Source organism: Streptomyces sp. NPDC050147 (assembly GCF_040660195.1).
Classification (GTDB): Bacteria; Actinomycetota; Actinomycetes; order Streptomycetales; family Streptomycetaceae; genus Streptomyces.
In genome coordinates this window covers 164,506-219,388 of sequence record NZ_JBFALJ010000012.1, presented here as the reverse complement: position 1 = coordinate 219,388, position 54,883 = coordinate 164,506, and the positions used below count along the sequence as shown (strand labels likewise).

At 70.9% G+C, this 54,883-nt stretch carries 55 protein-coding genes (2 of these 55 running past the window's edge); 33 read left to right on the top strand and 22 right to left on the bottom strand.

The window, feature by feature from the left end:
• The 5 genes in view from AB0I94_RS20555 to AB0I94_RS20535 are tightly spaced (each overlapping or abutting the next) and all read left to right on the top strand, a layout consistent with a single transcriptional unit that may run on beyond the window.
• On the top strand, positions 1–1,050 hold the 3' portion of the coding sequence (locus AB0I94_RS20555) for an ATP-grasp domain-containing protein (RefSeq protein WP_363311005.1). It extends 147 nt beyond the left edge of the window; the window shows 1,050 of its 1,197 coding nt (coding positions 148–1,197); its start codon lies off the left edge, out of view; its stop codon occupies positions 1,048–1,050.
• On the top strand, positions 1,047–2,996 hold the full coding sequence (locus tag AB0I94_RS20550) for an IucA/IucC family siderophore biosynthesis protein (RefSeq protein ID WP_363311004.1): 1,950 nt from the start codon (positions 1,047–1,049) through the stop codon (positions 2,994–2,996). Before AB0I94_RS20555 ends, AB0I94_RS20550 begins: the two co-directional genes overlap by 4 nt.
• On the top strand, positions 2,996–4,246 hold the full coding sequence (locus AB0I94_RS20545; protein WP_363311003.1) for an MFS transporter: 1,251 nt from the start codon (positions 2,996–2,998) through the stop codon (positions 4,244–4,246). The genes AB0I94_RS20550 and AB0I94_RS20545 overlap by 1 nt, the downstream gene beginning before the upstream one ends.
• Positions 4,246–6,105 carry an IucA/IucC family protein gene (locus AB0I94_RS20540; RefSeq protein WP_363311002.1) on the top strand — a complete coding sequence of 620 codons (1,860 nt, stop codon included), beginning with the start codon at positions 4,246–4,248 and terminating at the stop codon, positions 6,103–6,105. Before AB0I94_RS20545 ends, AB0I94_RS20540 begins: the two co-directional genes overlap by 1 nt.
• Positions 6,102–7,304 (top strand): type III PLP-dependent enzyme, encoded by a 1,203-nt coding sequence (locus AB0I94_RS20535; protein WP_363311001.1) that lies wholly within the window; start codon positions 6,102–6,104, stop codon positions 7,302–7,304. Before AB0I94_RS20540 ends, AB0I94_RS20535 begins: the two co-directional genes overlap by 4 nt.
• Before the next feature lie 52 nt (positions 7,305–7,356).
• On the opposite strand, the gene AB0I94_RS20530 is transcribed toward AB0I94_RS20535, so the two are convergent.
• Positions 7,357–8,364, bottom strand: a complete 1,008-nt coding sequence (locus AB0I94_RS20530) for a D-2-hydroxyacid dehydrogenase (protein WP_363311000.1) — start codon at positions 8,362–8,364, stop codon at positions 7,357–7,359.
• Between the two features lie 119 nt (positions 8,365–8,483).
• Positions 8,484–8,999 carry a hypothetical protein gene (locus tag AB0I94_RS20525; protein WP_363310999.1) on the bottom strand — a complete coding sequence of 172 codons (516 nt, stop codon included), beginning with the start codon at positions 8,997–8,999 and terminating at the stop codon, positions 8,484–8,486.
• 291 nt (positions 9,000–9,290) lie between these two features.
• Here AB0I94_RS20525 and AB0I94_RS20520 point away from each other — a divergent pair, with 291 nt between their 5' ends.
• Positions 9,291–10,229 (top strand): helix-turn-helix domain-containing protein, encoded by a 939-nt coding sequence (locus AB0I94_RS20520; protein ID WP_363310998.1) that lies wholly within the window; start codon positions 9,291–9,293, stop codon positions 10,227–10,229.
• A 60-nt stretch (positions 10,230–10,289) separates the two neighbouring features.
• Here AB0I94_RS20520 and AB0I94_RS20515 read toward each other — a convergent pair whose 3' ends face one another.
• Positions 10,290–11,018, bottom strand: coding sequence for a class I SAM-dependent methyltransferase (locus AB0I94_RS20515; RefSeq protein ID WP_363310997.1), 729 nt, complete (start codon positions 11,016–11,018; stop codon positions 10,290–10,292).
• A gap of 101 nt (positions 11,019–11,119) precedes the next feature.
• Between AB0I94_RS20515 and AB0I94_RS20510 the strand changes: the two genes are divergently transcribed.
• Together AB0I94_RS20510 and AB0I94_RS20505 are read left to right on the top strand one after the other, a co-directional pair.
• Positions 11,120–11,950: a slipin family protein gene (locus tag AB0I94_RS20510; RefSeq protein ID WP_363310996.1), complete on the top strand. Its 831-nt coding sequence runs from the start codon at positions 11,120–11,122 to the stop codon at positions 11,948–11,950.
• 227 nt (positions 11,951–12,177) lie between these two features.
• Positions 12,178–13,005 (top strand): hypothetical protein, encoded by an 828-nt coding sequence (locus AB0I94_RS20505; protein WP_363310995.1) that lies wholly within the window; start codon positions 12,178–12,180, stop codon positions 13,003–13,005.
• Between the two features lie 56 nt (positions 13,006–13,061).
• On the opposite strand, the gene AB0I94_RS20500 is transcribed toward AB0I94_RS20505, so the two are convergent.
• The gene (locus AB0I94_RS20500) at positions 13,062–13,745 is read right to left on the bottom strand and encodes an alpha/beta hydrolase (protein ID WP_363310994.1); all 684 of its coding nucleotides are present in this window, start codon (positions 13,743–13,745) and stop codon (positions 13,062–13,064) included.
• Positions 13,746–13,872: 127 nt separating this feature from the next.
• Between AB0I94_RS20500 and AB0I94_RS20495 the strand changes: the two genes are divergently transcribed.
• From AB0I94_RS20495 to AB0I94_RS20470, 6 genes are all read left to right on the top strand, one after another.
• Complete coding sequence (locus tag AB0I94_RS20495) at positions 13,873–16,302, top strand: polysaccharide lyase 8 family protein (RefSeq protein WP_363310993.1); 2,430 nt, start codon at positions 13,873–13,875, stop codon at positions 16,300–16,302.
• Between the two features lie 391 nt (positions 16,303–16,693).
• Complete coding sequence (locus AB0I94_RS20490) at positions 16,694–17,083, top strand: subtilase-type protease inhibitor (protein ID WP_363311036.1); 390 nt, start codon at positions 16,694–16,696, stop codon at positions 17,081–17,083.
• Positions 17,084–17,226: 143 nt separating this feature from the next.
• Entirely contained in the window at positions 17,227–18,195 is a 969-nt protein-coding gene (locus AB0I94_RS20485; protein WP_363310992.1) for an aminoglycoside phosphotransferase family protein, read from the top strand.
• A 129-nt stretch (positions 18,196–18,324) separates the two neighbouring features.
• A complete protein-coding gene (locus tag AB0I94_RS20480) occupies positions 18,325–18,678 on the top strand; it encodes a YciI family protein (RefSeq protein WP_363310991.1) in 354 nt (117 codons plus the stop codon).
• 59 nt (positions 18,679–18,737) lie between these two features.
• Complete coding sequence (locus tag AB0I94_RS20475) at positions 18,738–19,949, top strand: sigma-70 family RNA polymerase sigma factor (RefSeq protein ID WP_363311035.1); 1,212 nt, start codon at positions 18,738–18,740, stop codon at positions 19,947–19,949.
• Between the two features lie 3 nt (positions 19,950–19,952).
• Complete coding sequence (locus AB0I94_RS20470) at positions 19,953–20,480, top strand: GNAT family N-acetyltransferase (protein ID WP_363310990.1); 528 nt, start codon at positions 19,953–19,955, stop codon at positions 20,478–20,480.
• A 36-nt stretch (positions 20,481–20,516) separates the two neighbouring features.
• On the opposite strand, the gene AB0I94_RS20465 is transcribed toward AB0I94_RS20470, so the two are convergent.
• The 3 genes from AB0I94_RS20465 to AB0I94_RS20455 all read right to left on the bottom strand — a co-directional run bounded on the left by AB0I94_RS20465 (position 20,517) and on the right by AB0I94_RS20455 (position 23,759).
• Positions 20,517–21,749, bottom strand: coding sequence for an epoxide hydrolase (locus AB0I94_RS20465; RefSeq protein ID WP_363310989.1), 1,233 nt, complete (start codon positions 21,747–21,749; stop codon positions 20,517–20,519).
• A 23-nt stretch (positions 21,750–21,772) separates the two neighbouring features.
• The gene (locus AB0I94_RS20460; RefSeq protein WP_363310988.1) at positions 21,773–22,735 is read right to left on the bottom strand and encodes a TauD/TfdA family dioxygenase; all 963 of its coding nucleotides are present in this window, start codon (positions 22,733–22,735) and stop codon (positions 21,773–21,775) included.
• A gap of 175 nt (positions 22,736–22,910) precedes the next feature.
• Positions 22,911–23,759 (bottom strand): SAM-dependent methyltransferase, encoded by an 849-nt coding sequence (locus AB0I94_RS20455; protein ID WP_363310987.1) that lies wholly within the window; start codon positions 23,757–23,759, stop codon positions 22,911–22,913.
• Between the two features lie 267 nt (positions 23,760–24,026).
• Between AB0I94_RS20455 and lpdA the strand changes: the two genes are divergently transcribed.
• Both lpdA and AB0I94_RS20445 read left to right on the top strand, forming a co-directional pair.
• On the top strand, positions 24,027–25,430 hold the full coding sequence (gene lpdA / locus AB0I94_RS20450) for a dihydrolipoyl dehydrogenase (protein WP_363310986.1): 1,404 nt from the start codon (positions 24,027–24,029) through the stop codon (positions 25,428–25,430).
• Positions 25,431–25,562: 132 nt separating this feature from the next.
• Positions 25,563–27,752 carry an MMPL family transporter gene (locus AB0I94_RS20445; RefSeq protein ID WP_363310985.1) on the top strand — a complete coding sequence of 730 codons (2,190 nt, stop codon included), beginning with the start codon at positions 25,563–25,565 and terminating at the stop codon, positions 27,750–27,752.
• Here AB0I94_RS20445 and AB0I94_RS20440 read toward each other — a convergent pair.
• Complete coding sequence (locus AB0I94_RS20440; protein ID WP_363310984.1) at positions 27,734–28,540, bottom strand: isocitrate lyase/phosphoenolpyruvate mutase family protein; 807 nt, start codon at positions 28,538–28,540, stop codon at positions 27,734–27,736. The two genes, AB0I94_RS20445 and AB0I94_RS20440, sit on opposite strands and share 19 nt — an antisense overlap.
• A 189-nt stretch (positions 28,541–28,729) precedes the next feature.
• Between AB0I94_RS20440 and AB0I94_RS20435 the strand changes: the two genes are divergently transcribed.
• From AB0I94_RS20435 to AB0I94_RS20420, 4 genes are all read left to right on the top strand, one after another.
• Positions 28,730–29,146, top strand: coding sequence for a YciI family protein (locus AB0I94_RS20435; RefSeq protein ID WP_363310983.1), 417 nt, complete (start codon positions 28,730–28,732; stop codon positions 29,144–29,146).
• Positions 29,140–30,378, top strand: a complete 1,239-nt coding sequence (locus AB0I94_RS20430) for a sigma-70 family RNA polymerase sigma factor (RefSeq protein ID WP_363310982.1) — start codon at positions 29,140–29,142, stop codon at positions 30,376–30,378. The genes AB0I94_RS20435 and AB0I94_RS20430 overlap by 7 nt, the downstream gene beginning before the upstream one ends.
• 14 nt (positions 30,379–30,392) lie before the next feature.
• Complete coding sequence (locus AB0I94_RS20425) at positions 30,393–31,055, top strand: SUMF1/EgtB/PvdO family nonheme iron enzyme (protein ID WP_363310981.1); 663 nt, start codon at positions 30,393–30,395, stop codon at positions 31,053–31,055.
• A gap of 246 nt (positions 31,056–31,301) precedes the next feature.
• Positions 31,302–31,625: a hypothetical protein gene (locus AB0I94_RS20420; protein ID WP_363310979.1), complete on the top strand. Its 324-nt coding sequence runs from the start codon at positions 31,302–31,304 to the stop codon at positions 31,623–31,625.
• Positions 31,626–31,648: 23 nt separating this feature from the next.
• On the opposite strand, the gene AB0I94_RS20415 is transcribed toward AB0I94_RS20420, so the two are convergent.
• Positions 31,649–32,239 carry a helix-turn-helix domain-containing protein gene (locus AB0I94_RS20415; protein ID WP_363311034.1) on the bottom strand — a complete coding sequence of 197 codons (591 nt, stop codon included), beginning with the start codon at positions 32,237–32,239 and terminating at the stop codon, positions 31,649–31,651.
• Positions 32,240–32,380: 141 nt separating this feature from the next.
• Here AB0I94_RS20415 and AB0I94_RS20410 point away from each other — a divergent pair, with 141 nt between their 5' ends.
• Positions 32,381–33,325: a DMT family transporter gene (locus AB0I94_RS20410; RefSeq protein WP_363310978.1), complete on the top strand. Its 945-nt coding sequence runs from the start codon at positions 32,381–32,383 to the stop codon at positions 33,323–33,325.
• Here the strand turns inward: AB0I94_RS20410 and AB0I94_RS20405 are convergent.
• A complete protein-coding gene (locus AB0I94_RS20405; protein ID WP_363310977.1) occupies positions 33,298–33,744 on the bottom strand; it encodes a cupin domain-containing protein in 447 nt (148 codons plus the stop codon). The two genes, AB0I94_RS20410 and AB0I94_RS20405, sit on opposite strands and share 28 nt — an antisense overlap.
• A gap of 46 nt (positions 33,745–33,790) precedes the next feature.
• Entirely contained in the window at positions 33,791–34,369 is a 579-nt protein-coding gene (locus tag AB0I94_RS20400) for a TetR family transcriptional regulator (RefSeq protein ID WP_363310976.1), read from the bottom strand.
• Between the two features lie 294 nt (positions 34,370–34,663).
• Between AB0I94_RS20400 and AB0I94_RS20395 the strand changes: the two genes are divergently transcribed.
• Positions 34,664–35,536: a Gfo/Idh/MocA family oxidoreductase gene (locus tag AB0I94_RS20395; protein WP_363310975.1), complete on the top strand. Its 873-nt coding sequence runs from the start codon at positions 34,664–34,666 to the stop codon at positions 35,534–35,536.
• Between the two features lie 238 nt (positions 35,537–35,774).
• On the opposite strand, the gene AB0I94_RS20390 is transcribed toward AB0I94_RS20395, so the two are convergent.
• Positions 35,775–35,966 (bottom strand): hypothetical protein, encoded by a 192-nt coding sequence (locus AB0I94_RS20390; RefSeq protein WP_363310974.1) that lies wholly within the window; start codon positions 35,964–35,966, stop codon positions 35,775–35,777.
• Positions 35,967–35,984: 18 nt separating this feature from the next.
• Between AB0I94_RS20390 and AB0I94_RS20385 the strand changes: the two genes are divergently transcribed.
• The 3 genes from AB0I94_RS20385 (at position 35,985) to AB0I94_RS20375 (ending at position 38,791) form a co-directional block, all read left to right on the top strand.
• Entirely contained in the window at positions 35,985–36,806 is an 822-nt protein-coding gene (locus AB0I94_RS20385) for a helix-turn-helix domain-containing protein (RefSeq protein ID WP_363310973.1), read from the top strand.
• Between the two features lie 111 nt (positions 36,807–36,917).
• Positions 36,918–37,958: a PhlD gene (locus tag AB0I94_RS20380; protein WP_363310972.1), complete on the top strand. Its 1,041-nt coding sequence runs from the start codon at positions 36,918–36,920 to the stop codon at positions 37,956–37,958.
• Between the two features lie 44 nt (positions 37,959–38,002).
• Complete coding sequence (locus AB0I94_RS20375; RefSeq protein ID WP_363310971.1) at positions 38,003–38,791, top strand: GNAT family N-acetyltransferase; 789 nt, start codon at positions 38,003–38,005, stop codon at positions 38,789–38,791.
• A gap of 22 nt (positions 38,792–38,813) precedes the next feature.
• On the opposite strand, the gene AB0I94_RS20370 is transcribed toward AB0I94_RS20375, so the two are convergent.
• From AB0I94_RS20370 to AB0I94_RS20360, 3 genes are all read right to left on the bottom strand, one after another.
• A complete protein-coding gene (locus AB0I94_RS20370; protein WP_363310970.1) occupies positions 38,814–39,362 on the bottom strand; it encodes an isochorismatase family protein in 549 nt (182 codons plus the stop codon).
• Positions 39,363–39,728: 366 nt separating this feature from the next.
• On the bottom strand, positions 39,729–40,172 hold the full coding sequence (locus tag AB0I94_RS20365; protein WP_363310969.1) for a MarR family transcriptional regulator: 444 nt from the start codon (positions 40,170–40,172) through the stop codon (positions 39,729–39,731).
• A 90-nt stretch (positions 40,173–40,262) separates the two neighbouring features.
• Complete coding sequence (locus tag AB0I94_RS20360) at positions 40,263–41,489, bottom strand: acyl-CoA dehydrogenase family protein (RefSeq protein ID WP_344519324.1); 1,227 nt, start codon at positions 41,487–41,489, stop codon at positions 40,263–40,265.
• 167 nt (positions 41,490–41,656) lie between these two features.
• Between AB0I94_RS20360 and AB0I94_RS20355 the strand changes: the two genes are divergently transcribed.
• Positions 41,657–42,304, top strand: coding sequence for a TetR family transcriptional regulator (locus AB0I94_RS20355; RefSeq protein WP_363310968.1), 648 nt, complete (start codon positions 41,657–41,659; stop codon positions 42,302–42,304).
• A 51-nt stretch (positions 42,305–42,355) separates the two neighbouring features.
• Here AB0I94_RS20355 and def read toward each other — a convergent pair whose 3' ends face one another.
• On the bottom strand, positions 42,356–42,895 hold the full coding sequence (def, locus tag AB0I94_RS20350) for a peptide deformylase (RefSeq protein ID WP_363310967.1): 540 nt from the start codon (positions 42,893–42,895) through the stop codon (positions 42,356–42,358).
• Positions 42,896–43,037: 142 nt separating this feature from the next.
• On the opposite strand from def, the gene AB0I94_RS20345 reads away from it, so the two are divergent.
• The 5 genes from AB0I94_RS20345 (at position 43,038) to AB0I94_RS20325 (ending at position 47,529) form a co-directional block, all read left to right on the top strand.
• Positions 43,038–44,276, top strand: a complete 1,239-nt coding sequence (locus AB0I94_RS20345; RefSeq protein ID WP_363310966.1) for a MurT ligase domain-containing protein — start codon at positions 43,038–43,040, stop codon at positions 44,274–44,276.
• Positions 44,277–44,316: 40 nt separating this feature from the next.
• A complete protein-coding gene (locus tag AB0I94_RS20340; RefSeq protein ID WP_363310965.1) occupies positions 44,317–45,045 on the top strand; it encodes a glutamine amidotransferase in 729 nt (242 codons plus the stop codon).
• A 143-nt stretch (positions 45,046–45,188) separates the two neighbouring features.
• A complete protein-coding gene (locus AB0I94_RS20335; RefSeq protein ID WP_363310964.1) occupies positions 45,189–46,214 on the top strand; it encodes a 6-phosphofructokinase in 1,026 nt (341 codons plus the stop codon).
• A 115-nt stretch (positions 46,215–46,329) separates the two neighbouring features.
• Positions 46,330–47,283: a cytochrome c oxidase assembly protein gene (locus AB0I94_RS20330; RefSeq protein ID WP_363310963.1), complete on the top strand. Its 954-nt coding sequence runs from the start codon at positions 46,330–46,332 to the stop codon at positions 47,281–47,283.
• Positions 47,284–47,367: 84 nt separating this feature from the next.
• Positions 47,368–47,529: a hypothetical protein gene (locus AB0I94_RS20325; protein ID WP_363310962.1), complete on the top strand. Its 162-nt coding sequence runs from the start codon at positions 47,368–47,370 to the stop codon at positions 47,527–47,529.
• Between the two features lie 83 nt (positions 47,530–47,612).
• On the opposite strand, the gene AB0I94_RS20320 is transcribed toward AB0I94_RS20325, so the two are convergent.
• Complete coding sequence (locus AB0I94_RS20320) at positions 47,613–48,026, bottom strand: SSI family serine proteinase inhibitor (RefSeq protein ID WP_363310961.1); 414 nt, start codon at positions 48,024–48,026, stop codon at positions 47,613–47,615.
• A gap of 288 nt (positions 48,027–48,314) precedes the next feature.
• On the opposite strand from AB0I94_RS20320, the gene AB0I94_RS20315 reads away from it, so the two are divergent.
• Positions 48,315–49,043: a lysophospholipid acyltransferase family protein gene (locus tag AB0I94_RS20315; protein ID WP_363310960.1), complete on the top strand. Its 729-nt coding sequence runs from the start codon at positions 48,315–48,317 to the stop codon at positions 49,041–49,043.
• A 77-nt stretch (positions 49,044–49,120) separates the two neighbouring features.
• Positions 49,121–49,615 (top strand): YbaK/EbsC family protein, encoded by a 495-nt coding sequence (locus AB0I94_RS20310; protein WP_363310959.1) that lies wholly within the window; start codon positions 49,121–49,123, stop codon positions 49,613–49,615.
• An 89-nt stretch (positions 49,616–49,704) separates the two neighbouring features.
• On the opposite strand, the gene AB0I94_RS20305 is transcribed toward AB0I94_RS20310, so the two are convergent.
• The 5 genes from AB0I94_RS20305 to AB0I94_RS20285 all read right to left on the bottom strand — a co-directional run.
• A complete protein-coding gene (locus tag AB0I94_RS20305; RefSeq protein ID WP_363310958.1) occupies positions 49,705–51,309 on the bottom strand; it encodes an alpha/beta hydrolase in 1,605 nt (534 codons plus the stop codon).
• 149 nt (positions 51,310–51,458) lie between these two features.
• A complete protein-coding gene (locus AB0I94_RS20300; protein WP_363311033.1) occupies positions 51,459–52,226 on the bottom strand; it encodes an urease accessory protein UreD in 768 nt (255 codons plus the stop codon).
• A 2-nt stretch (positions 52,227–52,228) separates the two neighbouring features.
• Positions 52,229–52,912 (bottom strand): urease accessory protein UreG, encoded by a 684-nt coding sequence (ureG, locus tag AB0I94_RS20295; RefSeq protein ID WP_363310957.1) that lies wholly within the window; start codon positions 52,910–52,912, stop codon positions 52,229–52,231.
• 449 nt (positions 52,913–53,361) lie between these two features.
• Complete coding sequence (locus AB0I94_RS20290; protein WP_363310956.1) at positions 53,362–54,036, bottom strand: urease accessory UreF family protein; 675 nt, start codon at positions 54,034–54,036, stop codon at positions 53,362–53,364.
• 39 nt (positions 54,037–54,075) lie between these two features.
• Positions 54,076–54,883, bottom strand: partial view of an urease subunit alpha gene (locus tag AB0I94_RS20285; protein WP_363310955.1) — the final stretch only. 914 nt of this gene lie beyond the right edge of the window; 808 of the gene's 1,722 nt are visible here — the last part of the coding sequence; the start codon falls outside the window, past its right edge; its stop codon occupies positions 54,076–54,078.

Here is a 54,883-nt window from a genome sequence, read left to right as displayed (position 1 = left end):
ATCCTGGGGTGCGACGTACGAGATTTCCGCGCCGTCATCAGCCGGATCTCCGCCCACCACACCCCCGACGCGGTCTTCACCAACAGCGACCACCTGCAGACGCAAGCGGCCCTGGCGGCCGAGTACTTCGGGCTGCCCGGCAAGGACTGGCGGGTGGCGCTGCGCACCAAGGACAAGGCACAGATGCGGCGCCATCTCGCGGCTGCGGGGGCCGATGCGGTCTGGTCGGCGGAACTGCCCGCGCACCAGGAACCGGCCCGCCTCCGGGTCCTCGACGTGCCGTTCCCCTGCGTGGTCAAGCCGCGGGAGGGTGTAGCGAGCGAGGACGTGGTGCTGGTCGAGGGGCCGGGGCAGCTGGAGCGGCGGTGCGCGGAGATACGGGAGCGGCGTCCGGGGGCGGCGCTGATCGTCGAGGAGTATCTGGCCGGGGAGTTGCACACCCTGGAGACGCTCGGCGACGGCCGCGTGCGGCACGTCCTGGGCGGCTTCCGTACGGAGGTGTCACCGCCGCCGTACTTCATAGAGGAACGGATGACGTTCGTCCCGGCGCATCCGGCGCCGGTGGTGACTCAGGTTTTGGACCAACTGGACGTGCTCGGCGTGGGGTTCGGGGTGTGCCACACGGAGTTCGTGGTGTCGCAGGGGCAGGCGCGGCTCATCGAGGTCAACTACCGCGCCATCGGGGACCAGTGCGATCTGCTCCTCGCGCAGCTCTTGGACATACCGCTCTTCGAGCGCATCCTCCGTACGCACATGGGCGAATCGCTCCCCGCGGACCTGGGAGCGCGGACGGACGGCCGGGCAAGGCTCGACTATCCGTGCGCACAGCGCGCGGGAACACTGACGGCCGCGCCGGGCGCGACCGAGGTGACCTCGGGCGGGGTGCGCCTCACGTACCGCCCCCTGCGCGAAGTCGGCGAACACCACGAACTCCACGGCACGAACCGTGACTTCCTCGGCGTGGTACGCGCCACCGGCACCGATCAGGCAGCCGTCGACCGAACCGTGGCCGACTTCCTCGCCGCACACCACTGGGAGATCACGCCATGACGCCACTGCCCGGCGGGCCGCCCGCGACCGGTGCCGACGCCGAGGCCGAGCTCCTGTTGCGCGTACTGAGCGCGCTCCTGCGTGAGGACGTACTGGGGTGGCGCACCCGAAGCAGGGCGGTACGGCACCCGGACGGCTTGTGGCTGAGGCTGCCGACGGCGGGACGGAGCGCCTCGGAAGAGGCTGCCGCCGCCCGAGTCCCGGCGCCACGGCTCAGCGCGGACGCGGTCGGCAGCGGCGGGGGCGACACGCCTGCCGCGGCGCTGCCGGACGCGCCGGGCAGTGCTCGCACAGAAGATGCGGACGCCCTGCTCACGCCCGTCCAGGCGGACGCCCTGCTCATGCCCGTCCAGGCGGACGGCTATCAAGCCACCTACGCCGCCCGGCTCCCCCTGCTCCGGCGAGAGGCCGACGGGGGCGAGTTGACCGACGCGGGCAGCATCCTGGCCGTGCTGCGCGACCTCGCCGACCCCGTCGACCGCGGCGGGTTCGACGCGTTCGCCGCCGAGTGTGAGCAGGCGCTCGACACCGTGCGGACGCATGCCCGGACCAGGGATGAGGTGGGCGCCCTGCTCGTCGGGCGGTACGGCGCGGACCCCGGTGCCTGGGCCGGGCTCGGCGGCGGTCTCGGCCACGACACGCTCGCCGCGCGCGCGGATCACCCCGTGTATCCGACCTCCCGCGGACGCTCCGGGCTCCGTCCCGCCCAACTGCGCGCGTACGCCCCGGAGTTCCACCCCACCTTCGCGCTACGGCAGATCGCCCTGCCGCGCGAGGCCGTCACCGTGGTCGGCGGCACCGACGTCTGGCTCTCGCCTCGTGCCGCGGGCGTGCCCGAACTCGAAGGGAGCCACCTCGTGCTGCCGGTGCACCCCTTGACCGCTGACGGGACCTTGCGTGACGCCCTGCGGGCAGCGGGACTCGACACGCGGGCCCGGCTTCTCTCCGGACCCGGACCCGATGTCGTGCCGACCCTGTCGATGCGTACCGTCGCCCTCGCCTCCGACCCCACGCAGCACCTCAAACTGCCGCTCGCCACCTCCACCCTGGGCCTGCGCAACCGGCGCACCATCAAACCAGGCACCCTCACCGACGGCGCGGCCGGCCAGCGGCTCATCGAAGCCGTCATCGACCGCGAGGCCCGGTTCAAGGGTGTCGTCCTGCACGCGGACGAGACCCGCTTCGCCCACGCCCGGCACGAGATCCTCGCCGTACTGTCGCGCCGCTACCCCGCCGGCCTGGACAGCGCCGCGGTCGTACCGATGGCCGCGCTCCTGTGCCCGGCCCCGGGCGGAGAGCGGCTGCTGATCGACCACCTCGCCGACCGCTTCTACGGCGGTGATCCTCTCGCCCTCCTGGACGCCGCGCTCACGCTCCTCTTCGACTGGCAGACCACCCTCTTCGCCTACGGAATCGCCCTGGAGTCGCATCAGCAGAACATCTCGCTGGTGATGGACCACCACCCCGCGGACGGGAGTACGGGCCTCCGCACCCGCCTACGGCTGCTCTTCAAGGACAACGACGGGCCGCGCGTCAACCTCGCCCGGCTGCGTGACGTCATGGGACAACAGGCGCCGGAGCCAACTGCGTTCGACGACGTCCGGATATACGTCGACGGCGATCTGCCCGTGCTCGACGTGTTCACCACCATCACCCTCCACCTCTGCGCCGGTGCCTACGCCTTCGGACTCGCCCGGCAAGGTCGCGGGCCGCTGGAGCACCTGCTCCGGCTCGTGCGCGAGCGGCTCACAGAGGCCGTCGAAAGGCTCGGACCCGGTGAACCGGCCGCCCTCTTGCGGACCCACGTCCTGGACGCGGCGGAACTGCCCGTCAAGGCGATGGTCACCGCGGGCACCCTCCTCTCCAAGGAGCGCTCCGGAGCCGCCGACATCAACAAGCACTACACGACAGGCCCCAACTACCTGTGCCTCGGGGGCGGTTCGTGATGGCCGCCACATCATCCGCGCACACGCTCACGGAGGGTCCGACCGTGGGTGCGGGATTCGGCCGTCGCCAGGTGCACGCCGTTGCCGCCTGCTATTTCGTCGCGTCCTTCGCCGCCCTCGGACTGCCCCCGTATCTCACGGAGATCCTCCCGGAGCTCGGCGACGCGAGCGCCCGCTGGGCCGGGCTCCTGTACGTCGTCCCGACGGCCTTCGGCGCGCTCGGCGCGCCCCTGTGGGGCCGCGCCGCCGACCGCTTCGGCCGAAAACGGCTGCTCCTGCGGGCCCAACTCGGCCTCGCGGTCTCCTTCTTGGTCGCCGGGTGGGCCGATTCCCTCGCAGCGTTCGTCACGGCCCTGGTGTTGCAAGGCGTCCTCGGCGGCACGTTCGCCGCGTCCAACGGCTACCTCGCCGCCGCGCTCACCGGCTCGGGCCTCTCCAGGGCCCTCACCCTGATGCAGGGTGCGGCGCGGGCGGCGCTCGTCCTCGCACCCATCGTCGTCGGCTCGCTCACCCCCTGGATCTCGCCGCACCGCCAGTACGCGCTGCTGGCCGTCCTGCCGCTGGCGGCGGCGGTGATGCTCGCCGCGCTCCCGGAGCCCACGGCGGAGCCGCCCCACGCCGACGTGGCCGAGGTTCCGGAGGCCGCAGGACCGCTCGCCCCACCGCTCGCCCCACCGCTCGCCCCACTCAGGGCGCTCTACGCCTTCGAGTTCGCCTTCGTCTTCTCCACCGTCGTCTCCTTCCCCTACCTGATCGCACTGATCGAGGACCGAATACCCGGCGTCTCGCCGGTCGTGTCCGGCGCGCTGTTCGCCCTGCCGCACCTGTGCTACCTCCTCTTCGCGCTGCGGGTGCACCAGGTCGTCGAGCGCCGCCCCCTGAAGGGGATCGCCGCCGGGTTCGCTCTGGTCGCGTCCGGTCTCGCCGGGCATGGCGCCGCCGATTCGCTCGCCGCCTTCGCCGGCGTGCGGCTGCTGCTCGGCGCCGGCCTCACGCTCGGCCTCGTCAGCCTGTCCGTGCTGGCCGCCGAGTGCGCCCACGGCAGACCCCCCGGCGGCATGTTCGGCACGCTGGAGCTCGTCTCCAAAGGGGGCGCGGTCGCCGCCGGTCTCGCGGCAGCGGCCGGCAACAGCCTCCTCGGCCCGCCCGCACCCCTCCTGACCGGCACCGCGACCGCCCTTCTCGCCTTGGCCGCAGCCACTCTTCCCGCCTTGTTCCGCCGCTCGCCCCGCATCCGCTGGAGCCGTTGATGTCCTTGCCGACCGGCACGTTCGCCGCCCCGTCCGCAACACCCGCCCTGCCCGCGACACAGGTCCGGTCCGCCGCCCTCGTCGCCGGGGCCGCGCCCACCCGTCTGCCCAGCGCGGACCAAGCGGTGACGCACACTCTCCTCAACTGTCTGCTGCGCGAGGTCTCGGGCCCCGAGCACCAGACCGCCGTCGTCGACGGCGATCTCCTGCTGCGGCTGCCGCGCCGCGGGGTCCTCCTGCGCGTCGCGCTGCGCCGCACGTCCCTCCTCGGCGCCCACCGCTTCACCGGTCCTGTGACCGAGCAGCGGGACGGCACCTGGGGGGAGGTGGACTGGTCTCGCCTCGCCGAGTACACCCACGCCGAACTCTCGCTGCGTACAGGCGTGAGCAACGAGGAGTTCCTGGAGCAGATCACCTCCAGTCATGAAGGCGTCAGCGCCGCGCTCACCGCCGCCCGAGCGGCGCCCGCCACGGGGGCGGCCACCGTAACGCAAGCGGCGGGGAAGTCGACGAAGGCGGTCCCGAAGCGGCTCGCGGACTACCTCGCCTCCGAGCAGTCGCTGCTCTTCGGCCACCGCTTCCACCCCACCCCCAAGGCTCGTGGCGGCGACCTGGCCGACTGGTCCGCGTACGCCCCCGAGGCCGCGGCCACCTTTCCGTTGCGCCATCTCGCCGTACGGGACCACCTCATCGCCGAGGAGTCGGCTCGGCCGGGCGCCTCGGCGCCGCTGGACCGCCTCGGGACCGTGCCCGCGGGCTACCGGCTGCTGCCGGCGCACCCCTGGCAGTACGACCTGCTGCGGGGACATCCGGGGCTGCGCGCAGCCCTTGACCGGGAGGACATCATCGACCTGGGCCCCGGCGGCTCCCCCTTCGCGGCCACCGCGTCCGTACGCACGCTGTACGACGGCGACACCTTCCTGAAGTTCAGCCTGAACGTCCGCATCACCAACTGCGTGCGCAAGAACGCAAGTTACGAGCTGTCGGGTGCCGTCGCGCTCACCCGCGCGCTCGACGGCGCCCTGGACGACCTGGCCACCCGTTTCCCGGGCAGCGCGGTGCTCCGCGAACCCGCCTACCGCAGCCTGGCGCTCGCGGGGGCCGACGGGCGTCCCGACCTCGCCCTTCTGGAGGGCTTCGGCGTCATCGTCCGCGAAGGCCTGGCCGGACGGCTCCTTCCCGGTACGACGCCGCTGCTCGCCGCGGCCGTCGCGGACGAGTACCCGACGGGCCCCGGACACATCTCCCGCCTTCTCCAGGGCGGGGGTCCGCAGCGGGCGCTGGACTGGTGGCGGACGTATCTGCGGCTTCTGCTGCCGCCGGTGCTCGCCGCGTACTTCGACCACGGCCTGGTGCTCGAACCGCATCTGCAGAACGTCCTCGTCTGCGTCGACGACGACGGCATGCCCGCTCAGGTGCTCTTCCGCGACCTGGAAGGCACCAAGCTGATCCCCGAGCGTCACGCCCGGACCCTGGCCGAGCTCCCGCCCGAGGTCGCGGGGCCGATGACGTACGACGCGCAGCGCGGCTGGGACCGGGTCGTGTACTGCCTCCTGGTGAACCACGTCGCCGAGCTGCTCGCCGCCCTCGCCGACCTCCACCCGCAGGCCGAGCCCGCGCTCTGGTCCCTGGTCCGGTCCACCCTGCAGGAGTTCGCGCTCACGCACGGCTGCCCGCCGCGGCTCAGTGCCCTGCTCGCCGGGGTGCCGCTGCCCGCCAAGGCCAATCTGCTCACCCGCTGGGAGCGCAAGGCCGACCGGGACTCGGGCTATGTCCGTCTCACCTCGCCCTTTCCGCTCGCCGAGCACGTACGGGACCTGGGTGCCCGTACCGACGTACCTTGGAGCGCCGCCGGATGACCGCCCCCACCACCGCCGTACGTGAGCGCGCCATCGGACTCGCCTCGCAGGAGCTGCCCGCCTATCTCTACGACGTGTCGGCGCTGGACACCCACGCCGCCGCGGTGCGCGCCGCCCTTCCCCGGCAAGTTGAGCTGTACTACGCCGCCAAGGCCAATCCCGAGCCGGAGATCCTGTCCGCGCTCAGCCCACACGTCGACGGCTACGAGGTCTCGTCGGGCGGCGAACTGGCCCATGTGGCCAAGGCCGTGACGGGGCGTCCGCTCGCCTTCGGCGGTCCCGGCAAGACGCCGGACGAGATCACGGCCGCCCTTGAGCTCGGCGTGGCACGCTTCCATGTCGAGAGTGTCTACGAACTGCGGATGCTGGCCTCGATCGCCGCCCGCGTGGTGCCGCACACTCAGGTCGGCGTCCTGCTCCGTTTCAACCTGGATCTCAACGCAGAGTCCCTGGCGGGCAGTTCCCTCACGATGGGCGGGCGCCCCACGCCCTTCGGTCTCGACCCCGCCGAGGCGGACTGCGCACTCTCCCTGTTCACCGACGGCAGCCTCCCCGGGCTTCATCTGCTGGGCGTGCACGCCCATTTGGCGAGCGGGCTCGACGCACCGCGGCAGCTCGCCGTCGCCGAGTCCATCGTGACCTGGTCGCAGGCGCTCGCCGGGCGTCACGGCGTCCGCCTCGCGGAGGTGAACGTCGGCGGCGGGATGAGCGTGGACTACGCGGATCCGGGCGCGCTCTTCGACTGGGCCGCGTACGGCGACGGCCTCGCCCGGCTCTGCGCGGCGCACCCTGGACTGACGCTCCGTATCGAGCCGGGGCGGGCGCTGACCGCGTACTGCGGTTGGTACGCCACCGAGGTCCTGGACGTGAAGCGGAGCCACGGCGAGGAGTTCGCGGTGGTGCGTGGCGGCACCCACCATCTGCGCACTCCCGCGGCCAAGGGCCACGACCAGCCGTGCACCGTCCTCCCGACGGCCGAGCCGTGGCCGCACCCCTGGCCCCGGTCACAGGCGCGGCAGGATCGGGTGACGTTCGCGGGGCAGTTGTGCACCCCGAAGGACGTCCTGTCCCGGCAGGTTCCGGTGCCTGGGCTGCGGGCCGGGGACCGAGTGGTGTTCGCGATGGCGGGTGCGTACGCCTGGAACATCTCGCACCACGACTTCCTCATGCACCCGCGGCCGGGTTTCCACTTCCTGTGACCACCATCGCCCCTCGACCGACGTGACTTGATGCGGCTTCACGGCTGAGGCGCTAGTACCCCTTGGACCACCGCACGACGTTGCGCGGCGGCTCACCGGCGGTGAGCCGCCGCCAGTTGTCCGCGAACAGGTCGATGATCCGTCGCGTCTCGTCGCGTGAACCGCCCGCGGTGTGCTGGGTGAGGATCACGTTCGGACAGCTCCACAGCGGGTGCCCGGCGGGCAGCGGCTCCTCGCGGGTCACGTCGAGGACGGCGCCGCCGAGCCGGCCGGAGGCGAGGGCGGCGACCAGGGCGTCCTCGTCCGCCAGGGTGCCGCGTCCGGCGTTCACGAAGACGGCGCCGGGGCGCAGCCGGTCGACGCGCCGCCGGTCGAAGAGGTCCGCGGTGTCGTCCGTGCCGGGCAGCAGTCCCACGACGACGTCGAACTCCGGGATCCTGGCGTCGAGTTCCCGGCGGGTGCGGATGTCGCCGTCGCCCCGCGCGAAGTGCGCGACGGAACAGCCGAAGGGCGCGAGGAGTTCGGCGAGCCGCAGGGCGATGGACCCCCGGCCCAGGATGAGGACGCGTGCGCCGCTCAGGAGCCGCAGGCCCGGCCGTACGTCGAGCTTCGACCAGGACTCCCCCGCGCGCAGCCCGGCCAGGACGTCGACGCCGCGGTAGAGCGCGAGGATGCCCGCGAGGCAGGTCTCCGCGACCGGATCGGCGAAGAGCCCGCCGAGGTTGGTGACGGTGAGCCGCTGCCCGAGGACCGGCCAGTCGAGGCCCGCATAGCGGTCGATGCCGACGGACGCGAGTTGCAGCCAGCGCAGGTGCGGCGCCTTCTCCACCAGGTCCGCTCTCGGGTTGCCGAGGGCGATGTGCGACTCCGCCAGCACGCGTGCGTCGTCGGCGGAGTCGGAGTCCTGCTCGGCGAACCAGACCGGCCCCGGCACGACGGCGCGCAGTCGCTCCCGCTCGGCGTCGTCGAGCGCCAGCTCCACATACAGGGCGGCGTCGGGCGGCAGGGCGGCCGGGTCACAAGCCTGCGGAGCATGTGGTGCATGTGGTGCATGGACCATTCCTGAACCCCCGTGGTAAGGAAAGCGCTGGTGAACGCACGTTCACCGAACTTAGGGGTTTGGCTCCTCAAGGGTCAACAGCGATCTGTCCGCGGCTCCGGGAGACGGCATGCGGCGGATCAGGCTCCGGTCGTGGAGCCGGGTCGGATGATCATGAGGACGGTGACGGTGGCCCAGAGAAGGTTGAACACGCCTGTATACATGGCGAGTTGGGAGCTCGTGCGCTCTTTCGCAGCCACCACGCCCGTCCCTTCGGGCAGTTGGCCGCGCGTACTGTCGCCGTCCCCGCCTCGTCCCGCCACCGCGTCGAGCGCCGCCTCCTGGCGCGGCAGGACGAGGACGATGAGCACCACGGCCGCCGCGGCCGTGAGAACGATCGAGACGATCAGCCAGGCGCTGCCGAGCACGTTCAGGCTGCTCGCGGTCGCGAAGCCGGTGATGGGGACGGCTACGCCGACGAACGCGTACACCGAGCAGATGCGTTGCAGCAGCCGCAGCGAGGCGAGGGCCGCCGGGTCCCGCGGATCGGCCTGGGCGCGGCGCAGGGCCGCGGGGAACATGCTGGCGGCGACGGTGACCGGGCCGACCGCGAGGATGGCGGCCAGCACATGCAGCGTCAGGAAGAACTTGGTCACGACGGGCCCTCGGGATTCGAAGAATGGGGAGGTGCGGGACGGCGGAGACGGGACGGCGGAGACGCGAAGCGCCCATGGTGCGAAACGGCGGAGGTCGGTGGCCCCGATCGGGACCCGAACGCCGAGATTAGCCAGCGCCGAGCCCGCCGAACAGTGGCCTGAGTGACAGGCTTCGCATAGATACCGCCATCGAAGGCCAGGCCAGTACCAGGCCGCTTGACGGGACGCGACGAGATTTCAGCGCCTGTGCACGCGCTTGGCGGGATCCCGACTCTGCCGTACGTTGCCGCCATGCATACCGTGGCCGTCCTGGCGCTGGACACCGTCATCCCGTTCGACCTGTCCACCCCCATCGAGGTCTTCGGCCGCACCCGGCTGCCGGGCGGGCGGTCCGGCTACCGGGTGCGGGTCTGCGCCGCCGCGCCGCGGATCGACGCCGGTCTGTTCACGCTCCAGGCGCCGTGGGGCCTGGAGGGGCTCGCGGACGCGGACACGATCATCGTGCCCGGCACCGCCGACGTGTCCCGGCCGGTCCCCGACGCGGTGCTCGACGCGCTGCGGGCCGCGGCGGCCGACGGGACGCGGATCGCCTCGATCTGCGCGGGCACCTTCACGCTCGCCGCGGCCGGCCTTCTGTCCGGGCTGCGCGCCACCACGCACTGGGCGGCCGCGACCGTGCTCGCCGAACGCCATCTTGACGTCGACGTCGACCCGGACGTGCTCTACGTCGACAACGGACAGATCCTGACGTCCGCCGGTGCCGCCGCCGGGCTCGACCTGTGCCTGCACATGATCCGCCGGGACTACGGCTCAGCCGTCGCGGCGGACGCCGCCCGCCTCTCGGTGATGCCCCTGGAACGCGAGGGCGGCCAGGCCCAGTTCATCGTCCCCGACGCGCCGCCCACACCGCAGGGCTCCGAGCTGGAGCCGCTCCTGCGCTGGCTGGAGGAGAACGCGGGGCGCGAGCTCACCCTGGCGGACATCGCGGGCCGGGCGGGCATGAGCACCCGCACCCTGCTGCGTCGCTTCCGCGATCAGACGGGCAGCACACCACTGCAGTGGCTGCACCGCGCACGTGTCCGGCAGGCACAACACCTGCTCGAAACGACCGGGCACTCCGTCGAGCGCATCGCCGTGCAGGTCGGCTTCGGCTCGCCCACCGCGTTCCGCGACCGCTTCAAGCGCGTCGCCGGGGTCAGCCCGCAGGCGTACCGCAGGGCGTTCCAATGATCCGGGAGCAGGGGCTCGGGACTAGGGGCCCGGGAGCAGAGGCCCGGACAAGGGTGACGCTCAGACCTTGCGCGCCTCGACCAGGCACCAGCGGGGGCTCCCGTCGGCCCGGCGCCCGAACTCCTCCAGCGGGTGCAGCCGCATCGTGAACCCGGCCCGGAGCAGGTCCTCCAGCACACCCCCCAGCGGGAAGGTCCTGTAGTACATGACGAACGGCGGACGCCACAGCAGGTTGCGCACCCGCATCATCCCGTCGAAGCCGAGCAGCGCCCAGTACAGCGGCGACGTCAAGGGCGGCGGCGCGCCGATCGGAAAGGCGAAGACCCCGCCCGGCCGCAGCGCCCCGCAGACCTCCGCGAACAGCCGCGGCCGCTCGGCGGGCAGGAAGTGCCCGAACGCCCCGAAGCTCACCGCCAGGTCGAAGACCTCGACGAAGGGCAGGGCGCGGGCGTCGGCCCGCACCCACCGCACCGCGGGCCCGCCGTCGCGTGGGACCACGGCTGCCCGCGCCTCGGTCAGCATCCCGGCGCTGAAGTCGACGCCGGTGATCCGTTCCCGGCACAGCGGCAGCAGCGTCTCGACGCCCGCGCCGGTGCCGCAGCAGACATCGAGCCCCGCGTCGAACGGCCCGAGGCCGGCCAGGGTGTCCGCGACCGCGTCGAGCATCCGGTCGGGCGTGCGGAAGGGAGTGTGGTCGAACTTCGGGGCCAGCAGGTCGTAGCCGTCCTGGATGGAGGAGAAAGCCTGCACGGCCAGTTCGCGGAGTGTGGGTCCCTGGGAGGTGAACACCGTCCCCACCCTAGTCAGCGGCGGGCGATCGGGGCTCGACCGTGGACAAATGGGGGCATATCTTGGTAACGAGACGGACGACTCGGAAGAAGGGGGTCGTCATGGTCCAAGAGCTGCTCACGGCAGGGGCCGCGGTCGCCGCTGCCGGTTTCCTGTACGTGGTGTCGGCGGCCCGCGTGGTCAAGCAGTACGAGCGAGGGGTGGTGTTCCGCCTGGGCCGACTGCGGGAGGAGATCCGCAGACCGGGCTTCACCATGATCGTTCCCGGTGTCGACCGCCTGAACAAGGTGAACATGCAGATCGTCACGATGCCGGTCCCGGCGCAGGACGGCATCACCCGGGACAACGTCACGGTGCGCGTGGACGCGGTCATCTACTTCAAGGTGATCGACCCGGCGGACGCGGTGATCAAGGTGGAGGACTACCGCTTCGCCGTCTCACAGATGGCGCAGACGTCGCTGCGCTCGATCATCGGCAAGAGCGATCTGGATGACCTGCTCTCCAACCGCGAGAAGCTCAACCAGGGCCTGGAGCTGATGATCGACTCCCCTGCCATGGGCTGGGGCGTGCAGATCGACCGGGTCGAGATCAAGGACGTGTCGCTGCCCGAGACGATGAAGCGCTCGATGGCCCGGCAGGCCGAGGCCGACCGCGAGCGGCGGGCCCGCGTGATCAACGCGGACGCCGAGCTGCAGGCCTCCAAGAAGCTGGCCGAGGCGGCGCACCAGATGGCGGAGGAACCGGCCGCCCTCCAACTGCGGCTGCTGCAGACCGTGGTGGCGGTCGCCGCGGAGAAGAACTCGACCCTCGTACTGCCCTTCCCCGTGGAACTCCTGCGCTTCCTGGAGAAGGCCCAGCAGACGCAGGCGATGCCACCGGCACCAGCGGCCACAGGGGCGGAGCCGGAACCGAGACGGCCGGCGGCCGCATAGGCATGATCCCAGCCGTTCGGGCCTGAACCAGCTTCGGAGGCGACCTTGGCGTACAGCGGATCTCCGGGCTTCGACCAGTGTCCGAACGGGACGGGCCGGAATGGTTTCCGAGGCTTGTGGCCCGCGTGGTGGCCGGTTACCGCCAGGAGGTCTACCGGTTCGGGCCATGGGTCAGGTAGACGTGTCGCGGCCGTAGATCCGCCACTCAGCACGAGGAGGCATGCCTCATGACCGGTGCCCGCACCACCACCGCGGCAGGCAAGACCCGGTTCGACGACATCTACAACCAGCCCGACCCCCGCGCATACTTCCGCACGCTGGCCCCCTTGCGGTACGAGATACCGCAGCAGGCTCAGGACGTCTTCAGGCGCACGCTCGCCCAGCGGTCGGCGGTGCGCGGCACCCGTCGTCCCGTCACGGTCCTCGACCTCTGCTGCTCCTACGGGATCAACGCGGCGCTGCTCAACCACGACCTCACGCTCGCGGACCTGTACGCGCACTACACCAGCGCCGAGACCGGCGCCCTCACCCGGGGCGAGCTCGTCGAGTCCGACAAGGAGTTCTACGCCTCGCGGCGGCGGACCGACGCGGTCCCGGTCATCGGCCTCGACACCGCCGACAACGCGACGCGCTACGCCCTGGAGGTGGGTCTGCTCGACGAGGCCTATGCCGAGAACCTCGAACGGCACCCGCCCAGCGACGGACTGCGCGACGCCGTGGGGCGCGTCGGTCTGATCACGGTCACCGGAGGCATCGGCTACATCACCCACCGCACCTTCGGCGCACTCCTGGACGCGACACGCATCCCGGTGTGGGTGAGCGCCTTCGTGCTGCGCACGGTGCCTTTCCAGGAGATCCTGGCGACCCTGGACGCCCACGGCCTGGCCACCGAGACCGATCCCGAACGCACTTATCCGCAGCGGCTGTTCACCGATCTCACCGAGCAGAGCAGGGCGGTGGAGCAGGTGCTCGCGGCCGGTGACGATCCCACGGGCCTGGAGACGGAGGGCCGCTACTACACCCGTCTCCACCAGTCACGGCCCCGGCCGGCGTAACCCTCGACAGATGCGGTCCGGCACCGCCGCGACGGTGCCGGACCGCTCCCCCCTGTTCAGCTGGTGAAGAACTCGGTGACCTGCTCCGCGAACTGCTGCGGACTCTGCTCGTGCACCTGGTGCCCGACCGGGATCGTGATCGTCCGGGTGTCGGGGATCGCCATGGCCATGTCGGGGATGTGCTCCTGCGGCATGCTGCTGTCCGATCCGCCCGCCACGATCAGCGTCGGTGCGACGATCTCGCCGAGGCGTTCGGCCCACTCCGGGTCGGGGTCGAAGATCTGGGCGCGGACCGCCGGGGACACGGGCCAGTCGAAGTCGAGGGCGCCGTCGGGGCGCGGGGCATCGACCCACTCGCGCGGGTAGGGCGGCGGCGTCTCCTCCAGGACGAGACGCTCGACGCGGTCCGGGTGTTCCTGGGCGAGCAGGTACGCCACCACTCCGCCCATGGAGTGGCCCACGAGGCCCACCCGGTCCAGGCCCAGCTCGTCGAGGAAGCCGAGCACGTCGTCCCGCATCAGCTCGACCGTGTACTCGTCCGGCCAGTCACTCTCCCCGTGCCCGCGCAGATCGAGCGCGTACACCCGCCACTCCTGGCCGAGCACCTGCCCGACCTGCTCCCAGGTCGCCGAGGAACCACCGAGCCCGTGCAGCAGCACGACGGGCGCTCCGTACGAGTCGCCCCAGGTCCGGTAGGCCAGGCGTACGTCGCCCACATCCACTACTGCGTGATCGTTCATACCCCTGACGCTACAGCGCGTTGCCCGACCCATTGAGCAGTGGCCCGCACGCATGCTAGAAAGCGCTTGCTCTTCTCGCGGCCCTCGCGCCTCCTCCGTCTCGCTCCCCCTCACCACCGGAGACTCCATGCCCTCTCCCTGGTCCCGCCGCGCCTTCCTGCTCACCACCGGTGGCTCCGCGCTCGCCCTGACGGCCTCGGGTCAGCCCACCGACGCGGCGGCGGTGGAGGCGGACGCGTACGAGGCGCTGCGCGCCACATGGCGCACCCTCATCCTCGGCGAGGGCTTCTCCCCCACGGTCGAGCCCTTCAAGAGCCGCCTCGCCGAACTAGGCGCCAGCGCGCGGGAGTTGCGCGGCACCATGGCCCCCACGGCGGGCTCACTGTGGCCGGACGCCTCGTACGCCGACCCGGATCCGGACACCGACCAGGAGTCGTACGGCTACTCGGCGAACGTGGTGACCGGTTACAGCAGGCTCAACACCATGGCCCAGGCCTACCGGCAGCAGGGCACGGGCCTGACCGGCGACACGGGCCTCAGGGCCGACATCCTCAAGGGGCTCGATCATCTCTACGCCGAGGTCTACAACGAGAACCAGGCACGCTTCGGCAACTGGTACAGCTGGCAGATAGGAGCCCCGCAGGCCCTCCTCGACGTCTGCGTGCTGATGTACGACGAGCTGTCCGCGACCCAGGTGGCCGACTACTGCAAGGCAGTGGACCACTTCGTGCCCGATGCGGCGGTGGGCAGCTACACCGGGACGAGCACCGGGGCCAACCGCGTCGACCTGTGCCGTGTGCTCGCGTTGCGCGGGGTGGTCGGCGCCAGTTCCGCGAAGATCGCGCTGGCCAGGGACGCGCTCTCCCCCGTCTTCCCGTACGTGACGACCGGCGACGGCCTCTACACCGACGGCTCGTTCATCCAGCACACCACCGTGCCCTACACCGGGTCGTACGGGTCGGTGCTGCTGGGCGGCCTCGGCATGCTCTTCTCGCTGCTGCGCGGCTCCAGTTGGGAGGTCACGGACCCCAAGAAGCAGATCGTGTTCGACGCCGTGGAGAAGGCGTGGGCACCGTTCCTCTACAACGGCCTCGTCATGGACGGGGTGGCGGGCCGCGCCATCAGCCGCGGCCTCTCCGCGTCCGACGCCAAGAAGATCCAGGCGGACGACCACCGGCGCGGCCATCCCGTCATGGCGGCCGTGGTGCTCCTCGGCCAGGGCGCGAGCGCCGCCGAGAACGCGCGCTGGCGGGCTCTGGTCAAGGGCTGGATACGGCGCGACTACTACAGCCCGCCACTGAGCGACGCCTCGCTCGGCCTGACGAGCCTGGCCCGCCTGCAAGGTGTCGAGAACGACCCGTCGGTGACCGCCGCCCCGGAGCCCATCGGCCACCGTCTCTTCCCCAACATGGCCCGCGCCACGCACCGGCGTCCCGGCTGGGCGGCGTCGATCAGCATGGCCGATCCCCGCATCACGTACTACGAGACGGGCAACGGCGAGAACCTGCGAGGCTGGCACACCGGATCGGGCATGCTCTATTGGTGGGGAGACAACTACGCCAACGGGCAGTACAGCGACGCCTTCTGGCCCACTGTCGACCCGTATCGGCTGCCCGGCATCACGGCCTCCCGCAAGACGCTCGCGGACGCGGCGGGCGGCGACTGGGGCGCTTCCCTGCCGGGCGTGAAGTGGGTGGGCGGGGCGAGTGACGGTCAACGCGCCGCCATCGGGCAGTACTTGAAGGGCCTGCAGAGCACGCTGCGCGCCAAGAAGTCATGGTTCTGCCTGGACGACGCGATCGTCTGCCTGGGCGCGGGCATCGCCTGCACGGACGGCTCGGCGGTCGAGACGACCGTCGAGAACCGCAACCTCGGCCCGACAGGCACCGCTTCCTTCCAGGTGGACGGCGCCGCCAAACCGACCGGCAGCCCGTGGTCGGCGACGCTCACCGGCGCCAAGTGGGCGCACATCGGGGGCCACGGCGGCTATGTCTTCCCCGGCGGCGCGACGGTGAAGGCGCTGCGCGAGGAGCGCACCGGCAAATGGAGCGACATCAACAAGGGGGGCGCGTCGACGGCGATCGCCCGCAAGTACCTCACGATGTACGTCGACCACGGCACCGCCCCGACGAACGGGACGTACGCCTACCTCCTGATGCCGGGTGCGAGCGCGGCACAGACGGCGGCCAGGGCGACAGCCACCGGATGGCTTCAGATCCTCGCCAACTCCGACGACCAGCAGGGTGTTCTCGTACCCTCGCTCGGCTTCACCGGGGTGAACTTCTGGTTCGGCGGCACGGTCGGCAAGCTCACCGCGAGTGCGCCCTGCTCCGTGAAGATCAGCGAGAAGAGCGACGGCACAGCGGTCATCTGCGTCAGCGACCCGATGCGCGCGCAGACCTCTTTGACCCTGACCTGGAATCGCGCCGTGTCCACGGTGACGGCCAAGCCCGCCACGGTCACGTCAGCGGTGACGGGTGCGTCCCTGAAGCTGACCTTCGGGGATCTCAGCGGCACGAAGGGGGCCACACAGCGGATCACGGTCAGGCTGGGCTGAGGTTTTGCCGGGCACGGCCTGCCCGAACCGCACCCCGCACCCTTAGCACCGATGCTTTCCGGTCGACCATCGATTCCGGTAGAAAGTAGAAACAACCGTCTTCGCAGGTCAGGCGGTTGTTCTTGCTTGCACCATCGCTTCCGGTCCACATGTTGGACACTTGCCACGGCCCTCCCGATCTCCTTGCCGCCCGTCCTGAGCTGCCCGAACAGTCATCCGGCGACCGCTCAGCGGACACATGCATCCGGAAATCGACCATGTATTTGGTGCTCACTCTCCGCTCCGGCAAGACTCCCGTCAGCAACCAGCAACACACCCGCATCAAAGGAGAGTTGACGTGCGTTTCTTCCTCAAGACGGTGGGCGCCACCGCTGTCGTGGCCGCCTGTGTGATGTCCGGAACCTCTGGCACGGCGCAGGCCCAGCCCAAGGAGGCCGCCGCCGGCCTCTACGCGCCCTCGTCGCTGGTCCTTGCCGTCGGCCAGGGCGAAGAGGCGGACACCGCGACCATGCAACGCGCCGTGACGCTGACCTGTGCGCCCAAGGCCTCGGGAAGCCACCCCGCACCTTCCGCCGCCTGCGCCGAACTCCGCTCGGTCGACGGCGAGTTCGCCCGGCTCGTCAGCGCGTCACCCGACGCGTTCTGCACGAAGGAGTGGAGGCCCGTCGTGGTCACCGTCGACGGTGTGTGGCAGGGCCGACGAGTCGCGTGGTCCACGACCTTCGGCAACAGCTGCGAGATGCAGGCGAGCCTCACGGGAAGCGCGGCCTTCGCGTTCTGAGCCCTCGCCCGCCGTGCGCCCGAGGGTAATTGGGTGGACGCGGCCTCGGCCCTGACGGTGGGATGAGGCCTTGACCTTCACAGCGCCTTGGACGACGCCCCGTGCGACGTCCAAGGCGTCGCCCATGAGCGGGAGTTGCACCCATGACAGCAGGCGGACCCGAAGCATGTGACACCACCTCGGACCCCGACGTCGGACCCGAGGCCGACGGTGACCCGTACATCGACACGGACCTGGTCCGCCGGTTGCTGGCAGCGCAGTTCCCCCGGTGGGCGGACCTGCCGATCGCTCCGGTCAGGCGGTCCGGCATGGACAACGCGACCTACCGGCTCGGCGACGACATGTCCGTACGGTTGCCCCGCTACCACCGCTGGGTGGGGCAGGTGGAGGCGGAACAGCGATGGCTGCCGCGGCTCGCCCCGCAGCTGCCGCTCACCGTCCCCGAGCCGCTCGGCAAGGGCGAGCCCGGCGAGGGCTATCCCTTCCCCTGGTCCGTCTACCGGTGGCTGGAGGGCGAGACCGCGACCACCGACTCCCTGGCCGATCCGCTCCGGGCCGCGGCGGACCTGGCCGGGTTCGTCACGGCGCTGCGGCGGATCGACCCCACCGGCGGCCCGGGCCCCAGGCTCAGCAACGCCTTCCGCGGGGAACGGGTGGGCACCGAGTGCGACTCCTTGTTCGCCGACTCCCTCGTACGCGCCAAGATCGCGAAGCTGAAGGTGGCAGGGCTCGTCGACAGTGACGCGGTGACCGCCGTATGGGACGCGGCCCTCGCGGCTCCCGCCTGGGACGGGCCGCCGGTGTGGGTCCACGGCGACCTCGCCACCGGCAATCTCCTGGCCGTCGACGGGCGGCTGAGCGCTGTCATCGACTTCGGGACACTGGCCGTGGGCGACCCGGCGGTCGACCTGCTGCCCGCATGGCTCTTCCTGCCGGACGAGGCCCGCGGCGCGTTCCGCGACGCGGTCGCCGTGGACGACGCGACGTGGGCGCGGGGCCGCGGGCTCGCTCTCGCGGGGTCGCTGCCCGTTCCCGACGACCCGTTCTTCGACGATCCGGCGCGGGTGACGGCGGCGCTGCGGCATCTCGACGCGGTCATCACCGACCGCTGAGAGCCGCCCCGCGACATGCCGAGGAGAATTTTTCCCTCGGCATGTCGAGCCGGTCGATCGCCGTTCGTATAGACAGTGAAAGGCCGGCAGCCGGCCTCTCACAGGGCGATCCGCCAGAAAGAGGCAGCCATGAACCAGTACTTGATCAGCATCTACCAGCCCGACGGCGGCGTACCCCAGCCGGAGGTGCTCGAACCGATCATGCGCGACGTCGAAGCGGTGAACGCCGAGCTCAGGGAGGCGGGCGCCTGGGTGTTCGCCGGGGGTCTCTTCCCACCGAGCACGGCGACCGTGCTGCGCCTCGAGGACAGCGAGGTGCTCACCACCGACGGCCCGTACGTCGAGGGCAAGGAGCACCTCGGCGGCTTCACCGTCATCCGGGCGGCCGATCTGGACGAGGCGCTCGCCTGGGGCGCCAAGATGGCCCGTGCCATCACCCTGCCCATCGAGGTCAGGCCGCTGCAGCCGGGTTCCTGCCCGTGACTTCGAATCCCCCGGAGCCGGACTCCCCGGAGCCGGAGCCCCCGGGTGTCACTTCGGAGATGATCGAGCAGGTCTTCCGCGCGCAGTACGGGCGTGCCGTGGCCGTACTGGTCCGCGTCTTCGGCGACATCGACATCGCCGAAGACGCGGTCCAGGAGGCGTTCACCACGGCGGCGCGGCGATGGCCCTCCACCGGCCTGCCGCCGAGCCCGGCGGGCTGGATCATCACCACCGCCCGCAACCGCGCCATCGACCGCCTGCGCAGGGAGGCGTCCCGCGAGGACCGGCACGCGCAGGCAGCCCTGCTGCACGTCCACGAGGGACCGGCCTGGGAGGGACCCGTGCGCGACGAACGTCTGCGTCTGATCTTCACCTGCTGCCATCCCGCGCTCGCCCCCGCGGCGCGGGTGGCCCTCACGCTGCGTCTCCTGGGTGGTCTCACCACCACGGAGATCGCCCGCGCCTTCCTGGTGCCGGAGCCGACGATGGCCCAGCGGATCGTGCGGGCCAAGGGAAAGATCCGCGACGCGCACATCCCGTACCGGGTTCCCCACGAGGCGGACCTGCCGGAACGGCTCCGCGCGGTCCTCGCCGTGGTCTACCTCGTCTTCAACGAGGGGCATACGGCCGGCGCGGGTGACACGCTCGTCCGCGACGACCTCTGCGCGGAGGCCGTCCGCCTGGGCCGGCTCCTGACCGAGCTGATGCCCGACGAGCCGGACGCACTGGGTCTGCTCGCGCTCATGCTGCTCTCCGAGTCGCGGCGGGCGGCCAGGACCACCGCGGGCGGTGAACTCGTCCTTCTCGCCGACCAGGACCGCGGCCGGTGGGACCGCGCCCTGATCGCCGAGGGCCAGGAGCTCGTCCGGCGTTGTCTGCGCCGCGGCCGGCCGGGGCCCTACCAGATCCAGGCCGCGATCAACGCCGTGCACAGCGACGCGCCGACCGCGTCCGCCACCGACTGGGGTCAGATCCTCCAGCTGTACGACCAGCTCCTGGCCGTCGCCCCGACCCCGGTGGCGGCCCTCAATCGCGCGGTGGCGGTGGCCGAGGTCAAGGGGCCCGACGAGGCGCTGGCCCTCGTCGACGACCTGGCACTCGACGGCTACCACGTCTTCCACGCCGTCCGCGCCGACCTGCTCCGCCGCCTGGGCCGCACCGACGAGGCGACCGCCGCGTACGACGCGGCCCTCGCCCACACCGAGAACGCGGCCGAGCGCACGTTCCTGCTCGCTCGCCGGCAGCAGGGCCCGACCCCTCGGCTACGCTGACGCATGCCCACGGTCCACGCCCAGGAAATCAGCACCGCCCGCCTCGTCCTCGTACCTCTCCGGGTCGAGCACGCCGACGAGATGGCCGTGGCGCTCTCCGATCCGGCCCTGCACACCTTCATCGGCGGCTCTCCCGACGATCCGCGCGCCCTGCGCGCCCGCTACCGGCGGATGACCGCCGGGTCCCCCGACCCCGCGGTCTCCTGGTGCAACTGGGTGCTGCGATCGCGCGACGAGGAGTGCCTGGTCGGGACCGTGCAGGCGACGGTGGTGCCCGCCGACGGCGACGGCGAGCCGGTCGCGGAGATCGCCTGGGTCGTGGGAACTCCCTGGCAGGGGCGGGGCATCGCCGTGGAGGCGGCCCGCGGCCTGGTCGACTGGCTGGCCGGGCTGCGGGCCGTGGGCAGCGTCGTCGCGCATGTCCACCCGGACCACCGGGCCTCGGCCGCCGTCGCCGCCGCCGCGGGCCTCTCCCGCACCGACGAGTGGCAGGACGGCGAGGTCAAGTGGCGGCGGACACTCGGGCGTTGAGCCGAGCGGCGTCGAACCGGCCGGGGCGCCGAACCCTCAGCGCCGGCCGCGGAACGTGCGGCGCAGGTCGCTCACCCAGCCGTCGGGGATCTCCCACGGGATGAAGTGACCGCCGTCCTCGTGCGCGGTGAGGTTCACGTGCCGGTACCAGTCGGCCCGGTCGCCGGTGAGCCAGCTCTGGACCCGCTGCTCGGCGGTGGTGACACCGGGCGGGTTCTCGTGGGCGACGAAGGTGATGCCGGTGGGGGCCTCGATGACCGGCTGCCGGTCGTGGGAGGGCGTCCAGGGGTAGCGGTTGGCGTTGGCGTAATAACGCACCGAGGTCCCGATGGTGTTGTTCGCCCAGAAGATCATGGCGTGGGTGAGGAGATCGTCCTTGGAGAAGACGCTCTCGATGTCGCCCCGGTTGTCGCTCCACTTGTCCCAGCGCTCCAGGATCCAGGCGAGCAGACCGACCGGTGAGTCGCTGAGACCGTAGGACAGGGTGCTCGGCCCCAGCACATGCACCGCCAGGTGGGAAGCGAACCGCCGTTCCAGGGAGAGGAGTTGGCGGTGCGCGGGCTCGGGAAGGCCCTCGGGGATCGGCTGCCCACCGCTGAGGTCCCAGCCCCGGTCCCCGTTGAACATGGTGAGCTTCTGGCCGGAACCGATGTGGATGCCGTGCAGTTCGTCCGCGTACTTGTGGCCGAGCTGACCGGTGACAAGGGCTCCGATGTCGCACCCCGCGGCGGCGTACTTCTCATGGCCGAGCGTGTCGGTCATCAAGGTGTGCCAGAGGTCGGCGACCTTCCAGAAGTTCATGTCGGGGTGGTCCGGCAGCGGCGCCGAGAAGCCGAAGCCGGGCAGCGAGGGCACGATCACGTCGAACGCGTCGGCCGGGTCGCCGCCGAACGCGGCGGGGTCGGCGAGCTGGTCGACGACCTTGGACCAGTGCCAGAAGGTCCAGGGCCAGCCGTGCGTGAGGATGAGCGGGGTGGGGGCGGGGCCGACACCGGGCCTGCGCATGAAGTGCACGGGCACGCCGTCGACCCGCACCCCGTAGTGCTCGTAGGAGTTGATCGCCGCCTCGGCCTTGCGCCAGTCGTAGTGGTCGAGCCAGTACTCGGCCAACTCCTGGAGGTAGCCGCGGCGGACGCCGTAGTACCCGTCCTCGTTGCCCACGTCGTCGGGCCACCGCGTCAGCCGCAGCCGCGCCCTGAGGTCGTCGAGCACCGCGTCGGGGACGTGGATCGGCTCGGGCGTCAACGGGAAGCGCGCTGCGGCTGCCATGAGGTTCCTTCCGAGGAAGAGGATCAGAACGGGCGGTCGCCCGCTATCGCGACGCGCTCGGCCACGCGACGGTGCGGGGCGTAGTCGTCGACGGCGTAGTGCTGGGTGGAGCGGTTGTCCCAGAAGGCGACGTCACCCGCCTGCCAGTGGAACCGCACCTGGTACTCCGGGACCTGCGCCTGCCGCACCAGATAGCTCAGCAGCCGGTCGCTCTCGGCCCGCTCCATGCCCACGATGTGCGTGGTGAAGGAGGTGTTCACGAAGAGCATCTTCCGCCCGGTCTCCGGGTGCCTGCGTACGACGGGGTGGGTGACCGGCGGGAACTGCTCCTGGAGCGGGATCAGCTTCTCGGGGCCGTAGAAACGGACGAAGCCGGGGATGAAGTCGTGCACCGCGTGGGCGTCCTCGATGCGGGCCTTCACCTCGTCGGGGAGGTTGTCGTAGGCGGCCGCCATGTCCGCCCACATCGTGTCGCCGCCGACCGGCGGCACCTCACGCAGCTGCAGGACGGCACCGAGCGCGGGACGCTCGCGGAACGTGACGTCGGCGTGCCAGACGTTCTCGTACGTGGGTGTGGCGCTGCCGCCCTTGTCGAACCGCACGACATCCTCGGCCGAGCCGCGCGCCAGCAGCGGATTGGTCTCCAACTCGCCCCAGTTGAGGGCGAAGGCACGCTGCTGCTCGGAGGTGATACCGGCGCCCCGGAAGAAGAGCACCTTCCACTCCAGGAGGGCACGGTTGAGCTCGTCGCGCAGGGCGGGGGTGAGCGGCTGCGCGAGGTCGACGCCGCGGATCTCGGCGCCGATGAGGCGACCCTGGGGGACGACGTCGATCAGTTCGTACGGGCGCTCTTCCCAGCCCTCGGGGACGCGGCGCAGGGTGCGGCGGCCTTCGTACATGCCGTCGGCGGGGACGCGGGCGTCACGGAGCGTGGGACCGGACGAGGCGGCGGAGACGGGAGAGACGGCAGGGGAAATCACAGCCATGGTGATCCTTCAGTTGTGAGTGAACGGGTGGCGTCACGGAGTCGGAACTCCGGACGGCTGGAGACGAATCCCCGGGCAGCTAGCGACCCGATCGCTCGCACCCACGGCGCCACGGGACCTGGAAGGTCCTCACGGCGGCGGTCAGGTGCTGGATCATGCACGCCATTGTGTATGGCTATGCCTTGCGGAGCAAACCGCCGTACTCGTAGATCCCCTTGCTCTGCTCGGTGGCTCCCAGATAGGGGGTCAGGTCCTCGTGGACCGGGGCCAGCGGGGGCTGGTCGGCGTCGGGGCGCCAGTCGACCAGGTTCACCAGGCCGGGCTCGACCGGCTCGAGACCGTCCAGGAAGGCGTCGAGCTCGGCCGGGGTGCGGGTCTGCCAGGGGACGCCGCCACCGGAGATGTGCGCGCTCATCGCGGCGCCGCGGACCGGGTCGTCGGCGACGACCTGCGAGAGGCCGAGGTAACTGCCGGGCGCCGCCCGGTCGATGATCGTACGCAGCACGCGGCGGGGGCCGTCGGCGTCGGTGAGGTGGTGCACCACCGACAGGAAGAGCACCGCGACCGGTTCGTCGAAGTCGATGAGCCGGACGACGTCGGGGTGGCCGAGGATCGCGTCCTGGTCACGCATGTCGCCCTGGACGACGGTGGTGGTGGAGTCGTCGGCGAGCAGCGCCCTGCCGTGCGCGAGGACGATCGGGTCGACGTCCACGTAGACGACGCGGGTGTCCTGTGCGAAGCGCCGGGCGACCTGGTGGACGTTGTCGTCGGTCGGCAGACCGCAGCCCATGTCGATGAACTGGCGGATGCCCGCCTGGGTCAGATGCCGCACGGCGCGGAACAGGAACTCGCGGTTCTGCCGGGCGATGTCGAGGCACTCGGGGAAGTCGGGCAGCGTCCGCAGCAGGAAGTCCCGGTCGACCGCGTAGTTGTCCTTGCCGCCGAGCATCCAGCCGTAGGCACGTGCCGATGTCGGCACGTCGAAGGGTATGGACACCGACTCGGCCTGGTCGTCTGCCGCCACAGCGCGTTCCCCACCTCTCCCAGAGGGACATGTGTTTCTGCTCCGTCACGCCGACACTATCCCGTGCCTCACGACCGGGTGAACCCGGGCCGGAAGGCCAACGGGCCTGACCCTGGAGGCGGTTGGGAAACACGGGCAGGACGGGTGGCATGACATCGGACACCCGGCCGCCCGCGAGGCGGCCGGATGACGCATGATCGGAGGTGCGCGAGTCACGTACCACCTGATACGTACCACCTGATACGTACCACCAGAGAGGACCTCCCCATGGAAGACCGCTTCGACGTCGTCGTGCTCGGAGCAGGACCCGGCGGCTATGTGGCCGCCATCCGCGCCGCCCAGCTGGGCAAGCGGGTAGCGGTCGTCGAGGAGAAGTACTGGGGAGGTGTCTGCCTCAACGTCGGCTGCATCCCGACCAAGGCGCTGCTGCGCAACGCCGAGCTGGCCCATCTGTTCACGCACGAGCAGAAGACGTACGGCATCAAGGTCGACGGCAGCGTGTCCTTCGACTACGGCGAGGCGTTCAACCGCAGCCGCACGGTCGCGGACGGCCGCGTCAAGGGCGTCCACTTCCTGATGAAGAAGAACAAGATCACCGAGTTCGACGGCCGGGGCACGTTCCTCGACGCGAACACGCTCCAGGTCGCCAAGTCGGACGGCTCCACGGACACGATCACGTTCGAGAACTGCATCATCGCGACGGGCGCGACGCCGAAGCTGCTGCCCGGCACGCGGCGCTCCGAGCGCGTCGTGACGTACGAGGAGCAGATCCTCGCCGACTCGGTGCCGGAGTCCATCGTGATCGCGGGCGCGGGCGCCATCGGCATCGAGTTCGCCTACGTCCTGCACAACTACGGCGTGCAGGTCACCATCGTCGAGTTCCTCGACCGCATCGCGCCGCTCGAGGACGCGGACGTCTCGACGGAGCTCGCCAAGCAGTACCGCAAGCTCGGCATCGACGTGAAGACCTCGACCCGCGTCGAGTCGATCGACGAGTCGGGACCGAAGGTCAAGGTCACCGTGACGGGCAAGGACGGCGCGCAGGAGGTCCTGGAGGCGGACAAGGTCCTGCAGGCCATCGGCTTCGCACCGAACGTCACCGGCTTCGGTCTTGAGGCGACGGGCGTGGCGCTGACCGAGCGCGGCGCCATCGACATCGACGGGCGCGGGCGGACGAACGTGCCGCACATCTACGCCATCGGTGACGTCACCGCGAAGCTGATGCTCGCGCACACCGCCGAGTCCATGGGTGTCGTGGCCGCCGAGACCCTCGCCGGCGCCGAGACGATGGAACTCGACTACCCGATGATCCCGCGCGCCACCTACTCCCAGCCGCAGATCGCCAGCTTCGGCTGGACCGAGGCGCAGGCCAAGGAGAAGGGCTTCGACGTCAAGGTCGCCAAGTTCCCGTTCATGGCCAACGGCAAGGCGCACGGCCTCGGCGACACCGTCGGCTTCGTCAAGATCATCAGTGATGCTCGGTACGGCGAGATCATCGGCGCCCACCTGATCGGCCCGGACGTCACCGAGCTCCTTCCCGAGCTGACGCTGGCCCAGCAGTGGGACCTGACCGTGCACGAGGTCTCCCGCAACGTGCACGCGCACCCGACGCTCGGCGAGGCGGTCAAGGAAGCGGTGCACGGCCTGGCCGGGCACATGATCAACTTCTGACGGAGCGGGGGCTTCGGGGGGGGGCGCCCCGTCCTTGCGCCGAACGGTTCAAGTGGCGGGGCCGCCCGGTCCGGAAGATCCTTGGTCAGAACGCGCCGTCACGCCTCGGGGGCGAGGGAGAGGCAGCAGCCGATGTTTTCTGGCCTGGGCCGATTCGTGGTCCGTCGCCCGTGGTGGATCATCCTGGCATGGGTCGTGGTGGCCGGTGCCGTGATTTCCCTGGCGCCGAAACTCACCTCGAGCAGCGACGAGGCGAGCTTCCTGCCGGACCATTACGAGTCCATCCGCGCAGCCGACGTGCAGGAAGCGGAGTTCCCCAAACAGCAGAACGTCGGCGCCATCATCGTCTTCCAGCGCTCCGACGGCAAGAAGCTGACGGCCGCCGACTCCGCGGACATCACCCGCGTCTCCAAGGATCTGCAGGCCAAGAAGATCCCCCAGGTGCAGGCGGTCGTGCCCGGCACGGTCTCGCCCAACAAGCTCGTGCAGACGTCGGTCGTCGCGATGCCGAAGATCACCGACCCCGAGGACACCGCACAGCAGGACGCGGTCGAGGAGCTGCGCTCCGACCTCAAGCCCGAGCTGAAGGGCACGGACCTCTCGGCCGGGATCACGGGCTCCGCCGCCCAGGCGCTCGACGAGAGTGACGCCTCCGAGCGGGCCGGGCTGCTCGTCGGGGTCGGCACCGTCCTGATCATCGTCGTGCTGCTCCTGGTGATCTTCCGGAGCCCGATCATCGCGCTGCTTCCGGTGGTCCTGATCGGCCTCATCTCTCCGATGGCGACCGGCCTGATCGCCTCCGCGAACAAGGCCTTCGACATGAAGGCCGACTCGTCCATCCAGGAGCTCCTGACCGTCGTCCTGTTCGGCGTCGGCACGGACTACATCCTGTTCCTGCTCTTCCGCTACCGAGAGGCCCTGCGCGCGGGCGAGGATCCCAAGGGCGGCATGGTGCATGCCGTCGAGCGGGTCGGCGAGGCGATCACCTCGGCGGCGGGCGCCGTCATCGTCGCGTTCGCCGCCCTGACGCTCTCCTCGCTCGGCATGCTGCGCTCCATGGGCCCCGCCCTGGCCATCGCGGTCTTCGTGACGCTGCTCGCCGGGCTCACGCTGGTCCCCGCCGTCGTCTCGCTGCTCGGCACGAAGGTGTTCTGGCCCTCGAAGTCGTGGCAGCGGGAGCCGCAGGGCACCGGCTTCGCGCGGCTCGGCGCCGCCATCGCCCGCAAGCCCGCCGTCTGGGCCCTGGTGTCGGCGCTGTTCATGGGCGCGCTCACGCTGGGCGCCCTCGGCTACCGGGCCAACTTCGACCTGGCGGGCTCCTCGCTGCCCAAGGAGAAGGAGTCGATGGTCGCCCTGAAGAACCTCCAGAAGGGCTTCCCCGCGGGCACCACCGACCCGACCTTCGTCTACCTCACCTCGACGGACGAAGGGCCGCTCCCCGAAGCGCGGACGGCCGCCTTCCAAGGGCGGCTGGACGGGGTCGAAGGCGTGGGCGAGGTCTCCCCCGCCCGCCTGAGCGAGGACGGCACAACAGCGTCGTTCTCCGTGGTGCTCTCGGATCCACCCGCCTCCGACAAGGCCCTGGAGACCGTCAAGGACCGCCTGCGCCCTGTCGCCCACGACGAGGCCCCGGCCGGTACCGAAGCACTCGTCGGCGGGACGACCGCGGTGTACGTCGACATCAACAAGGCCGTGGACCGCGACTATTCGGTCGTCTTCCCGGTGGCCGCCCTCGCCATCATGGTCATCCTCGGCCTGCTGCTGCGGAGCCTGGTGGCTCCCTGGTACCTGATGCTGTCGGTGGCGCTCGGTTTCGGCGCGACCCTGGGCGCCACGTCGCTGCTCTTCCAGCAGATCGGCAGCCAGCCCGGGCTGATGTTCATGCTGCCCGTGATCATGTACTTGTTCGTGGTCGCCCTCGGCACGGACTACAACATCCTGATGGTCTCGCGGCTGCGCGAGGAGGCCCGCGAGGGCCGCACCCCGCACGGTGCCGCGGGCACGGCGGTGCGCCACTCGGGCCCGACGATCGGCTCGGCGGGCGTGATCCTGGCGGGCACGTTCGCGACGCTGATGCTCGCGGGCAACTCGACGCTCTCCCAGATGGGTTTCTCGCTGTCCTTCGGCATCCTCATCGCCGCCTTCGTCATGGCGATGATCTTCACGCCCGCGCTGACGGCGCTGATCGGCCACAAGGCGTGGTGGCCGGGCCACGGGGACGAGAAGCCCGGCGGGCGCGGCCCCCGGCGTGACGGCGGCGGAGGGCCGGAGCGGGGCGACACGTCGGACGCCGACGGGCCGCCCTACGCCTCCTCGCCGTAAGCCGCCGAGAGCGCCTGGGCGTCCGCGTACGAGGGCAGGCCCTCTGGCACGGCGCCGCCCCGAGTGATCGCACGCGCCGCCTCGACGGCTCCGTGCAGCGCGGCGCGGAAGAGCAGCGAGCCGCTGCTCACCCGGCGCACCCCGAGCTCCGCGAGGCGCGAATAGGTCAGACAGCCGGGCGCGAAGAGGATGTTCAACGGCATGTCGGTCGCCCCCGCGACCAACCCCGCGATGACCTTCTCGTCCTGCAGGCCGGGGACGAACAGGCCGTCGGCGCCCGCCAGTCGGTAGTCGGCGGCCCGCCGCCCGGTCTCGGCCGCTCCCCCGGCGCGCAGCCAGTACGTGTCCGTGCGCGCGTTGACGAACAGGTCGGGGGCCGCTTCCTTGACGGCGCGGATCAGCTCGCACTGCACAGCTGAGTCGGCCAGCGTCCCGTCCGGGCGGCCGTCCTCGATGTTGACGCCCACGACACCCGCCCCGGCGAGTTCCGCCGCGAGCGCCGCCACCTCCCCGGGCCGGTCGCTGAAACCGCCCTCGATGTCCACGGTGACCAGCGCGGGCAGCCTTGCCAGGCCGCGGGCCAGGCGCAGGGTCTCCTCCCGTGTGCCGCCGGTGGCGTCCGCCTTGCCCGCGGCGGCCGCCACACCGAGGCTGGTGGTGCCGATCGCCGGAAAGCCGCCGTGGGCCAGGGCCGCGGCGGAGGCGTGGTCCCAGGCGTTGGGCAGCAACAGGGGCTCGCCGGTGCGGTGCAGGGCGCGGAACTGCTCGGCTCGCTGTGCGTACGTCATGCCCCGGACCGTAGCCGCGCGTCGGTTCGGCGACCACCGAAACGTCGTGGTGGGCGGGGGCCGGGCGCACCCTCTCGGCACGTCACAGAAATTGTCCCGGCGTAATGTCGAGAACGAGTGGTCGGCCCCGACGTCCCCTGTGAGAGTTGCCCACACGGGGTGACCACCGCACAGTCGAGGAGAAACGTCATGAAGTACCTGGTGATGGTGCAGGGCACGCAGGCGGACTACGAGGCGCAGAGTGGCAAGGGCAACGCGACCAGCCCGGCGTGGAGCGAGAAGGACCTGCAGGCGATGTTCGCCTTCATGGGCGCGCTGAACGACGATCTGGCCGAGTCCGGCGAGATGGTCGACGGGCAGGGCCTGGCCGAGCCGTCGCAGACCCGCCTGGTCGACGTGGACAAGGAGGGCCGCCCGGTCATCACGGACGGTCCCTACGGCGAGACGAAGGAAGTCCTCGCCGGTTACTGGGTCCTCGACTGCGAGAGCCTGGACCGCGTCACCGAGATCGCCAACCGCATCCAGCAGTGCCCCGTCCCGGCGGGCGCACCGCTCTACCCCGTGGTGATCCGCCCCATCATGGGTGGCCCCGACGGCGCGTGCTGAACAGCACAGCCGAGGCCGAGGACCTGCTGCGCCTGCACGCGCCGCAGGTCCTCGGCGCGCTCGTGCGCCGGTACGGTCACTTCGGCGAGGCCGAGGACGCCGTGCAGGAAGCTCTCATCGCCGCGGCGCGGCAGTGGCCCGAACAGGGCGTTCCCGAGAACCCGCGCGGCTGGCTGATCCGGGTCGCGTCGCGGCGTCTCATGGATCAGCTGCGCAGTGACGAGGCGCGGCGCAGGCGCGAGGAGGAGGCTGCCCAGTTGTCGCCCCGGGACGCCTTCACGGCGCCCCCGCCCGGCGAGAGCCGCGCGCCGTCCGACGACGACACCCTGACCCTGCTGTTCCTGTGCTGCCGGCCTGAGCTGAGCCCGGCCGCGCAGGTCGCCCTCACGCTGCGCGCGGTCGGCGGACTGACCACGGCCGAGATCGCCCGCGCGCACCTCGTGCCCGAGGCGACGATGGCGCAGCGCATCAGCAGGGCGAAGGCGAAGGTCAAGGGCGTGCCGTTCCGGCAGCCGGGCCCTGAGGACCGTGATCAACGGCTCTCGGTGGTGCTCCAGGTGCTCTACCTCATCTTCAACGAGGGGTACACGGCGACCTCCGGCAGCGCCCTGCACCGCTCGGATCTGGCGCGGGAGGCGATCCGGCTCACCCGGTCCGTGCGCACGCTGCTGCCCGACGAGGGCGCGGTGACCGGTCTGCTCGCGCTGATGCTGCTGACCGAGGCCCGCAGCGCGGCCCGTACAGGTCCGCACGGGGAGCTCATCCCGCTCGACGAGCAGGACCGCTCACGCTGGGACCGGCGCGCGATCGAGGAGGGCTCCGCTCTGGTCGAGAAGGCCCTGTCCCAAGGCCCCGCGGGCGTCTACCAGTTGCAGGCGGCGATCGCCGCGCTGCACGACGAGGCCGCGCGCGCCGACGACACCGACTGGCCGCAGATCCTCGCCCTCTACGACCTCCTCGTACGCCGTGCTCCCGAACCCATGGCCGAACTCAGCCGGGCCGTGGCCTTCGCCATGGTGCACGGGCCCCGCGCCGGACTCGCCGAAGTGGCGGCGCTCGAAGAACGGCTGGCGGGGCATCACCGGCTCGATGCCGTGCGCGCCCACCTCCTGGAGCGGGCGGGCGAGACGGAAGCGGCCCGCGCCGCCTACCAGTTGGCGGCCAAGCGTACGCTGAGCGTTCCCGAGACGCGTTACCTGCAGATGCGTGCGGCCCGCCTGCTGTCGACATGATTACGGAGCCCGAGATGATCAGTGTCCCGGCGGGTCAGGTGACGCTGTCGGACCGGCGGACGCGACGCAGTTGGCCGGTCGAGGTGGCGGCCCACGAACTCGCGCCGTTCCCCGTCACCCAGGAGCAGTACGCGCGGGTCACCGGCGAGCGGCCGAGCGCCGCGCGCGGCGACCGGCTGCCCGTGGAGGGCGTCTCCTGGCTGGACGCGGTCCGGTTCTGCAACGCGCTGTCCCTGCGGGAGGGTCTTGCCCCCGCCTACCGTCTGCGCGCCGACGACGCCGAGGAACCGGCGGACATCGAGTGGGAGGCGACCTCCCACGGATACCGGCTGCCGACCGAGGCGGAGTGGGAACACGCGTGCCGGGCGGGTACGGCCGGTGCGCGGTACGGGCCGCTCGACGCGATCGCCTGGTACGGCGGCAACGGCTCCGGACGGATCCACGACGTGGGCGGCAAGCAGGCCAACACGTGGGGCCTGCACGACATGCTCGGCAACGTGTGGGAGTGGTGCTGGGACCTCTACGACCCCGAGGTGTACGGCGCCTATCGGGTGCTCCGCGGCGGTGGCTGGTTCGACGAGCACTGGAGCTGCCGGGCCTCGGTGCGGCGACGCAGCCACCCGACGTTCCGCATCGACGACGTGGGATTCCGCGTCGCGCGTTCCCTTCCTCGCTGACGCCCCGGGTACCCCTCGACACCGCTCGTCACGTAACGCAGCTCACAGCTTCAGGGCCCCCACCTGGGAACACCGACCTTTGGTTCACCGTTGAACAGTGCGTAGGTCCCGATCGCGATTCCCCCGTCCGGTCGGGGCCTACATCTCTTTCCGACCGTTCATGTCCACTCGGGTCCGTTTCACGCCTTCGAGCGCGAATATGCCAACCGCACCGCGCGACGCACCCTCGGACGGCATCATGCGTTCATGGACGGTGCCAAGCCTGTGCAGGTCTTGTTCACACCCGACGAGTACGAAGCGGTCCTGCGGAACGCGGACCAGCTCGGCCTCCCGGTCGATGAGTTCATACGCCGGGCCGTGACCGTAGACGCCACGCCCCCCTGCCCCACGGCCGGGGCCCGGCGCGGCTCCGACGCCCCGGCGACCGTGCCGCCCATCCGCCGAAGCCTGGGCCCGGGCGGCGCGCCCGCGCTCCAGCGCTTCCTCGACACCCTCGCGACCACGGTGGAGCCCGACACCGACGGGCGGGTCCCACCGCGGCCGGCGGTCCGCAGCTGCTCGGGGCAGTGACCGGCGGTGCGACCCGGGCCTGTTCACCCGCGCTTTCCTTCCGCCGCCGCCGAGGCGTCGTGGAAGGCCGCGCCGAGCAACGCCGCCGCCTCGTCTCGGGCGTGATCGATCGCGTCCGGGAAGATGCCCAGGCCGTGCGCGACCAAGGCGCCCTCGTGCAGCAGCATGAGCGTGCGGCCGAGCCGCGCCGCCCGCCGGGGCGCGAGGTCGCGGGCGAGGCCGGTGAACAGGGCGAGCATCCAGGCCTTCTGGCCGGTGATGAGCCGATACGCGGGGTGCGCGGGGTCACTGATCTCGGCGTGCGCGTTGACCATGCTGCAGCCCTTGACGCTGAACGCGTCGGCCCAGTCGCGTGAGGCGTCGAAGACGGCCAGGATCCTGGCCCGCGGGGTGGTCGCGGCCTCGACGTACGGCGCGAGGAAGGCCTGCCAGCGCTCGTCGCGAGCCGCCAGATACTCGACGACGATCTGCTCCTTGGAGCCGAACCGGTCGTAGAGCGTCTTCTTGGTGACCCCGGCCTCGGCGGCGATGAGGTCCACTCCGACGGCGTGGATCCCGCGGTCGTAGAAGAGCGCGCTCGCAGCGTCAAGGGCGCGCCGCGCGGCCGGCGTCATGACGATCCTGCGCGGTGCCCCTGCGGTTCCTGCGGCGTCCTTCACGATCTCACTCAGCAGCTCGGCCATGACTCCATAGTAAACCGATCTGTATACTCGAGGCGAGTAGACAGATCGGTATACCTCACTCGGAGGAACGGCATGAACGTCCTGCTCTCGATCGCGTTCGTACTGACCTGGAGCTCGGGTTTCATCGGGGCCAAGCTGGGCGCCGGGAGCGCGTCCGCGGTGACGGTCCTGATGTGGCGGTTCCTGCCGCTGGCCCTCGTGCTCGCGGTCGTCGCCCTCACGATGGCGCGGGCGTCCTGGCGCGGCTTCACGGCACGTGACGCGATACGACAGGCGGCGGTCGGCACGCTGTCGCAGAGCGGCTATCTGCTCACCGTGTACTACGCGATCCAGCTAGGCGTCTCCAGCGGCACCACCGCCCTGATCGACGGGACCCAGCCCCTGGTGGCGGGCGCCCTGGCAGGACCGCTGCTCGGCCAGTACGTCTCGCGCACGCAGTGGGTGGGCCTCGGGCTCGGCGTGAGCGGGGTCGTCATCGTGACCGCGGCGGATGCCACGGGCGGCACCGATGCCCCCTGGTGGGCCTATCTGGTGCCGTTCCTCGGGATGTTCTCGCTGGTCGCGGCGACCTTCCTGGACCGCCGCTCCCCCCGTCCGGTCGCCCCGGCGGTCTCGATGACGGTTCACTGCGTGACCAGCGCCGTCATCTTCACGGTGCTCGCCGTGGGCGCGGGCGCCGCAGCGCCGCCGGCGGAGGCGTCGTTCTGGATGGCGATCAGCTGGCTGGTGACGCTCTCCACCTTCGGCGGGTACGGGCTCTACTGGTTGATCCTGCGGCGCTCCGGGGTCACGCAGGTCAACACGCTCATGTTCCTGATGGCGCCGGTGACCGCCGTGTGGGGCGCCTTGATGTTCGGCGAACCCTTCGGCGCGCAGACGGCGTTGGGCCTCGCGGTCGGGCTCGCGGCGGTCGCCGTCGTGCACCGGGGAAAGAGCTCGGCGGTGACGGTGGCGTGCTCGCGGCGGGACACGTCCGCGACCGCGCGGCGTCAGTCCGCGAGCCGGAAGTCCGCGTAGTCGAAGCCGGGCGCGACGACGCAACTCACCAGGACGGGTTCGTCACCGGTGGGGCGCGCCGCCTGCCACACGCCGCCCGGCACCAGGATCTGCGGGCGCTCACCGCGCTCGACGCCCGGCCCGAGGCGCATGGGTGCCGCACCCTCCTTGGGGAGCGCGCCGTCACCTCCTACGCGCAGGTCGAGAGGGCCGCCGCGGTGCCACAGCCAGACCTCGTCGGAGCGCACCACGTGCCAGCGGGACTCCTCCCCCGGGCAGAGCAGGAAGTAGATGGCGGTGGCCGCCGTCCGCGTGCCGGGGTAGCCGGTGGGCGTGAAGGAATGGTCCGACGCCCAGGTCTCGACGAACCAGCCGCCTTCGGGGTGCGGCTCCATGCCCAGCTCGCGCGCCAGGGCGGGGCGTTCGCTCGCGTCGTTCATGCGTGTTCTCCGTTTCGGAAGTCGGCGGGGTCGTGGGGGGTGCCCCTCATGGGGGCGTGAGGAAAGCCTGCACGGTGGGTGCGTACCGCTCGGTGATTTCGGCCACGGGTGCGCCACGCAGGTGTGGCCCGCGGGCTATCCCGTACATCACGCCGAGACCGAGCAGCGTGCCCACCGCCAGCTCGGCGCGTACGCCCGCGTCCGGCCCTTCGAGGCGTTCCCTGAGCCGGTCCACCACCTGCGTACGGAAGTTGGCGCGCAGAGTGTCGCCCTGTTCGCGGTGGAGCGGGGCGAAGACGATCCGCAGGATGGGGTCGGCGCCGTGCTCGGCCTGGCTGGTCAGCAAGTGGTGGACCATGTGGCGGCCCAGTACCGCAAGGGGCGCGTTCAGCAGGGCCTCGGTGTCGGCCTCGAAGGACATGATGCGGGCGAAGAGCGCGTCCTTGTTGCCGAAGTACTTCAGGACCAGGGGCGCGCTCACCCCGGCCCGTTCGGCCACCGCCTTGAGCGTGATGTCGGCGTGGGCGTGCCGGGCCAGGAGGTGTCGGGCGGCGAGGATGATGGCGGCCTTCGTCGCCTCGGCGTCGCGGCGGGCGGATGTTCCCGTGGCGTCAGTGGCGTTCATGGCGTCGGGTGCTTCCTTCAGGGCGACGCATATGCCTGTGCTATCTGCGGAAGATATCGGGGCGAACTTCATGATCACTCCAGCGTGGGCACGGAAGTCCGGAGAAGTGAAGAAAGACGGAAGGTAGTGAATGGAAATTCACCATAGCGGGTGAATGGGCTTTCACCACCGCTGAGTTCGGACACGAGATCAGGCCACCTGCGACTCGGACGCAAGAGCCAAGAGCCGCCAACTGCCTTGCGAGCACTGGGCTTCACCGCTGCCGACGGTATGGAGTCAGCCATAATGCCGACCATGAAGAGATTGCGCATTGGTCTGGTCGGCACGGGCCCCTGGGCCTCGTCCACGCACGCGCCCGCGCTCGCCGCGCACCCGGAGGTGGAGTTCTCCGGCGTGTGGGGACGGCGGCCCGAGGCGGCGACCGCGCTGGCAGCGGCGCACGCGGCCACGGCGTACGCGGAGGTGGACGACCTGTTCGCCGCGAGCGACGCCGTGGCGTTCGCCGTGCCGCCGGACGTGCAGGCACCCCTGGCCACGCGGGCCGCGGCGGCGGGCTGTCATCTGCTCCTGGACAAGCCGGTGGCGACGACGGTGACCGCGGCACGGGACCTCACGGCGGCGGCCGAGACGGCAGGGGTGGCGTCCGTCGTCTTCTTCACGCTGCGCTTCGACGGGGCGACGGCGGCCTGGGTGACGGAGCAGGCCGCGACGGACGGCTGGTTCACGGGCCGCGCCGACTGGTACGGCTCGTTCTACGCGGCGGACGGGACCAGCCCTTTCTCCTCGCCCTGGCGGGCGCGGCGGGGCGGCCTGTGGGACGTCGGCCCGCACGCCCTCTCGATTCTGATGCCGGTGCTCGGCGATGTCACCGACGTGACGGCGGCGGCGGGACAGGCGGACCTGGTCCATCTGATCCTGCGCCACAGCGGCGGGGCGTCGAGCACGGCGACGCTGAGTCTGACCGCGCCGGCGAAGGCCGCGGGGGTGACGGTGGAGCTGCGTGGCGAGGCGGGGACGGCGCTGATGCCGTCGGGGGGTGGGGCAGTTGACGCGTTCCGCTCCGCGGTCGACGCGCTCCTCGATGCGGCGCGTTCCGGCCGGTCTCACGCCTGCGACGTGCGGTTCGGCCTGCGCGTGACGGAGATCCTGGCCCGGGCCGAGGAGTAGCTCCCCACCAGGTGAACCGCCCCGGAACGACCGCGGGCGGCCGGTACCGTGGCCGCTACGTAATGGCGAGTGACGGCACCGGCCGCAGCCAGTGAACCCAGGAACCGGTCCGGGAAGTCATGCGTCGTACGTCCCGGGTGCGACGTTTCCGACCACACACATCGGAATACGAACAACCGATCCATACTCTTCCCGCAGCGACCCAATGGGCCTAGGGGGTACCCGAAGCCGAGGAATTTCAGCCAATTTCGAGCTCCTCGGCGAAGGTGCCCCACACTTGTGTCCGCGTGCCCACCGCCGATGGAACTCGCAGGTCGGTGGTCCCGCTCCATCCATGGTGCAGCATCGACTGATCGTTTTTCTTCGGGCAATCTTTACTACCAAAGCTGGTGGGAATATTTAGACTGCTGATGCTCAACTCGGCGTGCATCAAGAGGGATTACCCACCATGAACAAGACGGCGCTGCGCGCTCTGCTCCGCGAACGACGCGCCCTCATAGCCCCCGAATCGCACGGCTTCAGCCGCCCCACGGGCCAGGGGCGACGCGCCCGTGGTCTCTCGCAGCACCAGGTGGACCAGTTGCTGCACCGCGCCATCGGGACGTACCACCGCCTGGAGTCGGGCAGCTATCCCAATCCTCCTGCCTCGCTGTTGCGAGACGTCGCCCTGCTGTTCGGTCTCAACGAGCAGGAGTGGGTGTCGCTCTGCCGGTTCGCGCTGCTGCAGGAGCCGCCGGGGCCGCTCCACCAGTCGTCGGGCAAGGAGGTGCCCGGTGTATGGCAGGACGCGGTCAACGGGATCAGCCACATGGCGTACGTCACCGACGCGTCGTGGGACATGCTCGCGTACAACGAGCCCCTGGCGGGCATGTTCCCCGACGGGAACGTGCCGGCCAACACGATGCGCTGGATGGTGCTCGACGCCCACGGGCGTGAGGCCCTGATGGACTGGCACACGTCCTGGGCCCCCATGGTCCTGCCACAGTTGCGTGCCGCGCTCGCGTCCCGGCCCCACGACGAGGTCCTGCGGCAGATAGAGAAGGAAGTACTCGCGGACCCCGAGACCGCCGATCTCTACAACGAGGGCGTCTCCTACCCCCACCCCGACGGTGACGAGCGACCCCTGATGCACCCGCGGCTCGGTCCAGGATGGGCGAGCATGTGCACGGCTCAGCCCCTGACCGCTCCCGGTGCGCGCCTGATGATCCTCGTGTTCCGGCCCGGCCAGCGACGCTCCCACTCTCGCGCTCCCATGCTGAGAGCCCGCTGACGGTACCTCAACGGTCTCTGTGCTCCATGGGGTTGCAGGGGAACGGGTCCAGCAGGGTGAAGTACTTTAAGCGACACCCCCACATCCCCAACCTCCGTGGGAGTCGCCCTCATGCCCGCCTATGTTTCCAGACCGCGAACCGTTGTCGGTGATCACAAGATCACCACCGCTGAGATAGCCGACGACATACGCACCCACCACCCTGGTCATCCACGGCTCGGCGCGTTCCTCCGTGTCATCGGCAACTGCGGTGTTCACACCCGCTACTTCACACGCCCGCTGGACTCCCCCACCATCACCGGCGACGCCGACGTCGGTGACCGTGCCCGCGCCGCCTTCGGAGACGCACTGGCCATGGCCGAGCGAGCCGCGCTCGCGGCCCTCGGGACGGCTGGTCTCGCGGCCGGCGACATCGACGCGATCGTCACCACACACACCACCGGCTGGGCCGTCCCCAACCTCGACATGCACCTCATCGCGCGGCTCGGCCTGCGCCCCACGGTGCGTCGTATCGCGCTGACCACCCTGGCCTGCCCGGGCGGCGCCCAGTCCCTGATGCGCGCAGCCGACCTCGTCGCCGCGCGGCCCGGCAGCAAGGTCCTCGTCGTGGGAGCGGAGGTCATCTCCAGCGTCTACCACCACGGCGACACCGGCATCGAATCGATGATCTACAAGGCCCTGTTCGGTGACTCCGCTGCCGCGACCGTCGTCTCCGATGTGCCGCTGGGCCCTGGCATCGCGATCGACGACTCCTTCGAGTACGTCCTGCCGGACAGCCTCGACCGGCAGCGCGGCCGGATCTCCCCGTACGGCTTCCACTTCGACTCCACGAAGAAGGCCCTGACCGCCGCGGACGACGTCCTGCCCCAGCTCATGGAGTGGGTCGGCCCGCGGAACATGGACTTCGCCGTCATCCACCCAGGAAGCCCCCGCATCATCTCCGACACCACCACCGCCCTCGGCCTCACCCCCCACGACTCCCGTCACTCCACCGACACCCTCGCCGACGAGGGCAACCTCGGCGGCGTCAGTGTCCTGCGGGTCCTTGAGCGCACCCACGCCGCTCCCCCCGCCGACGGCGCCCGCGGCATCGTCGTCGCCTTCGGCCCCGGCTTCGCCACCGCCGCGTTGCGCTGTCACTGGCAGGCCTGATCAATTCGGTTGCCGTTCCCCCTGCGCCCTGCTGAAGTGCCCGCATGGACCAAGCAGCGGTACTGGCGACGTACGACCGGCAGATGCGGCGCGACGCGCAGACGGACAGCCCCGGCGCACGGGTCGAACGCGCCGGGGCCGTCGTCCGGCAGATCGGCGCGGCGCACGACTGGAACGGCGTCCACTGGGCGGACGTCGACGTGGCCACGGCGGACGACGTCATCGCCGAGCAGGTGCGGTACTTCACGTCTCTCGGGCGCGAGTTCGAGTGGAAGCTGCACTCCCACGACCTCCCCACCGACCTCGCCGACCGGCTGCTGGCGGCCGGTTTCGTTCCCGAGCCGCCGGAGACCGTGCTGGTGGCCGAGGTCGCCGAGCTGCCCACGGAGCCCGCACTGCCCGAGGGGGTACGCCTGCTCCCGGTCACGGACGCGGCGGGCGTACAGCTCATGACTCAGGCCCACGACGTCGCCTTCGGCGAGAACTCCTCGGATCTCGGCGAGCGTCTAGCCAAGCGGGTCCTCACCCAGCTGACCGAGACTCCGGATGCCGTCGTCGCGGTCGTCGCGATGGCCGGCGACGTGCCGGTGAGCTCGGCCCGGATGGAGTTCTGCCCGGGCACGGACTTCGCCGGCCTCTGGGGCGGCGGCACCGACCCGCGGTGGCGGGGCAAGGGCATCTACCGCGCCCTCGTCGCGTACCGCACCCGCGTCGCCGCCGAACGCGGCTGCCGCTACCTCCAGGTGGACGCCTCGGACGACAGCCGCCCGATCCTCCAACGCCTGGGTTTCGTGCCGCTGAGCGTGACCACGCCGTACGTGTACAAGCCGTAGAGCCGTCCGCATTCCGAGCCGCTCAGAGCAGCTTCGCGATCGCCTGAGCCGTGTCCGTCTCGCCGAGCCTCGGGAAGATCTTCTCGATGCTGTTGCGGTGCGCGTCGGCGTCCATGTCGGTCACCGCGTCGACGGCCACCGTCACGTGGTAGCCGTGCTCGTGTGCCGCGCGGGCCGTCGACTCGACGCCGATGCTCGTCGCGATGCCGGCGACCACTACCTGGGTGACGCCGCGGCGGCGCAGCTGGAGGTCGAGGTCGGTGCCGTAGAAGGCGCCCCACTGCCGCTTGGTGACGACGATGTCGCTTTCCTGGCGGCCGAGTTCGGGGACCAGGTCGGCCCAGTCCGCGGGCGTCTCGCCGCCGCCGACGGGGCCTTCGGTGCGGCCGGGAGCGCTGCCGGTGACCCGGACCAGGACGACGGGCAGGCCGCGCTCGCGGAAGGCGGCGGCCAGGCGGGCGGAGCGCTCGACGATCTCCGCGGAGGGGTGGGCGGTGGGCAGGGCTGTGATGCCCTTCTGGAGGTCGACGAGGACCAGGGCCGTCGTGGGGTCGAGGGTGGTGGCAGTCATGGTGCGGGGCTCTCTCTTGCGTAGGTGTGGCCGGGAGATGATCAGGTGCGGGCGCGCAGGGCGAGTGGAGGGCCGCTTGAGGTAGGGAACAGGCGAGCGCGGCAAGGGACATGGGCAGCATGACGACCCTGTGAGCAGGGAGGAGAGGTCGCGGGCCTCTTCCAGCACCTGGGTGAAGCCGTACATCACGCAGTACACGACGAGGTAGCTCAGGCCGTGCCGCAGGCAGATCCGGGCGAGTGCGTGGTTGCGGCCGAGCACGCGCGGGTCGATGAACGGGCGCGGGCGACACGGCTGTCACCAGGTCAACGCGGTGGAGAGCACCGCGGGGACGTTCACCGCGAAGGCGGAGGGCGGGCACCGCTCTCACTGCTGCACCAGTCGCTCCAACAGCACGGCGGCTTCGGCCAGTTGGCGCCGCTCGTCGGCGTCGAGGCTGTCGGCGATGGCGCCCGAGAGCCACCCGTGCTTGGCGGCGCGCGTCTCCGCGAGGGTGCGGCGGCCCTTGTCGGTCACCGAGACGACCGACTGCCGCCCGTCGTCCGGATCGGGTGCGCGCTCGATCAGCTCCATGCTCTCCAGGGCGCCCACCGTCATGCGCATCGACTGCGGCCGTACGAGTTCGGCGCGGGCCAGGGCCGCCGTGGTGGCGGGCCCCTCCCGGTCGAGGAGGGCGAGGACGGTGCGCTGCGAGGCGCTGAGCCCGGCCCCTGGAGAGGCGGTCCGCAGCCGGCGCGCCACGCGTCCGATGACGGAGGTGAGATCGGCGGCGACCTGCTCGGGGGTCGGGGCGCCAGGCTTCTCGGTCATGACACGACCGTAGGAGATAGACAGGCAAACTTGCAAACTTGCCTGTCTATCTCCCCTCTGCCCTCAGCGGCCTCGCCGGCGCCCAGGGCCCTAGCGGATCGGCATCCCCGACAGCGTGCGCGCGATCACCAGACGCTGGATCTCGCTCGTACCCTCGAAGATCGTGTAGATCGCGGCGTCCCGGTGCATCCGCTCCACCGGGTACTCGCGCGTGAAGCCGTTGCCGCCGAGGATCTGCACCGCCTGCGCGGTGACCTTCTTGGCGACCTCGCTCGCGTACAGCTTCGACATGGAGCCCTCGGCCGACTCGAACTTCTTGCCCGTGCTCGCCATCCACGAGGCGCGCCAGACGAGCAGACGGGCTGCGTCGATCTGCGTAGCCATGTCGGCGAGCTGGAAGGCGACCCCCTGGTTGTCGATGATCGGGCGACCGAACTGCGTACGCGTCTTGGCGTACTCCAGAGCCTCTTCGTACGCGGCGCGCGCCGTGCCCACGGCCATGGCGCCGACCGCCGGGCGGGACGCCTCGAAGGTGGCCATCGCGGCGTTCTTCACGCGCTCGCCACCGGTCTTGGCGCGCTCACGGGCGCGGGCGAGGCGCTCGTCGAGCTTCTCCTTGCCGCCGAGCAGACAGTGACCGGGGACGCGGACGTCCTCCAGGACGACCTCGGCGGTGTGCGAGGCGCGGATGCCGTGCTTCTTGAACTTCTGCCCCTGGGAGAGGCCGGGAGTGTTCGGCGGGACGATGAAGGAGGCGTGGCCCTTGGAGCCGAGCTCGGCGTCGACCACCGCGACGACGACGTGCACGTTGGCTATGCCGCCGTTGGTCGCCCAGGTCTTGGTGCCGTTGAGGACCCATTCGTCCTTGGCCGCGTCGTAGACGGCGCGGGTGCGCATCGCCGCCACGTCCGAACCCGCGTCGGGCTCGGAGGAGCAGAAGGCGGCGACCTTGACGTCGTTCACGTCGCCGTACATCTGCGGGATCCAGGTCCCGATCTGCTCCTCGGTGCCGTTGGCGAGGACGCCGACAGCGGCCAGACCGGTGCCCATGATGGACAGGCCGATGCCCGCGTCGCCCCAGAAGATCTCCTCCGTCACCATCGGGATGCCGAGGCCGGTGGGATCGAAGAACTGCTGGGCGTAGAAGTCCAGGGAGTAGATCCCCAGCTTCGACGCCTCCTGGATGATGGGCCAGGGGGTCTCTTCGCGCTCGTCCCACTCGGCGGCGGCGGGCCGGATCACGTCAGCGGCGAACCCGTGGAGCCAGTCCCGGACCTCCTTCTGTTCGTCGTTGAGCTCCATGGTGAACTCGGCCATGACCCCTCCAGGACCTGCGGTGAAGACGTGCGTTACTTGCGGTAACTGGAGTCTGTTACTGGCGGGTAGCCAATGTCAACTCCCGGCCGCCCGTTCGATCGTCCCCGCTCGCGGGGTGTTACGTTGCGCGTGCGTCACGCAATCGCACGGGCGGGGAGAGAAACGCTATGGAGACCACCACACAGCAGACCGATCAGCAACGGTCTGCGGAGCGCCGGCGGCGCGAGTTGCTGGAGGCCGCCGACCGGGTGGTGCTCCGCGACGGCCCCGGCGCCTCCATGAACGCCATCGCCGCGGAAGCCGGCATCACCAAGCCGATCCTGTACCGGCACTTCGGTGACAAGGGCGGACTGTACGCCGCGCTCGCCAAGCGGCACACCGACGCACTCCTCGAAGCGCTGCGCGCCGCCCTGGACGCCCCGGCCGAGCGACGGGAGCGGGTCGAAAGGACCCTGGACACCTACCTCGCGGCGATCGAGGCCCGCCCGCAGGTCTACCGCTTCCTCATGCACCCCTCGGACGCCGCCGCCCCCGGCGACCAGGGCTTCGACGTAGGCCTGCACTCCGCGCCCGTGCTGCGCCGCATGGGCGAGGAGCTCGCGCAGGTCATAGAGGAGCGGGTCGATCTCGGCCCCGGCAGCGCGCAGCTCGCGCGCGTGTGGGGGCACGGCATCGTCGGCATGATGCACGCGGCGGGCGACTGGTGGCTGGGCGAACGCCCGTGCCCGCGGGCGGAGTTGGTCAGCAGCCTGGCCGACCTGCTGTGGGGGCGGCTCGCCGCGGCGGGCGACCGCGTCGGCGGCCCCGGCTTCTGAGAACCTCGTCGGACCGGCCGGCTCCGGTCAGGACCGGCCGACTCCGAGAAGTCAACTGCTCCAGGACGCCTTGGCGGCGGCCCGCAGCACCCTGCGGCGCCGCCAGCCCGTGACGTGATCGGTGTAGACCCCGCCCTCCAGGTGGTCGCACTCGTGCTGCAAGCAGCGCGCGAACCAGCCGGTTCCGTTCACCCGCACCGGCTCACCGAGCACGGTGACGCCCTCCACCACCGCGTGGTCGAACCGCGGGGTGCTCGCCTCCAGGCCCGGCAAGGACAGACAGCCCTCCGGCCCGCGCACGCTCACCCCGTCCGCTTCCACGAGGCGGGGGTTGACCACGTACCCGAGATGACGCACATCCTCGTCGTCCGGGCAGTCGTACACGAAGACCCGCCGGCTCACGCCGATCTGGTTGGCGGCCAGACCCACGCCCTGGGCGGCGTACATCGTGGCGTACATGTCCTCGATGAGCCGGGCCAGTTCGGGGCCGAAGTCGGTGACCTCCTCGCAGGGCTTGTGCAGCACGGGGTCACCGAGCAGTGTCAGAGGTCGTACGCGCCCCGAGGCGCCCGGGATCGAGCCGTGTCGCATGGCCGCAAGGGTACGGTCCTTGGAGAGCCCCGAGGTCGGGGTGGTGCCGCGGTTCGGGCTTGTGAGTGGATCTCGATAGGCTGAGGTTCATCGCGTTGCCGGGGGCAGACGCGGCGCCGTAAGCAAGGAGGATCCAGAACTGATGGCAGGCAACACGGACCCGCTGTCGCCGCGGGCCAAGCTGGCCGTGACGGCGGGCAAGGCGGCCGCGGCGGTGTCGCGCGCGGCGGGCCGCGGCAGCGGATCGGTGATCGGCGGCCGCGTCTCACTCAAACTCGACCCCGACCTGCTCGGGCGACTCGCCACGCACCTGGACGTGGTGCTCGTCTCTGCCACGAACGGCAAGACGACCACGACCCGGCTGCTCGCGGAGGCGCTGCGCGCCAGCGGGCCCGTCGTGTCGAACGCGCTTGGCGCGAACATGCCAGCCGGTATCACCTCGGCCCTCGCGGGCGGCTCGGACGCCAGATACGGCGTGATCGAGGTCGACGAGAAGTACCTCGCCGGTGTCGCCCGTGACGTGGAGCCGAAGGCGATCGCGCTGCTCAACCTCTCGCGCGACCAGCTCGACCGCGCCGCCGAGACGCGCATGATGGCCGAGAACTGGCGCGAGGGCCTGGCCGGGTCCAAGGCGGTCGTGATCGCGAACGCGGACGACCCGCTGGTCGTCTGGGCCGCTTCCTCGTCGCCGAACGTCGTATGGGTGGCCGCCGGTCAGGAGTGGAAGGACGACGCCTGGTCGTGCCCCTCCTGCGGCGGTGTCATGCAGCGCCCCGGGGACGACTGGTTCTGCGGCGAGTGCGGCTTCCGCCGCCCCGCGCCGAGCTGGGTGCTCTCCGGCGACCACGTCCTGGACCCGCACGGCTCGGCCTGGCCGATCCACCTGCAGCTGCCGGGCCGGGCGAACAAGGCGAACGCCACCACGTCGGCCGCCGTCGCCGCCGTCTTCGGCGTGCCGCCGCAGGTCGCCCTGGAGCGGATGTACCAGGTGCAGGCCGTCGCCGGACGCTATGACGTCGTGCAGTTCCAGGGCCGCGAGCTGCGTCTGCTGCTCGCGAAGAACCCCGCGGGCTGGCTCGAGACGTTCTCGCTGATCGACCCGCCGCCCACCCCGGTGGTGCTCTCCGTGAACGCCCGTGGCGCCGACGGCACCGACACCTCCTGGCTGTGGGACGTCGACTACACCCGCCTTGCCGGTCACCCGATCTTCGTGCTCGGCGACCGCAAGCTGGACCTCGCCGTGCGCCTTGAGGTCGCGGGCCTGGACTTCCGGGTCTGCGAGTCCCTCGACGAGGCCGTACAGCTCGCGCCGCCCGGACGGATCGAGACGATCGCGAACTACACCGCGTTCCAGGACCTGCGCCGCCGCGTCGGCAACTGACCCCACCGGACCCTCTAGACCCTCGTAGGGACGAATGAGCATGAGCGACAACAGCCTGCGGCTGGTGTGGGTCTACCCCGACCTGCTCAGCACGTACGGAGACCAGGGCAACGCCCTGGTCGTGGAGCGCCGCGCCCAGCAGCGCGGCCTCCAGGTCGAGCGTTACGACGTGCGCAGCGACCAGCCGGTGCCCACCTCCGGCGACATCTACCTGATCGGCGGCGGCGAGGACCGCCCGCAGCGTCTCGCGGCCGAGCGGCTTCGCCGCGACGGCGGACTGCAGCGGGCCGTGGGCAACGGCGCGATCGTCTTCTCGGTCTGCGCGGGCTACCAGATCCTGGGCCAGGAGTTCATCAACGACCTCGGCCAGCGCGAGCCGGGCCTCGGCCTGCTCGACGTGATCTCCACCCGCGGCGAGGGCGACCGCTGCGTCGGCGACGTCCTCGGCGACATCGACCCTCAGCTGGGCCTGCCCCCGCTGACCGGCTTCGAGAACCACCAGGGCATCACGCACATCGGCCCCTCCGCGCGACCGCTCGCCCGCGTCACGCTCGGCCGGGGCAACGGTACGGGTGACGGCACGGAGGGCGCGTACAACGGCACCGTTTTCGGCACGTACATGCACGGTCCCGTCCTGGCCCGCAACCCGCTGATCGCGGACCTGCTCCTGAAGCTGGCCCTCGACGTGAACGCGCTGCCGCCGACGGACGACCGCTGGTACGACGCGCTGCGCGCCGAGCGCATGACGGCGGCGCAGCAGCCCGCCTGAAGCCCCGGCCGCACAGGTGAGCGGCCGAGTCCAGCAGTCGGACGCCCGGTGCTGCCCCGCCCCCTGTCGCCTATAGGGTGGCGGGGTTCCAGCCGGACGACGTGGTCCGGACTTCGGCCCACGTTGCAAAGGTTTCCCGGGCTATGCGCATTGGTGTCCTCACCTCCGGCGGCGACTGCCCCGGTCTGAACGCCGTCATCCGTTCGGTCGTGCACCGCGCCGTCGTCGACCACGGCGACGAGGTCATCGGCTTCCACGACGGCTGGCGTGGTCTGCTCGAATGCGACTACCGCAAGCTCGACCTCGACGCGGTGGGCGGCATCCTGGCGCGTGGCGGAACGATTCTCGGTTCCTCGCGCGTCCAGCCCGCCCATCTGCGCGACGGCGTCGAGCGGGCCAAGGGTCACCTCGCCGACCTCGGCCTCGACGCGGTCATCCCGATCGGCGGCGAAGGCACCCTGAAGGCGGCCAGGCTCCTGTCGGACGCCGGTCTGCCGATCGTCGGGGTGCCCAAGACGATCGACAACGACATCGCGGTGACCGACGTGACGTTCGGCTTCGACACCGCCGTCGGCGTGGCGACCGAAGCCCTCGACCGTCTCAAGACCACCGCCGAGTCGCACCAGCGGGTCCTGATCGTCGAGGTCATGGGCCGGCACACCGGCTGGATCGCGCTGCACTCGGGCATGGCCGCGGGCGCGCACGCGATCGTCGTGCCGGAGCGTCCCTTCGACATCGAGGAACTGGCGCGGAAGGTCGGCGAACGGTTCTCCGCGGGCAAGAAGTTCGCGATCGTCGTGGCCGCCGAGGGCGCCAAGCCCCGCGCGGGCACGATGGAGTTCGACGAGGGCACCAAGGACATGTACGGCCACGAGCGGTTCGCCGGCATCGCCACGCGGCTCTCCGGTGAACTGGAGCAGCGCCTGGGCAAGGAGGCACGCCCGGTGATCCTCGGGCACGTGCAGCGCGGCGGCACCCCCACCGCGTACGACCGCGTGCTCGCCACCCGCTTCGGCTGGCACGCCGTGGAGGCCGTGCACCGGGGCGAGTTCGGCAAGATGACCGCGCTGCGCGGCACGGACATCACGATGGTGCCGCTGGCCGAGGCCGTCGAGACGCTGAAGACGGTGCCGGACGAGCGCTATGCCGAGGCGGAGTGCGTGCTCTAGGGCCAGGCCCTGCTTCAAGGCTGAAGGAACGGCCCCCGGACGCGTCGGCGTCCGGGGGCCGTTCTAGTCTGGTGCGGACACACAGCGCACAACCGCACGAATCAGGAGCCAGTGGATGGATCACAGCGGGCACGGCATGAACATGGATCTGCCGCCGTTCACGCTGGGGCGCGGGCTCGAACTCTCGGCCGACCCCTTCTTCCTGATCAGCTGCCTGGTGGCGCTCGCCCTCTACGGCTGGGGTGTGGTCCGGCTCGTACGGCGCGGTGACAAGTGGCCGATCGGCCGCACCATCTCCTTCGTGGCGGGCGTGCTGACCATCCTGCTCGTGATGTGCACCAAGCTGAACGACTACGGCATGGTCATGTTCAGCGTGCACATGGTGCAACACATGATCATCAGCATGCTCTCGCCCATCCTGATCCTGATGGGCGCCCCGATCACCCTCGCCCTGCGCGCGCTGCCGGTCGCGGCCCGGCGCGGCCACAAGGGCCCCCGCGAGTGGCTGCTGTGGATCCTGCAGAGCCGCTACATGAAGATCATCACGCACCCCGCGTTCACGATCCCGCTGTTCATCGCGAGCCTGTACGCCCTGTACTTCACCCCGATCTTCGACACCCTGATGGAGTCCAAGGTCGGCCACATCGGCATGATGGTGCACTTCCTCGCCGTCGGCCTGGTCTTTTTCTGGCCGATCATGGGCGTCGACCCGGGTCCGCACCGGCCCGGATACATCATGCGGATGCTGGAGCTGTTCGCGGGCATGCCGTTCCACGCGTTCTTCGGCATCGCGCTGATGATGGCCTCGGAACCCATGATCGGGACGTACAAGAACCCGCCGGCCTCGCTCGGCATCGACGCACTCGCTGATCAGAGCGCCGCCGGCGGCATCGCGTGGGCGTTCAGCGAGGTGCCGTCGGTCCTCGTGCTGCTCGCGCTGCTCTTCCAGTGGTACCGCTCCGAACAGCGCCAGGCACGGCGCACGGACCGGGCCGCCGACCGCGACGGTGACAAGGAGCTGGAGGCGTACAACGCCTATCTGGCCTCATTGGCCGCGCGCGGGCGCTAGCGGCAAAGGGTCTTCGCGGGTCAGGATGGTCTCAGGCCGCGGTCCTGGCGTCGAGGCGCCGGGCTGCCGGAAGGAGGCAGGACGATGCCTGATTCTACGAAGACGATGGGTGCGTTCACCATCGGAGGCTTGGTCGCGGTGACCGCGTATACGGTCGCGCTCGGAAGCAACGGCTGGCTGTGGTTCGGCTGGATCGTCATCGGGATGCTCACGCTGGCCATGGTGCTCTCGCGCAGCACGCCCTGAGGCGCCGCGCGCGGTCGAGGAAAGGTGCGGGGCGGCGCTCGGGGTGGGCGGTCGGCAGGTGCTGTCGGAAGCGGCAGGTGCGGTCAGAAGCGGAAGACTGCGCCCGTCGAGTACTCCATCTCGCAGGTGTTGCCGTACGTCTTGTTCCAGCTGACCGGCTTGCCGCGATGCACTCCCGTCGCGCTCACGGTGACCGGGGCGTACTGCTTGGTACAGATTCCCGACTTCGCGGGCAGCGCCTCGAAGTCGCCTTCCGCCTTGTCGATCGCCGCGCAGGCCTCGGCCGCGTGCGGATGGTGTCCGGGCCGCTCGGTCACGCAGTCGAGCAGCACCCCGCGGACCCAGGTGTTGTCCTGGCCCGTGACGGTGAGGAAGACGCCGCTCGGCCGCTCGGGGGCCGTTTCGCCGGCCGCGTGGGCGGGCGCGGCCACGGCGAGGGAGACAAGCGCGGCGGCGGTGGCGACCGGGCGCAGGCGGGACGTGGGACGAGACCTCATGGGACCTCCTGTGGCGGTGACGTACTACTGCGTCGGAGAGAGGCCAGGCCACCCCCGCACGGGCCGCCCACGCGGCCGACACGCCGGGCGGTCACCCGGACGTGTACGGCGCGGGGTCCGGACGGGTGCGCCGTCGGCCGGCGCGCGGTTGCCCGAAGGGACCGAGGCCACCCGGCTTCGGTCCCTTCTCCCGTCGAGGCGGCACACTTAAACTGACCGCTGCGCGAGGACCCGTGACCTGCGACGACGCAGCACCCAGGCCGGTCCATCTACGTCAAGGAGCAACGGGTGTTCTACTACCTGCTCAAGTACGTCGTCCTTGGGCCGCTGCTGCGGCTCATGTTCCGGCCGCGCATCGAGGGGCTCGAGCATGTACCGGAATCGGGTCCGGCGATCGTGGCGGGCAACCACCTCTCGTTCTCGGACCACTTCCTGATGCCCGCCATCATCAAGCGGCGGATCACTTTCCTGGCCAAGGCCGAGTACTTCACGGGCCCCGGCCTCAGGGGCCGCCTGACCGCCGCGTTCTTCCACAGTGCCGGGCAGATTCCGGTGGACCGCTCCGGCAAGGAGGCGGGCCAGGCAGCGATCCGTGAGGGCCTCGGGGTGCTGCGCAAGGGAGAGCTGCTCGGCATTTACCCGGAGGGCACACGCTCGCACGACGGGCGTCTGTACAAGGGGAAGGTCGGTGTCGCCGCGATGGCGCTCAAGGCGCAGGTGCCGGTGATCCCGTGCGCGATGATCGGCACGTTCGAGGCGCAGCCGCCGGGTCAGAAGATGCCGAACTTCAAAAGCGTGTCCATCCGTTTCGGCGCCCCGCTGGACTTCTCGCGGTACGCGGGCATGGAGAACGAGAAGGCGGTCCTGCGCGCCGTCACGGACGAGATCATGTACGCCATCCTCGGGCTCTCAGGTCAGGAGTACGTCGACAAGTACGCAGCGGTCGTGAAGGCGGAGGAGGCCGAGCGTGCCGCCGCGGCGGGCAGACGGAAATTCCCCCGGCTGCCGCTGAGTTGATGTCCTGACGTACGGTCCTGTCAGGATCGGCACCGTGCGGACAAGACGCCTTGCCGGCACCAGGGGAGAAGAAGCGGATGAGCGAGCACAGCCTGTACACCAAGCTGATCGGGCTGCTTGACGAGCGGGGCGCGGGCTACCGCGTCATCGAGCACGACGCGGAGGGCGCCACTCAGGCGGTGAGCGCGCTGCGGGGCAACACGCTTCAGCAGGCCGCCAAGTGCATCGTGGTGATGGTGAAGATCGGCAAGAAGACGAAGCGGTACGTGCTGGCGGTGGTGCCCGGTGACCGGCGTGTCGACCTGAACGCCGTCAAGCAGCTCCTTGGCGGGACGTACGCGGGCTTCGCGACCCAGGAAGCGGCTGAGCGGCTCGCCGGCAGCGTGAGCGGCACGATCCTGCCGTTCTCCTTCGACCCGGAGCTCGAACTGGTCGTGGATCCGGCGCTGCTCGCCCATGACGAGCTGTTCTTCAACGCGGCGCGCCTCGACCGTTCGCTGGCGCTGCGGACCGCGGACTACGAGGCGATCGCCGAGCCGCGCCTGGCCACGATCGCGCAGGACGCGGCGTAACGGAGGAAGCGGCATGACGAAGGGGCGACCGGGTGGTGCTTCCGGTCGCCCCTCGCTCAGCTGCCTGGCGGTCGCCTAGCGGCGGACCGTCACGGCTTGGGCGTGGCGTGCGGCGCGCACGTCACGTCCTTGCTGTCCACCTTGCCGGTCAGCAGGTAGGTGTCGACACGGTCGTTGAGGCACGGGTTGGCCAGGTTCGTGATGCCGTGCGAGCCGGCGTCCTTCTCCGTGATCAGGCGCGAGCCCTTGAACCGCTTGTGCAGCTCGACGGCACCCCCGTACGGGGTGGCCGCGTCGCGGGTCGCCTGGGCGATCAGGACGGGCGGCAGGCCCTTGCCGGTCTTGACCTCGACGGGCTCGTGCTGCTTGCTCTTCCAGGTCGCGCAGGGCAGGTTCATCCAGGCGTTGGCCCACGTCATGAACGGGTTGTCGCGGTGGATGCGGGTGTTGTCGCGGTCCCACTTCTTCCAGCTGGTGGGCCACTTGGCGTCCGCGCACTCGACGGCCGTGTAGACGGCGTTGCCGTTCTCCGAGGCGATGTTGCCCGCGGTGTCCGACAGGTCGGGGCTCGCGGCCTCGATCAGCGGCTTGGCGTCACCGGCGACGTACTTGCTGAAGTTCGTCGCGATCCCCACCCAGGCGGAGTCGTAGTACGGAGCGCTCTGGAAGTAGGCGATGAGCTCGGCGGGGCCGACCACTCCGCCCAGCGGCTCCTTCTTCGCGGCGGCGCGCAGCTTGTCCCAGTTCTTGGCGACCTTGTCCGCGGTGTCCCCGAGGTGGAAGGTGGCGTCGTACTTGGCGACCCACTCCATCCAGTCCTTGAGGCGGATCTCGAAGGCGATGTCCTGGTCGAGGTTGGCCTCGTACCAGATCTTCTTCTTCGACGGGTTGACCACCGAGTCGAGGACCATGCGGCGCACGTGCGTCGGGAAGAGCGTTCCGTAGACCGCGCCGAGGTAGGTGCCGTAGGAGACGCCGAGGAAGTTCAGCTTCTTCTCGCCGAGCGCGGCCCGGATGACGTCCAGGTCGCGTGCGGTGTTCGGCGTCGTCATGTGCGGCAGCATCTCGCCGCTGCGCTCGGCGCAGCCGTCCGCGTACTGGGCGGCGAGCTTGCGCTGGGCGCGCTTGTCCGCCTCGGAGTCCGGCACCGGGTCGAGCTTGGGAGCCTTGACGAACTCCTGCGGGTCCACACAGGAGATGGGCGCCGAGTGACCGACACCGCGCGGCTCGAAGCCCACGAAGTCGTACGCCTTCGCCGTCTTCTCCCAGAGCTTGGCCTTGGTGACCACGCGGTTGGGGAAGCGGAGCCCGGAGGCGCCGGGGCCGCCCGGGTTGTAGAGGAGCGCGCCCTGGCGCTCCTTCTTCGTCCCGGTGCTGCCGATGCGGTCGACAGCGAGCTTGATCTTCTTGCCGTTGGGCTTGGCGTAATCGAGCGGGACGGTGACCCAGCCGCACTTGATCGCCTTGTCCAGACCCCAGTCGTCGGGGCATGTCTGCCAGTCGATGCCGGCCTTGGCGGCACGCTGCGCCGCGAGCGCGACACCGCGCGCCTCGGAGCTGGTGCGCTGGCGGGCGTCAGCGCTGCCGCTGCCCTGGCGGGCGTCGGCATTGGCGACCGGCGCCATGATCGCGCCCGCTATGAGCGAGCCCGTGATCAGCGTGCCGGCTGCGCCGAATGCTGTGGTGCGTCTCAACTGGTTCCTCCCCCTGTCGGTTTACCTGTCGATTTCGAACAGTAGGAGGATCCTGTCGGTCAACAGGTTCAGTGCGACAGACGGAGCAGGGGTTCTTTACCAATCCGATAGACGGTGCAGGGAACTCCGCTGAGCGGTTATGCCCCTGTTCACGTGAGTGTGCGCAAGGCCCGGTCGAGGACACGGCGGACCCGCAGGGCGTCGGAGGCGACGGCGGTGACGAGCACCGCGGGTCCGGCGAGCGGGGTGAGCGCGGCTGAGTCCCCGAGCAGCGCGGGCTCGGGCCGTTCCCGCTCGAACTCCGGCCGTATGACGACGAGCTGGCCGATCGCGCGGTGTCCCGCCAGGACGGCGGGTCCGTCCCAACCGCCGGGCGCGCCGGGGCCGCAGGAGAGCTCCTGATCGAGGAGGAGCCGCCCGGCCCGGCGCACGGTGAGGCGGCTGCTGAGGCGTCCCGGTTCTTCACCGGTCCGCCCGAGCACCTGCTCCTCCCGGAGCACGAGGCGTGCGCTCGCGGCGAGCTCGGCCCGCGTGGTCACCCGCAGATCGCTGTCGCGTACGGAGATCAACTGCTCCGGCAGCCAGCACAGTTCGGCGTCGTCGCCCACCGTGATCCGCACGTCGTAACGCGCCGCCTCCTTCGCCTGCCCCGGCAGGGCGAGCGTCGCGGCGGCCGAGCCGATGTGCAGCCGGGCCCCGTCGTGGGCGGCGGCCTCGACCGTGAGGTGGTCTCCTCCGAGGGGGCCGCTCATCGCCCCGACGAGAGTGACCTGTGCGCCCACTCCGGTGGACCGGGTGCGGCGCGGCACGATCGGCCCTTCTCCGTCGAGCACGGGCAGGGCGGTGCCGCCCCGACCGTCGCCCCGCGCGGTGATGCGGACGGTGCCGCGCACCCCCGATGCCACGACGGCCTCCATGCTCATGCGGACGCGGTCCAGGCGGTGTACTGGGCTCGCACCCAGGCGGCGACGGGCCCCACGCCCTCGTCCGACCTCAACGACTGGAAGACGACGGGCAGTTCGGCCCGCTGGGCCTTGGCGTCCGCGGCCATGCGGGCCAGGTCGGAGCCGACGTGCGGCGCGAGGTCGGTCTTGTTGACGACCAGGAGGTCGGCGGTGCTGACGCCGGGGCCGCCCTTGCGCGGGATGTCGTCGCCGCCCGCGACGTCGATGACGAAGATCTGCGCGTCGACGAGCCCCTTGGAGAAGGTGGCGGTGAGGTTGTCCCCGCCGGACTCGACGAGGATCAGGTCCAGCGGTCCGACCTCGTCCTCAAGGTCCTCCACGGCCTCCAGGTTGGCGGAGATGTCGTCACGGATCGCGGTGTGCGGGCACGCGCCGGTCTCCACGGCGGTGATCCGCTCGGGCGGGAGCACGGCCTCGCGCAGCAGGAACTCGGCGTCCTCGCGGGTGTAGATGTCGTTCGTGACGACGGCCAGGGACCGCTCGTTGCGCAGCTCCTTGCAGAGCGCGGCGACGGTGGCGGTCTTGCCGGATCCGACGGGCCCACCGAGCCCGATCCGCAGGGCGCGGCGGCGCCCGTCGGGCCGGTGCGCGTCGGCGCTCACGGCGGTGGATTCGTCGTGGGAGTGGTCGAGATGCATGGTGCGACTCCTAGGTGCCGGCTGCGGGCGTTTCAGCCCGTCCGGCGTTTGACGACCGGGGTCCGGGGCGGAGCACCCGGTTTCGGGAGGGGGCGGGCGGGGTGTGCGTTGGGCGGGTGCGGGTGGTGCGGGTGGTGTGGGCGGTGGGCAGGTGCGGTGGGCGGTGGGCAGGTGCGGGTGGTGTGGGCGGGCGCGGTGCAGGTGCGGGTGCGGGGGTGCGGGGGTGCGGGTGCGGGTCCGAGTGCAGGTGCGGTGTGCAGATGCGGGTGGTGTGTGTGGGTACGGGCGCGGTGCAGGTGCGGGCGCGGTGTGCGGGGGTGCGGGTCCGAGTGCAGGTGCGGTTCAGGTGTGCGGGTCCGGGTGCAGTGTGCGGGTGCGGGTGCGGGTCAGGGTCAGGTGTGCAGGTGCGGGTCAGGTCTGCGGGGAGAGCGCGGGGAGAAAGAGCGTCCCTACGACGCGAACAAACGCGCAGGCCACCCCGCGTGCGCCTCCGCCCCGACCTCCAGCAACGGCGCGGAAGAGGCGGGCAGCGCGTCCACCCCCTCGGCAAGGACGCACCGCGCGGCGTCCGCCGCCGCACGGGCGACGAGGTCGAGCTCAGGTGCCAGCCGGGCCAGCACCCCGGTCGCGTCGAACGGGTCGAGGCTCAGCAACCGCACGGTCGCCGTCGCCGGTCCGCTGACGCACTCGTACGCGGAGCAGTACGCGGCATCCTCCGCCCCGAGCCCCGCAGCCCGCGCGGCGAGACCGAGGACGACGGGCTGGTGGGCACCTTTGGGCCGGGCCGCGGCCAATCGGTCCAGCGAGGGGTCGGGCCACGCGGCTCGCGCGGCCCGCATCATCTGCCGCCCGAGCCGCCGACCGGCACCTCGCAGCGCGGCCGACGGTGTCCGCGCGTCGGCGGCTTCGTCCAACTCCAGCGGATCGACACCGAGCGCGGCGGCCGCCGCCAGAGCGGCGGAGACCAGTCCCGTCGTGTGCAGCCGCCCCCGGCAGAACTCCTCCAGGCTCACGGCACCGGTGACGCGTCCCGCCTTGACTGCCTCCTCGGCCCCGCCGGAGTGGGCATGCCCACCGGCGGGGAACCGGCCGTCGGCCAGGACGAGAAGCGCGGCTCTAGACATGGCGTACCACTCTCGTCAGGACCCTCGCCTCAACGCGCATCAGAAGAGGAAGTACCGCTGCGCGAGCGGCAGTTCGGCGGCGGGAGACGGCTCGACGAGTTCGCCGTCGATGGTGACGGCGAAGCTGTCGGGAGCGACCTCCACCCTCGGCAGGGCGTCGTTCTCGTGCATGTCCGCCTTCGTGCGTCCGCGCGTGGAGCGGATCGCGGTGAACTCCTTGGCCAGGGCGAGCCGCTCCGGCAGCCCGTCGTCCAGTGCCGACTGCGTCACGAAGTTGAGGGAGTTGAGCCCCGGCGCCTTGCCGCGCGCACCGAACATGGGGCGTGGCAGGACCGGCTGCGGAGTGGGGATGGAGGCATTGGCGTCGCCCATCTGCGCGTACGCGATCTGCCCGCCCTTGATGACCAGCTGGGGCTTGACGCCGAAGAACCGCGGGTCCCACAGCACCAGGTCGGCGAGCTTGCCGCTCTCCACCGAGCCGATCTCGTGGTCGACGCCCTGTGCGACCGCCGGGTTGATCGTGTACTTGGCGACATAGCGACGCGCGCGCCGGTTGTCGGCGCGGGTGTCCCCCGGCAGGAAGCCGCGCCGCCGCTTCATCACGTGCGCGGTCTGCCAGGTCCGCATGACGACCTCGCCGATGCGCCCCATGGCCTGCGAGTCCGACGACATGATCGAGATGGCGCCGAGGTCGTGCAGGATGTCCTCGGCTCCGATGGTGGTGGGCCGGATCCGCGACTCGGCGAAGGCGAGGTCCTCGGGGACCGCCGCGTTGAGGTGGTGGCAGACCATCAGCATGTCGAGGTGCTCCTCGACGGTGTTGACGGTGTGCGGCCGGGTCGGGTTG

Excerpts from the sequence above, each read along its gene's own strand:
- AB0I94_RS20380 (WP_363310972.1), top strand. The coding sequence starts at position 36,918 with ATGCCCGCCTATGTTTCCAGACCGCGAACCGTTGTCGGTGATCACAAG.
- AB0I94_RS20495 (WP_363310993.1), top strand. The coding sequence starts at position 13,873 with ATGCCCTCTCCCTGGTCCCGCCGCGCCTTCCTGCTCACCACCGGTGGC.
- AB0I94_RS20440 (WP_363310984.1), bottom strand. The coding sequence starts at position 28,540 with ATGACGTACGCACAGCGAGCCGAGCAGTTCCGCGCCCTGCACCGCACC.
- AB0I94_RS20330 (WP_363310963.1), top strand. The coding sequence starts at position 46,330 with ATGGATCACAGCGGGCACGGCATGAACATGGATCTGCCGCCGTTCACG.
- AB0I94_RS20445 (WP_363310985.1), top strand. The coding sequence starts at position 25,563 with ATGTTTTCTGGCCTGGGCCGATTCGTGGTCCGTCGCCCGTGGTGGATC.
- AB0I94_RS20310 (WP_363310959.1), top strand. The coding sequence starts at position 49,121 with ATGAGCGAGCACAGCCTGTACACCAAGCTGATCGGGCTGCTTGACGAG.
- AB0I94_RS20410 (WP_363310978.1), top strand. The coding sequence starts at position 32,381 with ATGAACGTCCTGCTCTCGATCGCGTTCGTACTGACCTGGAGCTCGGGT.
- AB0I94_RS20320 (WP_363310961.1), bottom strand. The coding sequence starts at position 48,026 with ATGAGGTCTCGTCCCACGTCCCGCCTGCGCCCGGTCGCCACCGCCGCC.
- def (WP_363310967.1), bottom strand. The coding sequence starts at position 42,895 with ATGCGACACGGCTCGATCCCGGGCGCCTCGGGGCGCGTACGACCTCTG.
- ureG (WP_363310957.1), bottom strand. The coding sequence starts at position 52,912 with ATGCATCTCGACCACTCCCACGACGAATCCACCGCCGTGAGCGCCGAC.
- AB0I94_RS20425 (WP_363310981.1), top strand. The coding sequence starts at position 30,393 with ATGATCAGTGTCCCGGCGGGTCAGGTGACGCTGTCGGACCGGCGGACG.
- AB0I94_RS20550 (WP_363311004.1), top strand. The coding sequence starts at position 1,047 with ATGACGCCACTGCCCGGCGGGCCGCCCGCGACCGGTGCCGACGCCGAG.
- AB0I94_RS20400 (WP_363310976.1), bottom strand. The coding sequence starts at position 34,369 with ATGAACGCCACTGACGCCACGGGAACATCCGCCCGCCGCGACGCCGAG.
- AB0I94_RS20545 (WP_363311003.1), top strand. The coding sequence starts at position 2,996 with ATGGCCGCCACATCATCCGCGCACACGCTCACGGAGGGTCCGACCGTG.
- AB0I94_RS20365 (WP_363310969.1), bottom strand. The coding sequence starts at position 40,172 with ATGACCGAGAAGCCTGGCGCCCCGACCCCCGAGCAGGTCGCCGCCGAT.
- AB0I94_RS20465 (WP_363310989.1), bottom strand. The coding sequence starts at position 21,749 with ATGGCAGCCGCAGCGCGCTTCCCGTTGACGCCCGAGCCGATCCACGTC.
- AB0I94_RS20325 (WP_363310962.1), top strand. The coding sequence starts at position 47,368 with ATGCCTGATTCTACGAAGACGATGGGTGCGTTCACCATCGGAGGCTTG.
- AB0I94_RS20500 (WP_363310994.1), bottom strand. The coding sequence starts at position 13,745 with ATGAACGATCACGCAGTAGTGGATGTGGGCGACGTACGCCTGGCCTAC.
- AB0I94_RS20470 (WP_363310990.1), top strand. The coding sequence starts at position 19,953 with ATGCCCACGGTCCACGCCCAGGAAATCAGCACCGCCCGCCTCGTCCTC.
- AB0I94_RS20530 (WP_363311000.1), bottom strand. The coding sequence starts at position 8,364 with ATGGTCCATGCACCACATGCACCACATGCTCCGCAGGCTTGTGACCCG.
- AB0I94_RS20375 (WP_363310971.1), top strand. The coding sequence starts at position 38,003 with ATGGACCAAGCAGCGGTACTGGCGACGTACGACCGGCAGATGCGGCGC.
- AB0I94_RS20360 (WP_344519324.1), bottom strand. The coding sequence starts at position 41,489 with ATGGCCGAGTTCACCATGGAGCTCAACGACGAACAGAAGGAGGTCCGG.
- AB0I94_RS20505 (WP_363310995.1), top strand. The coding sequence starts at position 12,178 with ATGACCGGTGCCCGCACCACCACCGCGGCAGGCAAGACCCGGTTCGAC.
- AB0I94_RS20490 (WP_363311036.1), top strand. The coding sequence starts at position 16,694 with ATGTCCGGAACCTCTGGCACGGCGCAGGCCCAGCCCAAGGAGGCCGCC.
- AB0I94_RS20385 (WP_363310973.1), top strand. The coding sequence starts at position 35,985 with ATGAACAAGACGGCGCTGCGCGCTCTGCTCCGCGAACGACGCGCCCTC.
- AB0I94_RS20420 (WP_363310979.1), top strand. The coding sequence starts at position 31,302 with ATGGACGGTGCCAAGCCTGTGCAGGTCTTGTTCACACCCGACGAGTAC.
- lpdA (WP_363310986.1), top strand. The coding sequence starts at position 24,027 with ATGGAAGACCGCTTCGACGTCGTCGTGCTCGGAGCAGGACCCGGCGGC.
- AB0I94_RS20540 (WP_363311002.1), top strand. The coding sequence starts at position 4,246 with ATGTCCTTGCCGACCGGCACGTTCGCCGCCCCGTCCGCAACACCCGCC.
- AB0I94_RS20535 (WP_363311001.1), top strand. The coding sequence starts at position 6,102 with ATGACCGCCCCCACCACCGCCGTACGTGAGCGCGCCATCGGACTCGCC.
- AB0I94_RS20390 (WP_363310974.1), bottom strand. The coding sequence starts at position 35,966 with ATGCACGCCGAGTTGAGCATCAGCAGTCTAAATATTCCCACCAGCTTT.
- AB0I94_RS20510 (WP_363310996.1), top strand. The coding sequence starts at position 11,120 with ATGGTCCAAGAGCTGCTCACGGCAGGGGCCGCGGTCGCCGCTGCCGGT.
- AB0I94_RS20485 (WP_363310992.1), top strand. The coding sequence starts at position 17,227 with ATGACAGCAGGCGGACCCGAAGCATGTGACACCACCTCGGACCCCGAC.
- AB0I94_RS20475 (WP_363311035.1), top strand. The coding sequence starts at position 18,738 with ATGATCGAGCAGGTCTTCCGCGCGCAGTACGGGCGTGCCGTGGCCGTA.
- AB0I94_RS20370 (WP_363310970.1), bottom strand. The coding sequence starts at position 39,362 with ATGACTGCCACCACCCTCGACCCCACGACGGCCCTGGTCCTCGTCGAC.
- AB0I94_RS20480 (WP_363310991.1), top strand. The coding sequence starts at position 18,325 with ATGAACCAGTACTTGATCAGCATCTACCAGCCCGACGGCGGCGTACCC.
- AB0I94_RS20405 (WP_363310977.1), bottom strand. The coding sequence starts at position 33,744 with ATGAACGACGCGAGCGAACGCCCCGCCCTGGCGCGCGAGCTGGGCATG.
- AB0I94_RS20355 (WP_363310968.1), top strand. The coding sequence starts at position 41,657 with ATGGAGACCACCACACAGCAGACCGATCAGCAACGGTCTGCGGAGCGC.
- AB0I94_RS20395 (WP_363310975.1), top strand. The coding sequence starts at position 34,664 with ATGAAGAGATTGCGCATTGGTCTGGTCGGCACGGGCCCCTGGGCCTCG.
- AB0I94_RS20335 (WP_363310964.1), top strand. The coding sequence starts at position 45,189 with ATGCGCATTGGTGTCCTCACCTCCGGCGGCGACTGCCCCGGTCTGAAC.
- AB0I94_RS20520 (WP_363310998.1), top strand. The coding sequence starts at position 9,291 with ATGCATACCGTGGCCGTCCTGGCGCTGGACACCGTCATCCCGTTCGAC.
- AB0I94_RS20345 (WP_363310966.1), top strand. The coding sequence starts at position 43,038 with ATGGCAGGCAACACGGACCCGCTGTCGCCGCGGGCCAAGCTGGCCGTG.
- AB0I94_RS20290 (WP_363310956.1), bottom strand. The coding sequence starts at position 54,036 with ATGTCTAGAGCCGCGCTTCTCGTCCTGGCCGACGGCCGGTTCCCCGCC.
- AB0I94_RS20340 (WP_363310965.1), top strand. The coding sequence starts at position 44,317 with ATGAGCGACAACAGCCTGCGGCTGGTGTGGGTCTACCCCGACCTGCTC.
- AB0I94_RS20300 (WP_363311033.1), bottom strand. The coding sequence starts at position 52,226 with ATGGAGGCCGTCGTGGCATCGGGGGTGCGCGGCACCGTCCGCATCACC.
- AB0I94_RS20435 (WP_363310983.1), top strand. The coding sequence starts at position 28,730 with ATGAAGTACCTGGTGATGGTGCAGGGCACGCAGGCGGACTACGAGGCG.
- AB0I94_RS20460 (WP_363310988.1), bottom strand. The coding sequence starts at position 22,735 with ATGGCTGTGATTTCCCCTGCCGTCTCTCCCGTCTCCGCCGCCTCGTCC.
- AB0I94_RS20415 (WP_363311034.1), bottom strand. The coding sequence starts at position 32,239 with ATGACGCCGGCCGCGCGGCGCGCCCTTGACGCTGCGAGCGCGCTCTTC.